The organism is Metabacillus litoralis, from assembly GCF_020524045.1.
Taxonomy (GTDB): domain Bacteria; phylum Bacillota; class Bacilli; order Bacillales; family Bacillaceae; genus Metabacillus; species Metabacillus litoralis_C.
Genome location: NZ_JAIVKL010000009.1, coordinates 115,343 through 173,013 on the forward strand (window position 1 = coordinate 115,343; position 57,671 = coordinate 173,013).

Here is a 57,671-nt window from a genome sequence, read left to right on the forward strand (position 1 = left end):
TAGGGGCCTCTTTTGATTTGTGGTGTCATTGTAACATCTATAAAAAGATGTGAAAAGGGGTGTTTTTTATCGAATTTTCACTGAAAACTGTCATGAAGGGATTTTACAGAAAAAAATTTTTTTATCTGTTCTTTTAGTAAATGAAGCTATGAATCATTAAAAGATTCAGCTATATCAAAATAACTAAAAATTTTTAATTCTATCGACAAAATATGATACGTATCGTCTATTTTCTATGGTATATATGATAATAGTAGGAAGTCTATCTTACGATATAGAGGGGGTACATGTATGAATGTGATGGAGAAAATGATCATTACGGATATAACAAAAAAGAATACATTAATGTTTGTTTCGTTTTCGATATCAGCATTATTAGCTGTTGTAAAAATCTTGGTTGTTCAAGATATCACCAAAGTAATCTATTATGGAACAGAACTGGTCTCGTTTATATTAGTATATTTGATTTTTCAAAAACTATTAAAAAAGCCAATATGGTTTCCATATATAAGTATCATTCTTATTTATGCATTTGTTATTAGTTCTCTATTTGTCTTCGAACCAAATTCAGAGATTATTATGATCACAATATTTCTAACATTGATTTCTTCTATTCATATGAAAAGAGACATATTTGCGTTAGGATATTGCTTAGGATTAGTGACGATGATTTTATCGTTTATTTTGAAGCAACCGAATAATTTAGCGTTAGAAACGATTTATCCAGCATCATGCATTATATATGGACTGATGGGTGTAGTTCTTGGTGTTGTTATCTATTTGAATGCTCAACAATTTAAACAACTGCAAAACTTTATTGCTGTTGCAGAAAAAGAGACAAAAGAGAAAGAAGAACAAAAACATCATTTAGAAGAAAATGTATCAGGAATTGTAGAAGCGATTGCACAAGCGAATAAGCAAATTCAAGGGAGTATGGAAGCTCAAAAAGAAATGCAGTTAGCGATTCAAGAAGTAGCGGCAGGAAGTCAGAATCAATCGCAGCAGATTAATGATATTTCACAGAATGCACAAGAAACAATGGGCTCTATGCAACAATTGCATTCTGTGTCTAATGAACTTAGAGTGGAGTCCAGTCGTGCAAGTGACACAATTGGTGAAAGTCAGCAGTATGCATCAGAATTAACTACGGATATGAGTGAATTGAAAACAATGATATCTCAATTAGATCAAACATTTTTATTGCTTTCAAACACAATTACTGAAATGAATACTTTAACAAATTCGATTAAAGATATTACAGATCAAACAGGATTATTAGCTTTAAATGCATCGATTGAGGCTGCAAGAGCAGGTGAATCTGGTAAAGGCTTTTCAGTTGTTGCTACTGAAATAAGAAAGTTAGCTGATGTGACGAGAGCAACAACTGAAAAGATCAATGGAAACCTACAAACCCTTAATGATAGCAATGCAGCAGCGGTTACAAAGCTTGAAGAAAGTCATTTCGTTATAAATAAAGGAGTTATTTCAACAGAAAAAGTAACAAATTCTATTACTGGGGTAAAAGCAACATTGGATCATTTATCAGATGAGCTTGAGCAGTTTACTATATTTGCAGAAAGTGTTAAAGGGCAATCTGCAAATGTTGAATTTTTAACAAATGATTTAGCTGCAATAATTGAACAATCTTCAGCTAGCATGCAGGAAATGAGTGCGACGATTGACAATTTAACTCATGATAACTTAGCAATAGAAGATTTGATGGAGCGCACATCATGTAGTGCGGAAAATATTAGGAAAGCAAGTTTATCTGGTGCTTCTTAAAAATTGAAACTAAATTACATGTATATTTACTACATATAAAAAGAGCAGGAACAAAGATTAATTTCACATCTTTGTTTCTGCTCTTTTTTTGTACTTAACTTGCTTCCACATTCTGAAGCGCATTTTTCTCAGCTTTTTGGAACATCAAGTAATATAAAAATGAACTAAAGATCGCTAAACCACCAAGAATGGCAAATGTAATTGGATATCCAAACCAAAGTGACATAGGTATAGCAATTGGTGCGATTGTTCTGCCTACAGTAAATTTTAGACTTGATGCAGCAAAGTATTGTCCACGCATATTTTCAGGTGCTAATTTTGAAACAAATGTTTGTTGAATACCTGCTGTCATAAGCTCTGCTAAAGTGAAAAGAGCCATTGCAAAAATAAAGATCCATATAGAACCCGTTTGACCAAATATGAAAATAGCCATTCCGTAGATGATAGAGGAAATCATAAAGACATTTCGTTCCTTGAATTTAGTCATCCATTTTGTAATCACTATTGTAAATAAAGCAACAAGCAGACCGTTTTCGGATAAGATAACACCAAATGCTTGTTCTCCATTAAGTGTGAGTGACCAGTCACCAATTCTAAGCATTTCTTGTTGTTGTTGGATCATATCTGTAATATAAACAGGTATGATCAAATCTAGCTGCATAAATGTCATGGCAACAAGAGTTCCTGCAACAATATATAACAAAAATGTTTGATCTTTAAAAATGATATGATAATCTTTCACTTGTTTTATTATTGGATGATACCATTTTTGCTTATTCATATCAGTTTCACCCTGAAACACTGGAGCAGTTTCTCGGGTTTGTTTTGCTAGTAAGAGTGAGAGGAACATACACATGATTCCAGCACCTAGTAAAACCTCAAAAGGATATCGAACATAGAAAATGGCACCCAAAATAGGCCCAATAACAACAGCAATATTAATCGAAGTATAAAAAACAGCAAATACACTGCTTCGGTCTTTCTCAGCTACTACATCTGCGACCATTGCCTGTGATGCAGGCCAGTAAAACGAGCCGAAAACCCCAGCAAAAGCAAAACAGATAAATCCTAAAATAGGTAGTTGCAGCCAAGGGGAATTTGAAAGAGCAAATATCATAAAGGATAAGCCTTGACCGAAGGCACCAACAACCATCATTGTTTTCCTTCCGAATCGATCTGCGAAATATCCACCCATTAAATTAGCTAAAACAGAAAAAACCTGTGAAATGATTAGAAGAAATCCTGCTTTGCCTTTTCCAAATGCATCAGCAAAGAAGATTGTTAAAAACGGAAAAAACATCCAAAATGTAATATTCATTAAACCTTCGCCAATTAGACGTATTTTAAGGTTATAATCCCAATCTTTTATTCTCATAGAAGTGTCCCCAATTCATGTAATCTACCGTACTCATCATACTCTTTCGGGTCTCGAAATACAATAGTCGAATTTCAATTTTTACCATAAATTAATATTGTAATAGAATGATGAAGCTGGAAAATATACATAGGGTATTTCTAATTATATTTATGAAAAATGCTCTACTAAGAAAAAATTAGATGATCGAAGTTAGGTGACAAAACCAATAAGATTGTTCATATCTTTCTTTCTAATTGGGTGTTTAAAGGATTTATTGCCAACACAATTAACCTTTTTACTCAAATTTATAAGGTAAGAAATATTATTTAAAAAAACACTATAATACCTGATTTTGGATATAGAAAATAATAAGATTGAACTAGAGATTTTCCAGTATATACTAGTTTGTAGAGAGTCTAAAAAGAAATGAGGAAATTAAGTGGAAGTAAAAGAACCTTTAAAGTTTATAAGAGAACTACGAACAGGATCTTCTTTACCAATTGTTATACAAGACGGGCATAATAAGGAATTTTTTGTGAAGCTATCTGGCTCAGGTGAAGGTACAGATTCTCTTGTGATGGAATGGGTCGCAAACAAACTTGCTCTTAAAATGAGTCTTCCTGTATTGGAACCATTTTTGTTGAATATTCGAAATCTGTGGGAATATGAAATTGCTGATATAGAAACAAGAGAACTCATAGAAAAAAGCTCAGGATTTAATCTTGCGTTTCCATATATAAAGAGTGAGAAACTAGTTGATTCAGATTTTATCGATAAAGACAATCAGCTTTTGTTTCTCTTTTTTTGGGATTGCTTTTTAATCAATATCGATCGTACTCCACATAATTTGAATTTATTGAAAGGTGGAAATAAAATGATCGCAATAGATTATGGCTTTTCTTTTTTGTTGAAGAAAATACTATCACATTCAACAGTGAACATTAGTGAGCAATTTTTACAGCAATTAAAACAACATCCATTTATTCCTCAAGAAACGTATGATTTGAAATTGAAGGAGTTTGTTTTACATCTTCAAAGTATATCTTTAGAAGATATCTCTCACATCATTCAAGAGTTACCAGAGAAATGGTTAAATATCGATGAAAAACTCTACGTAGCAAAACAACTATGGGAGAAAATTCAGCATCCTGCACACATGTATGACATTTTGAGACAGCTACCTAACGTGAAAGTTGTAACAAATCAAGAGGCAAAATTACAACGATTAGTAAACCGAGATCAGTTTGTGGAAAAAATTAAAAATAAATATACAAAGTAATAAGGAAGAACAATTTTTTACAATGTTCTTCCATTTTTTGTTTCGACAACATCTAAATAGGGAAATCGCTAAACAACAAACTTAAAAGGAGAAAAGCGATGAACCAAATTTTAGATGTAGTAAATAGTGTATCAAGTTGGTTATGGGGATTACCACTAATCACTTTACTAGCAGTTACAGGTGTATATTTAACGGTAAGATTAGGATTTTTCCAATTTCGTTATCCAATTTATATGTTTAAACAAACGTTTGGAAGTGTGTTTAAGAAACCAAAAGGTGAAGGAACAGTTACACCTCTTCAAGCATTAACCTCCGCATTATCTGCAACAGTAGGGGCTGCAAACATTGTTGGTGTACCTGCAGCAATTATGTTCGGTGGACCTGGAGCGATTTTTTGGATGTGGGTAATCGCAATTATAGGGATGTCGATTAAATTTTCTGAAAGTGTACTTGCTGTAAGATTTCGTGAAAAGAAGGAAAATGGCGAATATGTTGGTGGGCCTATGTATTACATGACAAAAGGCTTAAAAATGAAATGGCTTGGAATTTGGTTTGCATTTGCCCTGATGATTGAGCTAATTCCTAGTATTATGGTTCAAGGAAATGCTGTTTCAGCAGCTGTAAATGAAACATTTCAACTATCCCCATTAGTTACAGGAATTATTATCGCCTTAATTGTTTCTCTGATCGTATTTGGTGGGATTAAAAGAATCGGTAAAGTAACAGAGGTAATTGTGCCAATCATGGCCTTCTTTTATGTTGGAGCAGCCGTCCTTATTCTACTAATGAACCTTGATCAAGTTCCATATGTTCTTAATCTAATATTTTCAAATGCGTTCTCATCGATGGCTCCTTTAGGTGGTTTTGCAGGAGCAGCAATTGGAGAAATTATTCGTTGGGGATTTGCACGTGGCCTTTATTCTAATGAAGCAGGTTTAGGTACCGCACCAATCGCACATGCGGCAGCACAAACAGATCACCCTATTAGACAAGGGTTTTGGGCAGTTATGGGTATTGTGATAGATACGTTAATTATCTGTACGGCAACTGCATTTGTTGTGCTTTCTTCTGATGTTTGGACAAGAGAGGGAGCTATCGATAACTCCGCTTCACTAACAACTGAAGCATTCAGTTATTATTTCGGAACGATTGGCAGCTATCTTGTAAGTATCTCACTTATATTCTTTGTGATCTCAACAGTTGTAGTGATTATATTTTATGGTGTGAAACAGGCTGAATTTTTATTTGGCCATAAAACAGGTGAAATGATGAAGTTTGTTTATTTAGGTTCAATCATTATCGGAAGTATAGGTGGCGCCAAGGTGATTTGGCAATTCCTTGATTTAGCTTTAGCTGCTATTTTGATACCAAATATTATCGCAGTATTACTGTTAAGTAATGAAGTGAAGCGTCTGAAGGATGAGTTTTTCACCTCAGATCAATATTATTTAAAGGACATTAGAAAATCAGGATCTGAATAAGATTTCCTGACTAACTAACACAAATGAGCATATTTCTTTAAAATGTAACAAATAGTAAAAGAAATAGGTGGATAGTAAATAATGGACTAAATCTATTTAGTTTAAAAGGAGGAGCATTTAATGAAAATGAATGGATGTTTATCTCTATTATTAGCTGCTTTTCTAGTTACGGGATGTCAAAGTGGTGCTGAAGATCAGGAGATGACGACTGAAAATAATTCAGAACAAGAAAACACAACGGAAAATGAGAATACTAAAGAAAAAAATAATGAAGATGTAGAAGATACTGCTGAATCGGTTGAAAATAATGAGGAAACTCAAAAAACAGATGAAGAAATGATTAAAGAAAAAGCTGATGAAATTCTAACTTTGTTAAAAAATAAAGACATTGAAAAGCTTACGGAATATGTTCACCCAGAAAAAGGTTTGTTATTTTCGCCGTATGTATATGTTGAAGAAAATGCAGTTACCTTTAAGAAAGATCAAGTTGAGAATTTCATGAATGATGAAGAAGAATATATGTGGGGTAATGAAGATGGAAGTGGACACCCGATTGAATTAACACCAGCTGCTTATTATGATAAATATATTTATGATGCTTCTTTTGATGAAGAAGATGAAATAGTGTTTAATCCAAAAAAAGCACGAGGCAATATGATACGTAATGTTAAAGAGATTTTTCCTGGTGCACATGTTGTTGAGTATTATGTAAAAGGAACGGAAGAATACGACAATATGGACTGGAAGGCATTAAATTTAGCTTTTGAGCAGGATGAAAGCGGAGAGTGGAAGTTAGTTGCGATTGTGCATGATCAGTGGACTATTTAAAAGGCTGATTTTGTAGTAATGGTTTCTTGTATACAATCTAAAATTATCTTTATGAAAATACAAAAAATTAGTATGGTAATCAAATATGAAAAAGCAGTTGATTTTGAGGTTAAGTAGTTCAGGTTTCATGGAAAAACATTCAAAACAGCAAACTAAGTAACAGACCAAATCGCATATGATTTGGTCTGTTGCTTTTTCCTTAATATATATATTTTATTGGAAATTAACAATTGAATGATCATACGAAATGGTACCTTAAATAACAAGTAGTAACAATAGCTGTTGTCAAGGTGCTAAATACTATGTTATTAGGTATGCAGATTGCTATGTTGATTACTTAGTAACTAAGTAGAGAATTGTAATTTTATGTTAAAATAATTGTAAGGTTTGTGAAGGAAAGTTCTTAAACTACGGAGCAGTATAATTAAATATTAGGTTATATTCTTTAATGTGAAGAGAGGGTTATTTTATGAAAGATGTTCCTGGAATTCAAATATATTTAGTTTTCTTTTTTGTTATCATTGCTTTCCTTCAAGCTTTTTCGGGATTAAGGGCGATTATTATTTAAAAATGAAGAATGGACTCTAACATCTTTCATGACATTAATAAAATAGAATTTGTAGGAGGTATAATGAAATAGTTAACACTGTGAAGGCTTTATTTAAAATAATAATTTCAATTTTTTTACCTGGATTATTTCAACTTTACCGAGGAGAGCATTTAAAAGGGTTTATACTTATAACTCTATATGTTTTTATATTTACAATACCATTGATATTAATATTGGGATTATTACCCTTCGCTCTTTGGATATACTCAATAGTTGATAGTTTAAAAAGAGGAGATTATGTTTATTCGAACAGAAATTTATTGATAGGTGTATTTTTTTATATTATTGTCTATATCTACATATTAAATAATTGGGGAACAAATTATAATATCATTCATAGTTAGATCAGATCTAAGTTTAATATTTTACATAGGTTATTAGTCAGACTTAATTGAACTCTTTAGCAATCAAATGGTGAATATGGAAAAAGAACAGCTACTAATCTAAGCAGATTAGTAGCTGTTCTGGTTGAGTAAAGGTGCAGTTTAAATGAACAAGGGTTCTGATAATCAGAGTTACATCAGGTAACCATATTAAAGGGGCTTATTGTGAAAAAAATTATATAATTTACCATAATGGTATCAGTCATGTTAAATATTTCACCAATTTTAATTTACGCTAATTCTTTACGTTCTCCTTACCTTTTCACACCCTGAATTGGGGTCGTTACACTCATGTAATACCTATTTTCAAGACCTTTTATCTTGTGCTTTAATCGAACGATAAACATGATATCCACTGATCGAAACACTAATTGTTCCCGCACCTGGGAATACACTGTCACCACAGGTCCAAAGGTTTTTAATGCCAGTTCTATGAGATAAACTGTTGAATAGGGCATTTTCTTTTGTTTGAGCAAAGCCACCGACCATTCCTAGTTGTCGACCTGTAAATCGTTCCCAGGCACGTGGGGCTCCTTCTATAAAGTGAATCATTCCTTCTTCAATAGTAGGAAAAGCCTTTTTTACACCTTCCATCATTTTTCTGCTTAATGTATTTTTGTATTGATCATAATTTTCTTTTGTACGCCATAATTCAAGATTTGTATGTGTGCTAACGGTTAGTGTTCTTGTTCCAGCAGGTGCGCGCTTTGTGTCACCATATTTTGAAAGAGAAAGAAACAGATGATTTCCCTCTGACATTTCATGATGTTCTCCTTGAAGAATTTGCTGAAATAATGGTGTATTAGGAGGGATCACTTCTTCTTTCATAGCTAGGTAAAGAGTCATTGTTCCCCAATGAGAAGCATCCGTTTTTCTTTGATAACTGTTAGAAAGATTTTTTATAAAACTCGGCTCAAGTAATTGAACTAAATTAGGAATCGGCAGGTTGCAAACAACATGATCTGCAGACCAAGATCTGTTCCGTTGATCAACAACTTCATATATCTCATTTCGCTTAGTGATGTTTGTTATTTTGGCTCGTTTAATAAGAGTCCCACCATGATCTTCAATTACCTTTGTTAAAGAGTGAGCAATTTCAAATAATCCACCTTCAAGATAAAATGCTCCTTCATGGTAAATAGTAAGAGCAAAAGCACCAATAATAGCTGAGCAATCGTAGGATGTTGTTTGCATAGAATCAATCAACTGAGAATCAAGTAGGGCAACAAATTCCTTTTCCTCTGTAAGTTTGTGCTTTTTTAGCAGTGAAGAAAACGTTGAATGAAGATAAGGAAGCAGTTGAACAGATTGTAGTCGGATAGATTTCATTAGTAGCAGCCATTCTGCTGTTGTTTTTGCAGGAAGAACAGGTAGCTTAACCATTAAATTTTTTACTTCTGCTCCTATTTTCCATATTTCTTCATAAAAAGGTTGTAGCTTTTCATCTAAATGTGGAAAATGCTTCTTTAATTCTTCTAAAAATAATAAACGGTCTTTATAATAGTGAACTGTTTTAGATGGAAAATGAATATCCATAACAGTAGGAAGTATTTCGTGAGAAGGAGCTTCTATTCCTAATTTCTTAAATAATATGGAATGAACACCATCTTCTTCAAAACCCATTCCTAATGTAGCTCCAACAGGAAACAAATAGTGTCCACGAGCAAATTTACCAGCACAGCCTCCCCATTCATTTGATGCTTCTAACACTTTCACGTTAAACCCATCTTTAGCTAAAAAGGCAGCGGCTGTTAATCCACCGATTCCTCCTCCAACGACAATAATATCGTTTGGCATATCATGCACCACCGATCATAAAGAACTTTTATAGTTATTTTATCCATTTTAAACACGATTTACGATGATGAATGTGTTTTGCTTTCACATCTTTTCTCACTTCTTAATAGTATATAAAAAAGCCTAGAAGGGATGAGATGCTGTATGTGGCAGTGGTTTATGATGTCTTTAGCTACCGTTGTGTTAGTTAGCTCATTGTTTTTATATGTTGTTAGTCGTCTCCTTCTATCTCCGAGAAAAGTTGCTTATGATAAAACTTATAAGCTTGGGATACAAAAAGGTGAAATAGATGATCAAGTTTTTCAAACGATAAATAAGGAAGAAGTATATATTCGTTCTTATCATGGATACAAGCTACATGGCATGCTTTTTCCTGTAGAGAATAGTAAAAAAGTGATTATTATTGCACACGGGATAAAATGGTCGTTGTTTGGCAGCTTTAAGTATGTAGAAATGTTTCAAAAAAGAGGATTTCATGTTCTTTTATGTGACCATCGTTTTCATGGTTTGAGTGGAGGGTCATACACATCATTTGGGTATTATGAAAAAGATGACTTAAAGGCATGGATTGATTATGCAACAACGAGGTTTGGGAAGAAAGCGTATATAGGTCTTTTAGGAGAATCACTTGGTGCTGCTTCAGCACTTGAAGTAAGTAAGCGAGATCACAGAGTGCGATTTTGTATAGCCGATTGTGCATTTAGTGATTTTAGATCATTATTGAAATTAAGATTAAAATTGGACTTGAAAATACGATTTTATCCTTTAATAGATGCTATTAGTTATTTGGTCAAGCTTCGTCATGGGTGGAGCTTTCCAGAAATTTCGCCAATAAAAGGTCTAGAAAAGATAAAAACCCCCATACTCTTTATTCATGGAAAAAGAGATTCATTTATACCGTTACAAATGACAATCGAAATGTTTAAGCGAAAAAAAGGGAAGAAAACACTCTATATTGTACCTGAAGCAGGACATGCAGAAGCTTATAATACGGATCCGAAAGGCTATGAAAGAAAGGTTATTGAGTTCATTAAAGAAATTGAACAAGCTTGTCCAGGAAGCTTGCTCAAAGAAAAACAGCGTGTTTAGTAAGTGTGCTCTGTTCAGAAGGCTCTTTTCTGAACGATTATTGCTAATTGATTTAAGTATAAGGATGCCATTAGACTCTATACAGTGAGTTTTCCAATAAATTACTAAAAGCAACAAACGAAAAACATCAATAATAAATTAAAAACTCAATTTCATATCCCAAGAAGTTCCATTAATACCTACCTTTTTAAATCCAATTCTCTCATATAATGTTAAAGCTTTGTTAGCAGGATCTACGCTAAGTGAAATAGCTTTATATCCATTAGTAGAAGCAAGGAAACAGATCTCTTTTAATAGCTTTGATCCGATGCCTTTTCCGCGGAATTCGGGTAATATTGCCATACTCAAAATAGGTGTTGTATGATCAACATAACCATAGGTTTTATTTGTATCATCAAATAAACGTATCCATACAGCTCCTAAGTTTTGATTATTTTCATCCTTAGCAATTATTGCAAGATCTCCACCTCTGCCCCAATTTTCAACGTATTTTGCTAATTCAGGATTGTTAAGGATGCTTCTTGGTGGCTTTTCTTCATTTTCATTTACGTATATAGCTTCGTAAAGCATATCCCAAAGAAAAGGGATATCCTCCGTGTTGGCCTGTTTAAACGTTATATTCAAAACAAATTCCCCCTAATTCATCTTGTCTATTTTAATTCTTTATTTAGTAGACAAACTCCTTTTTTTAAAAAAAATGTCGAAAAAGGGAGTATTTTGAATAAGAATGTTATATAATTTCCTTCAATAGGCGAATAGCGTAGGTAATTAGTACTTTTTCGTATCATTATTAGTTGATGTTAATGGATGAGTTAATAAATTTAACTATAAAACTAACGTCCACTTTATTTTATATAAAAAAGGCTCAGTTAATTACTAAATTGTTAGCTTAATCATTTGAGATGTATGTCTCAACACACATATACCTGTAATAAAATAAGTGATTTTTCCAACAGGGGTAAAAAAATAGGGGATTAAGGGGTAAGGACAATGAAAAAGAAGAAAGTATTGCAATTGAAAAGCCTAAAATTAAAACTACTGCTAGGTTTTCTTGTTGTGATTTTATTAACTGTTTTTATGTCATTATTTAATAACAGTGCAATCTCTTTGATTAATAAAAACACTCAATCAATGGTAGATAAGGAATTACCATTATTAATAGCTGATGAAAAGTTGGCGTTTAATATTTCTCAAAGAATTGCGTTGGTTAGAGGATATGTTCTATATGGTGATGTGAGCTACAAAGAAAGCTTTGAGCAGTATACGGAAGATAGTAAAACTATTCAAGAAACAGCACTAAGTCTTAGCGATTCGGAAGAGCTAAAGAAGCTTGTTGATCAAAGTGTACAGTGGCGAAAACTAGTTCAGAATAGAGTTTTTTCTGCTTATGACAGTGGAAATGAAGAAGAAGCAAAACGAATTCTTGTGGATGAGGTTCAACCTTTAGCACGCGAGATTATGGCTGGCTTTGAAGAGCTTGCTACAAATAGAGAAAGCGGCATTATGACAACCGGTGAATCAATTTTAAGTCAAGGTGAATGGATAAAGAGTGCAGGTGTATTTTTGTCAGCATTGGTTATTGTCATAGGAATCATAGTTGCTTTATTAATTGCCAATGCAATTGTAAAACCTATTAAAAAAGTAGTAGTAAGTATGAATGAGATTGCTTCAGGAGATCTGAGCGGTGATGCTGTTGTAACAAAATCACAAGATGAAATTGGACAGTTAGTAGATGCATTAAATGTTATGAAAAAAGATCTTAAAGAGTTAATTAAAGAGGTGGCAACTTCATCTGAGACAGTAAGTAGTCAGAGTGAAGAACTTACACAATCGTCTAATGAGGTAAGAGAGGGAACGGAACAAGTAGCTGCAACAATGCAACAATTATCTGCAGGGGCGGAATCTCAAGCAAATCACACACAGGAAATGTCACATGCGATGGTGAGTTTTATCGAGCAAATTGTTGATGCTGATAACAGTGCTATTAGTGCCTCAGAGTCTTCAAAGGATGTCTTGGCAGCAACAAAGCAAGGAAATGAATTAATGAATAAATCTGTTACACAGATGAATGAGATCAATAAAATCGTCAAAGAATCTGTTGAAAAAGTCAAAGGCCTGGACAATCAGACAAAAGAGATATCGAAGTTGGTTTCTGTTATAGAAGGGATTGCAAATCAAACAAACCTTTTAGCCTTAAATGCGGCAATTGAAGCAGCAAGAGCAGGTGAAAATGGTAAAGGCTTTGCAGTTGTTGCAGATGAAGTTAGAAAATTAGCTGAGCAGGTAACAAATTCAATTAGTGATATAACAACCATTGTTCAAAATGTTCAAACAGAATCGAACAGTGTTGCTACTTCTTTGCAAAATGGATATGTACAAGTAGAAGAAGGTACAAATCAAATAAAGATAACTGGAGATACTTTTATTTCAATTGATCAATTAGTAACGAATATGGCAACAAAAATTGAAGTGATTTCAGATAATCTATCAAGTATATCTGAGAAAGCACAAGATATGAATGTGAATATTGCAAGTGTTGTGTCGGTAACAGAAGAATCAGCAGCAGGTATTGAACAAACGACTGCTTCGGTTCAACAAACCAATAGTTCTATGACTGAGATTTCACATAATGCTAATTCATTATCAGAAATTGCAGAGAGCTTAAATACTTTAATAAACCGTTTTAAATTATCAAAATAACAATGGTAAAGCTTGGGTTTCGTATGATGCTCAAGCTTTTTTTGTAAGGTTAGAAAGTATTGGGAAATTGTTGGTTTTTAGGTGCTACCTCCAGTTGCCAACAGCTCTCAGGTCAATGACATGTTTAACATAAACAAGCCCGGGTATTTAAATAATGTAATAAAAAATGGGAGGTTATGAACAGCATGTCTAAGAAAATTGCGGTTTTGTTAACAGATTCATTTGAAGATGTAGAATATACAGCACCAGCTAAAGAGTTTAAAGAAGCTGGCCATAGCTTAACAGTTATTGAAGAAGTTAAATGTAAAACAGTTTCAGGTAAGCAAGGAGAAGCAAGAGTAGAAATTGATGCAGGTATTGATGATGTGAAACCTGAGGAATTTGATGCATTATTTATTCCGGGTGGATTTTCTCCAGATATTTTAAGAGCGGATCAAAGGTATGTTGAGTTTGCGAACTCGTTTATGGATGACAAGAAACCTGTATTTGCGATTTGCCATGGTCCACAGCTTTTGATCACAGCAGAAGCATTACAGGGACGTGATGCAACAGGGTTTAAGTCGATACATGTTGACTTGAAGAATGCAGGTGCAAATTTGCAGGATAAAGAAGTTGTTGTTTGTGGTAATCAACTCGTAACTAGTAGAAATCCAGATGATATTCCCGTCTTTACTAGAGAAGCTTTAAAGCTTATAAGTTAATTTAAACATGGATGAAGGTAAAAGAGAAAAGGCCCCTCTAACAAACATGAAATCGTATGTTTATTTAGAGGGGCCTTTTCTATAGGAAGAAAATGATAAAACCAAAATTCATTTCTGTAATATAAGAAACTTTGGACTGAATATTAAGAACAATCCCTAAGTGCCTTATATATTTTGCAGAATGTTAAATAATATGCGCAATTTTATCACTTTTTAATTTCCTGGTCATTATCAGTTGGGATTGGATCTACACGGTATGAATCTTCAGAGTTTACCGCCCCTTTTAGTGCAAATAGGACAAGCCCAATCGAAACGACGAGGAATCCGCCTAATGAGATTGTGACCAACCATAAATTCAACATAAAAAAATCTCCCCCTTAGTTCATCATATGATGACGTGGGGAAGGTAAGAATGTTTTATTGACCTTTACGAAGATTTCCTAACTCTTCAGCGATCGCTTGCATTTCATTTGGACTGAATGAATTTTTTTTCATCACAAGCTCATAAATATCTTTTAGCTCTTCGTACATGTTTTCATCAAAGTGTGAAGGTTTTATTGCTCCGAAATTAAGTACTCTTAACTTTTCTTTTATTTGCTCAATCATGTATTCAACGTTTTCAGCAGATTTTTCTGTAAGGTTCATATCTTTCATTCCTTTCATCATAACGACTAGATTTAATGTTATTGTATCATGAAAACGTGACAAGCATTCAAAAACTTCCCACTTCATCTAGTTCTTTCCTTGATGTTTTTTCATGGAGAAAGATAGTATCATTATTATGTAGTGAGTGTTTGTTTTTATAAGTAAGAATATGGGTAAAAAAGAATAGGAGGAAAACATGGTTAACATATTATTTGTGTGTTTAGGAAATATATGTCGTTCACCTATGGCAGAGGCCATTATGAGACAATTAATTAATAAAGAAGGTCTAGAAAAAGACATAAATGTAGACTCTGCAGGAACAGGTGACTGGCATGTTGGTAAACAACCACATGAAGGAACAAGGAATATTTTAGATCTGCATAACATATCGTACAAAGGTCAGAGAGCACGACAATTAGCAAAAGCGGATCTGACTTCTTATGATTATATCATTGGGATGGATACTGAAAATGTAGGGAATATTAGACGATTAGCAGGTTTTCAGCCGTCAGGAAGAATCCAACGCATATTAGACTACATAGAAGATTATCCTATTGCAGATGTCCCAGATCCATATTATACAGGAAACTTTGAAGAAGTTTATGAGATGGTTTACAAAAGTTGTCAAAGTTTATTAAAGGAAATAAAAGAAGAACATAAGTTATAGGCCTTGTTTAAGCTCTAGGTGCAAACTTGGCGACTTAGAAGAACATTTTTTTCAAAAAACAGGCAGTTATAAAGAGCAAAATAACAAGAAGAAAGGGTGAATCAATTTATGGGGAAAGAAAATAAATTATTAACAGGAATGTTAATTGGAGCACTAGTCGGGGCAGCTGTATCGTTAATGGACAAACATACACGAGAAGAAGTGATTAATTCTGGAAAGAATGTCACGGAAAGGCTTAATAAATATGTAAAGGATCCAACGTCTTTTACAAACGATGTGAAGCTAAAGATTGATGATATGAAGGACGCAGTTCAAGAAGTATCAGAAGATGTATCCTTTCTTAATGAAAAAGTAAAAGAATTGAAAGAAACGACGCCACAGGTGTTAAATATGCTTCAAGAAACAAAGGACAGATTTCTTCCAAAACGACAATAATCGTGAGGTGAATATATGTTAAAGGAAGGCTCATTTTTAAAGGAATTATTTGATCGATTTACAAATGATGAAGTACCAGGGTTGTCTGCGCAGCTATCTTACTTTTTCCTTTTATCATTGTTTCCGTTTTTAATTTTCCTAATAACGTTATTAGGATACTTACCAATATCACAAGAAGATGTACTAAATACCATACAGGAGTTTGCTCCAGGTGAATCTATGCAGCTTATCAACGAGACACTGGATCAAATTTTAAATAACAAAAATGGTGGACTTTTATCTTTTGGTATTATCGCAACACTTTGGTCTGCATCAAATGGAATTAACGCGATTGTAAGAGCATTTAATCGTGCATATGATGTGAAGGAAAGTAGATCATTTATCGTTGCTAGAGGAATGGCGATTGTATTAACAATAGGAATGGTGTTTGTTATCGTTGTTGCCTTACTGTTACCTGTATTTGGAAAGGAAATTGGGTTATTTATTGCCTCAAATTTCGGATTTTCAGACTTATTTCTAACCATTTGGAATACATTACGTTGGCTTGTTAGTGGGATCATTCTCTTTATTGTTTTCTCTGCTCTGTACTTTATCGCACCAAACAAGAAATTGCATATTAAGGATGGATTGCCAGGAGCAATCGCTGCTACCATTGGCTGGATTGTCGCCTCATTGGCATTTTCTTATTATGTAGGGAATTTCGCCAACTATAGTGCAACATATGGAAGCATCGGAGGGATCATTGTATTAATGATTTGGCTTTATCTGTCTGGGATGATCATTATCTTAGGCGGTGAACTAAATGCTATTCTTTATAAAAGAAAACGTGCTGTTTAAAGTAATTTCCAATTATTTTAGCTAATAGCATTAATCAGCCTGTGGAATAGTATTGATGAAGACAGTTAGTCTTTATTTTATAGAATAGCGGGGGATTAATGATGGCAAAGCAAAAAAAAGATGGTCACCATACGAAGCAAAATTCTAATCAAAAACCAAAGCATAAAACAAGTGGAAGTGCAAACGGCCAAAACGGCTATCATTAATGTAAAAAGGCTAACGGGATAAATCATCCTAGTTAGCCTTTTTTAATTAATAATTTGAACTTAGTTTTGGTCTGTAGCTTCTGCCGTTTTCCTAGTAAAAATGAAAACAGCTCTTTATTCAGCTAATTCAATATAGCTGTTATACACTGTACTATAAATATGCTCAATGTCAGCATCTGTCATGTATAACATGGAATCTTTATCAATTTTTCTCATTCTTTCAATAAATTCAATCATATTTCTTCGCTCTTGTCTGCTCATCATTTCAACATCTCCCTTTATTGTTATGATACAGTTTATATTTGTTAATACTATTATATAACAGAAGAAGCGAAATGTTCAAACATTTTTTTGATTTTTTTAAGACTCTTTTCTGAACGATTGTTGCTACGTAACCAAAATTCGGAGTGAAAACAATGTTTTTTCACTATAAGGGCACTAATTTATGAGTAAAAGATGCCACTAGACTTAAGACAGTGCTGATTGCTTTGGGTATTTAAAAGAAACAACGTTTGCGAAAACAGCCTTTATAAAAAAGTACTATCTTCCATACCTTGAACATTCAATGTAAAATAACAATGCCTAATAAACATTGCTTCGATCAACTGAACGGGGGAAAGATTTTGAAGATAAATAGCAATAGATATACGATTAATGATTTAAGCTATATGATACGATCAGCAAAGGAAATGGACGCGAAGAAACTATCACAATTAAGATTGCAAATAGATGGAGAAACAGAATATTTAGATCGAGAAAGAGGAGAACATTACATCGATGAATCAGGCTTTAAAATGATCATAAAAGATGATACGGATAGTGAAAATAACTTATTTTTAGTTTCCGAAGTGGATGGAGCTATTGTCGGTTTTTCTAGATGTGTGGGAAATACACTAAAAAGAACGTCTCATAAAGTAGAATTCGGAGTTTGTGTGTTAAAAGAATATTGGGGTTATGCAATAGGGAAAAACTTACTAAAAGAATCTCTGAATTGGGCTGATCAAAACGGTATAGAAAAAGTTAACTTAAGTGTACTTGAAACGAATGATAAAGCGATTAAGCTTTATAAAAAACATGGTTTTGAAGTTGAAGGGATCCTAAAAAAAGACAAGCTTTTATCTGACGGCAATTATTATCATACGATTATTATGGGGAGATTTAATGTGCAAAGGGATCGTGTGAAGTTGACTTAATTATTCATAAGATTTTTAAGCGAAGAGAAAAAGGCTGGTACATAAGTATTTTCACAAAATAGAAACCGAACAAAGGATGTAGGTGTAGTTACGTCGCTCCTGAAATATACTCCGCTTTCCGCGGGAAGCTGGCAAGCCTCCTCGTGCTAAGCACTGTGGGGTCTAGCCGCCTGTTTGCATCCCGCAGGAGTCTACGTATATTTCATCCGCTAAAACATTACTTTGTTCGAAATTTTTGTTAATTACTACGTTATGACCCAGCCTCTATAAATTAATGAAATGATGCATCATTATTTATGCTATTTGTTGAAATAGCTCGTGGCTTAGAAACAGCAATTGATATAAAAATGATCAGCAACATAGAGCTAATGATGAGAAAATAACTAATATTGTTTGCGTATTTTATAAACATACCACCTAGGTAGGGACCAGTTAAGCTTCCAATACTAAATGCTACTCCGCATAATAAATTGCCTGTTGGTAACAAATTTTGAGGCATAAGATCTGTCATGTAACTAATTCCAAGAGAGAAGGTTGACCCAACGACCATCCCCGCAATAAATAGACAAACAATCAATCCCGTAACAGAGCTTTCTAAAAAGCTTGCTGAAGTAAAACTGATAAATCCTAGTAATAGAATCGAGAGCAAAATTGTTCTACGACCGTATTTATCACTAAGTATTCCTAATGGAAGTTGGAAGGTTATTGCTCCAATTGCAAAAGAAAAAAGCAAGATAGATATGTTTGTGACATCCAAGCCAATTCGTAGGCCATAGACAGGAAAACTACCATTTAATGAGGCTTCTAAAAATCCATAACCAAATGGAGGTAGAAATGCGACCCACCCATAGTTCCATGCGTTTCTAAAACGTTTCATTGTTTCTTTGAATGAATTAACTCCTAATGTTTGCTCCGGAAAATCATTTTTTAAAATAAACAATAAAAACCAGCCAATAAAACAAAGTGCAGAAGAGATAATGAAGGGCAATGCTTCATTTATTTTCACTAATGGTGTTAATAATGGACCAACTGCGAAGCCAACACCAAAAAACAACCCATATAAAGATATGTTTCTTCCTCGATTTTTTTCAGAAGAAAATGTTGTAATCCAAGTTTGTGTTCCAAAATGCAAGGCGTGATCACCAATGCCAATGACAAGCCGCAGTGCAAACCAAAACCAAAATGATTTCCAAAGAGGAAATAAACCTAATGCAAGTGCCACTAGGAAGCCGCCCAAAATGATAATGGGTTTATAACCATATTTTCTTAATGGTGCTTCCATAAAAGGTGAAACAAGTAGTATACCAATATACATAGCGGTTGCGTTCAAGCCATTTAAATCTGATGAAAGCCCACTGTTCTCAAAGATGACTGCAATAAGGGGGAGAAGCATGCCTTGGCTAAAACCAGAAATGCCGACGATTGATACTAAAATCCAAAAACGCAATTGTTGCTTTTTCATAGTATTACCTCTATTTTTTATATTTTCTTGATCTACGTATAGAGATTCATTTTCCCTATGATAATTCCGGGGAATTCTTCGTCGGTTTGGTCTGTGGAGTGAATTCTCTATGGATTAGTTTCTATACTTTTAAAGTCAATTAACCTAGTATTATATCAACATAGAAAGAACGTCAAAGTAATTCTCTAATAGTTATGCTTGATCGACAATCTGAATGCCTAAAACCATTTTGCCCATATAATACTTTATAATGAATTATCCAAATAAACAAGGTGTATGGAAAGTGTTCGCTTTCTTAAAGTTGAATTTTCATATACAATATCGATAAAAAACATGAGGTGTTAGAAATGCAATTTAATATGAAAAAAGATGTAGGATTTACAACAACGACAGATTATGGTGAATTGCATGTTGCAGGTGATGAAGCATATGGTTATAGACCGTTTCAATTAATGGTAGCTTCAATTGCTGTTTGTAGTGGTGGAGTTTTACGAAAAATTTTAACGAAGAAAAGAATTGAAATAGAAGATATGACGATTGATACTAAGGTTAAAAGAAATGAAGCAGAAGCAAATAAGATTGAAATAATACATATTCACTACATAATAAAGGGAGAAAATCTTAACGAAAAGAAAATCCAACAGTCGATTGAATTAGCAAGTAAAAACTGCCCAATGGCACAATCCGTTAAAGGTAGTATTGAAATAGAGGAAACATTTGAACTAATATAAAGGCTCTTTTCTGAAATATTGTTGCCAATAGACGTCATTATTTGTTGTAATCAGTGTGTTATCGTATAAAAGGTGCGATTTTCAGAAGAAAAGAAGCCACTAGACTTGATACAGAGTTGTTTACATCTTAATTCCAAAAACAACAAAGTTTACGAAAACAGCCAATATAAAAGAGTCAGTCCCTCATCATGTTAATGTGTTGAGGGACTGACTCTTAATTTTATACTGTATACACTTCTGCTTTGCTTGATGATTGATCGAAATAGCGGTATGAACTTGGTGTGATTTTTAATAAAAGATAGTTTGGGTCGTCTGCAGTAGGAATCCAGCTTTTAAGATGATCATTCCAGAATTTTTCCTTCAGTTCTTTGGATTCCTCTACAGATACTGTACCTTCTACTTCAACATAGGGGTCGTCCCACCCTTTGCAGTCATTGCCTAACAATGCATGAACATTGGGATTTGCTTTAATATCCTCTACTTTATGAGTTTCTTTATTAGTAGCTGTGTATAACACTAACTCTCCATCTTCATGAAAAAACATCATAAAACGAGAAAAAGGTTTATTTTGTCGAATCGTTGATAATGTACCAACCTTGTGATTTTTGATAACTTCAAGTAATTTTTCTTTTAATTGATCGCTCATAATCTAAAAAACCCCTTTCATATAAATTGTACGCCTAAGCGTATGTATATAAATTACGTACCCTTATTAATGTGCAATAAAAACCTAAATTCATTCATTTATTTACTATTTGTTTTCTTGGAAAGCAAATGTTTGTAACGGAAAATAACAATAAATTTATCAGAGCCACTAAATAAAAAAGGATATTATTTCCTATTATCCTTAAAAGGATTATAATACAAAATAGAGTCATACTATCATTTTTAGGGTATTAACATCATTGTGATTCGATACAGTCATAATAAAATGAATAGGGTTAGGTGATGGTTGTTGGTTAATCGAATTTTTGCCATTTTGGTTTTTATTGGAGTTCCTTTATCTGTTATTGGGAGTATTCTTCACTGGTCATCAATTTTGATGTTCGTGATCTATTGTTTAACAATTATTGCATTGGCAGGATTTATGGGAAGAGCGACTGAAAGTTTAGCAATTGTAGCAGGTCCTAGAATAGGTGGATTATTAAATGCAACCTTTGGGAATGCCGTTGAACTGATTATTTCAATATTTGCATTAAAAGCAGGTTTAGTTGGTGTTGTTTTAGCATCACTTACTGGTTCAGTTATTGGGAATTTATTACTTGTAGCAGGTTTAAGCTTTTTTATTGGAGGATTGAAATATAAGCGACAGGAATTTAATATTTACGATGCACGTCACAATTCAGGATTGTTAATGTTTTCGGTGATTGTTGCTTTCGTGATTCCTGAAGTATTTTCCATGGATATGAATGAACCAAAAACACTTTCTTTAAGTGTTGGAATATCTGTGATTTTAATCATTTTATATTTGGCTGCATTATTCTTTAAGCTGGTCACTCATAGAGGTGTATATCAACAAAAAACAGATGTTGTAGAAATACATGAGGAACCAGAGTGGTCAAAGAGAAAAGCATTACTCATTTTACTTCTGTCAACGGTAGCGGTAGCATATGTATCAGAGAAGTTAGTACATACTTTTGAAACTGTTGGTGAACAATTTGGCTGGTCTGAGTTATTTATTGGTGTTATTATTGTTGCAATTGTAGGTAATGCTGCTGAACACGCTTCAGCAATTATTATGGCTTATAAAAACAAAATGAATATTGCAGTAGAAATTGCGGTTGGCTCTACATTACAAGTGGCGATGTTTGTAGCACCACTATTAGTACTTATTTCTCTCTTTTTCACCGAGAAAATGCCACTTGTATTTACATTACCTGAATTAATTTCAATGGCAACAGCCGTATTGTTAACAATATCTATTACAAATGATGGAGATACGAACTGGTTTGAAGGAGCAACTTTATTAGCCGCATATATAATTATGGGAATTGGGTTTTATTTATTGTAAAATAAGAAGCAGAAACATTAAGTATAATTTTGTTTATGAAGTGTTGTTCTCGTAAATTTGTTGCTAACAACAAATTAGGTTAATTATCAACAAATACTTCAGAAAAAAACCTTATAAAAAGAGACTCTGTGCGACAAGGCACAGAGTCTTACGTTTGTGTAGGACGAAACAGTAAACTAGAGATATTGGTAACGCTTGCAAAAGAGTTAAACCAAAATCCAGAAATACTCTTTTGTATGAGTTTATTATACGCTATTATCAGTTAACTGTAAATATTCAAAATTGAATTTAACTAGTGAAAGGGATAAATTTATGAAAATTAGAATTGCTTTTTATTTAATCGGGTTATTTTTAATGGGATTTGGAGTTTCTTTAACCATTAAAGCAGATCTTGGCGCAGGTGCTTGGGATGCATTAAATGTTGGACTTTCTAATGCAATGGGCTTAACAGTAGGTAGCTGGGTAATTATTATTGGAATATTACTAATTTTTGTTAACGCAGTAATAGTAAAGGGAAAGCCAAAACTTTTTGCATTAATAACAATTCTGTTAATAGGATTTAGTGTAGATTTTTGGTTAATGTTTGTCATGAATAGTGTTGAAATAGGGTCATTGGTTTCGCGAATTCTTGCACTTATTAGTGGAATCATTTTCATTGCAGTTGGGGTAGCTATGTACTTACAAACAAAATTTGCAGCAAATCCTATCGATCAATTGATGCTTTCTCTTCATGAGAGATTCAAAATGAACTTTATGGTTGCCAAAACATTAGGAGAAGTTAGTGCGTTAGTTTTAGCATTTATGTTACAAGGGCCAATTGGTGTTGGTACAATTATTATTACATTTTTAATTGGGCCTTTTATTCAGTATTTAAATGGACCAGTATCAAGAAGATATGAAATCTTAAGTAAACGATAAAAAATTGGATAATCCATTACACACTTGAAAACACTATGAATAAGCATTATGAAAGGAGTTGTCACGATGAAGAAAACTTTTCTCGCTTCACTAGTTTTGCTTTTATCTCTTAGTTTTTCAAGTGCTGTTTTAGCAGAGGGTAAAACAGAAAAGCCGAAAATACCTAGCTCTGTAATGGATATCTCGAAAGAAAACACATATCCAAATCCAACTCAGGATTTGCCGTTTTTACAGCCAAGTGAACTTACTCAACAATTGATTGACACATCAGATGTTGCCATTGAAAATCCTGACTTGATTCGTATCTTAAATGAATCAACAATTTCTGATGCACCTTTGGCATTCGGCTATAGAGCAACAATTTATTTAGGACAATGGGCTTTAAATTACGAATCAACAGAAACAGCAACAAACTGGGAGTATCAAAAAATCAATACAAACTACCAAGATAATCGTGGTGGAAAATCTCCAATTCAAATCCATTATAAGCAAGAAGCCCAAAAGACAATTAAGGGTGGATTAACTGCGAAGGTGCCGGAAGCAGATGATGTAAAGAAGCTAATGTTATTGAAGGCCATGCAAAAAACAAAATTGCCACTTTCATTTGAAACAATAGTCGGTGCTGGCACGAAGAAAGATCAAGTATATAATATACCATCGAAAAAGCTCGGGTATTTATACGCATATGCACCTGCAGTAAATGAAAAAGGAAAAGTCACATATGGTGAAGTATATTTAGTATTAAAAGGGAACAAAAAAAGTATTGTTGTGAAAAACATAACATCCCAAGGAATCGGAGCTTGGATTCCATTACAAGACCATACATCATTTGGCTTTGTCACATCAGATCAGCCGAGATAATTGTTGGTGCCTGTCACTTCCCGGTTTTTGTCGAATTGGATGGAGAAGGGATAGAAACATTTTTCTTGAATAATCCCAATAAAAGCTCATTTGAGTCTAATCTCAGATGAGCTTTTTTGGTGCCTGTCACTTCCCAGGTTTTGTCGAATGTGAACTCAAAATTTATTAAGAAAAAAACTTAAACTGCTTTCAAAATAAACCGATAATAAAAAGAAAAAACTTTTTTGGGGGCACTTAGGATGTTATTGAAACGCTTTAAAGATCTTAAACTCGGTGTGAAATATAATCTGGCACTGAGCATATCGATTATTCTTTTTATTATTTCAGGATTTTTTATATACCATGAAATGCAAGAAATTCAAGAACAATTATCTGCACTTGAAAGAAGAGCAGACAGAGCTGTGAAAACCGCTGATATGGCGGGTATTTTTAGAGATAAAGATGCTCGAATTGCAGACTATATAAATTCACCAGAAGATAAATATTTCACTAATTTCGAGGAAAAAAGAACGCTATTCAATAAACTTCAAGAAGAACTTAAGAAGTCAATTAATACAAAAGAAGAAGAAGAACTTTTTACTTATATTCAAAATAGTGATAACGAGATGAATAGAGTATTTTTAGAAGAAATTGCTCCTGAAGTAAATAACGGGAATTCAGATAATCTTGATGCTAAAAGAAGATTAACACAAGCATTAAGCAACGAGGTAGTCGGTCATTTAGAAAAGTTAAAGGAAATAATCAACGAAGACCGCGATAAAGCAATAGTAGCTACAGAGGACAGTATTAAAGAGACAAACTTAGTGATCATTTTTTCTATAGTAACCAACATCATACTCGGTGTGATCATTGCGTTTTTCGTCAACCGAATGATAAAAAAAGCTCTTAATAATGTGATTCACATGGCAACAGAGATCTCAAATGGTAATCTTTTAGTTGAAGAAAGTGAGTATGTTAGTAAAGATGAAATTGGTCAACTTAGTGTGGCGATCAATTCCATGTTATATAACTTAAGAGACATGATTAAATCGATTACCCATGTTTCTGGTACTGTATCTGGACAAAGTGGAGAGCTTACTCAATCTTCTAACGAAGTAAAAGAAGGAAGTAATCAAGTGGCTGTCACCATGCAGGAATTATCGGCTGGTGCAGAGTCACAAGCTCATGAAGCAGCAGAGTTAGCAGATACGATGAGTGGATTTGTTGATAAAATTAAAGAATCTAACTCATTTGGAGAAACCATTGTGTTTTCTGCGGTTTCAGCCCAAGGACTTACAGAAGAAGGTCGCCGACTTATGGAATCATCGATTAGTCAAATGGATAAAATCAATTCGATTGTTAAAGTATCTGTTGATAAAGTAAAACATCTTGATACACAATCAAAGGAGATTTCAAACTTAGTCGGTGTTATCCAATCAATCGCGGAACAAACAAACCTGCTTGCATTAAATGCAGCGATAGAGGCAGCAAGGGCAGGAGAGCATGGTAAGGGATTCGCTGTTGTAGCTAGTGAAGTTCGTAAGCTTGCTGAGCAAGTTACTTTATCTGTGTCTGATATAACTGGCATTGTAGCTAATATTCAAACAGAATCTAATAATGTTGTGTTGTCTCTAGAAGAAGGCTACAGTGAAGTGGAAAAAGGAACTAGTGATATCCAAACAACCGGTAAAACATTTGATGAAATTCACCAGGCTATTACTGAAGTCGTGGATAAAATTCAAGGTGTAGCAATGAGATTGAGTGACATCGATAATGAATGTGGAAGAATGAACAACTCCATTTCAAACATAGCTTCCATTTCAGAGGAATCAGCAGCTGGGATTGAACAAACTTCTGCTTCGATTCAGCAAACAAGTACATCTATGGAAGAAATTGCTGTAAGTGCAGAGAGACTTGCTAAATTGTCGGAAAATCTTAATGGATTGGTTAAGAAGTTTGAGGCTTAATTGACGGAATGAGGGCATCAAAAAGTGCCCATGTTCTATACTATATATTAGTAGGCTTTCTTAAACTTTGTTGTTGATTTCCGTTATATTACAAGAAAGGGGTGTCCAATTATTGGACACCCCTTTCGACAAATTCCGGGAAGTGACAGGCACCTTATTCTGCGGCACCTTATTCTGATTCAACCAATAATCTTTCTTCGGCTAGTGTTATCTTTTCTGCAAAAAGTGTTTTAGCTAAAATTCGTCTGGTTTCTTTTGAGGCGGTCCAATAGTACTGATCGTCTACAAGGCCAATAATTGTGTATTCATATCCACGGAAGTTTGCGTTAAGTGATGTTAAGCCAAAGAGTTGGAAAGGCTCAACAATAGAATGTGTATGATCTTTTTTTAGGAAGTCATTAAATTCTTCATTAATGTTTTCGCAGGCTTTTTCTAGCACTGACCACACATGGTCTGGGTCTTCTCTGTAGCTCACAACTACCCGTTCAATCACTCTCATACGATCAATATTATAATTCTGGATTTGTTTAATTTCACCATTGCTTATCGTCAGGAGCTTACCACTCCACTCACGGATCTTTAACGAGCGAAGCCCGATTTCTTCAACTGTACCGTTGAATGTATTATTAATGGTGATAAAATCTCCTTGATGTAGCTGTTTTTCATAAATTAAAAACATCCCCGCTAAAATATCTCTTATTAGGCTTTGAGCACCAAAGCCAATAATAATACCTGCCACCCCAGCACCAGCTAAGACAGAACCGAAATTCTCTACAAACTGAGAGACGATATATAAAATAAATCCAATTGTAGCTGTATATTTTGTTAACGATCGGATCATACTCTCAATTGTCTTTTCCTTGCGCTCTTCAATAAAACTCGAATGCAGGAAGAATTTTTTTACAAGTTTATTAATGACCAATACGCTAATGGTTAAAATAACAGCAACAAGAATAATACGAGCAACTCTAGACTCTTCCAAAAATTGAGTGATATATTCCATATTCATATTCTCACCTTATATATTTGATTTTCTTTTTGTGAAATCTACGTCTTTATAATAGCCATTCTTTACTAGAATGTTTGGTCCTAGACATTTTACTGCAGGGCAATGACAGCTAAGCGTTTTTGCTAGAGAGGAATTTGTCCATTTATCATAAGCGGACTGCAATGTGTTGTGTTGAATATTACCTAATCCAGGAGCATCACCAAAGTCTGTTACGATAATATCACCATTAAAAATATTCACATTCAATCGAGAGCGTCCATCAGGATCATTTCTCACTGTCACATTTTTAGCATCTTGTAGACGCTTAATGAGAGCTAAATCTTCAGAATCAGAACTGCATGCAAAAAAAGGTAAAGTACCAAATAACATCCATACATTTTCATCTCGAACATCTAATAAATGAGTAATCGCTTTACGCATATCTGTTAGTGATAACGTTTCTAGAGCACTTGCAAAATCACTATTATACATTGGGTGAATTTCATGGCGCTGACAATGCATTTCCTCAACAATTTGTTTGTGAATTTTCTCAATATAAGGAAGTGTTCGCTTATTTAGCATTGTTTCCGCTGATACAATTACTCCAGCTTTCACAAGAGCTTTGCTGTTTTCAATCATTCTTTCAAATAATGCTGCTCTCTGCTGATAAGTTGGTTTTCGATCCATAACGGCAAATCCTACTTCCACGAACTCATCTATTGTTCCCCAGTTATGAGAAATATGTAAAACATCTAAGTAAGGTATAATTTTTTCATAACGCTTTAAATCAAGAGTTAAATTTGAATTTATTTGTGTACGCACACCACGTTCATGGGCATACTTTAATAAAGGCACAACATATTGATCAACTGATTTCAGTGATAACATAGGCTCTCCACCGGTAATACTTAAAGAACGGAGAGTAGGGACTTCATCAAGTCTTTTCAAAAGTAAATCTATTGGTAGTGCATGTGGATCTTTTGGCTGGAGCGTGTAACCAACAGCACAGTGCTCACAACGCATATTGCAAAGGGTAGTTGTTGTAAATTCTATATTTGTTAACATCATTTTTCCATATTGCTCAACATCTAAATAAGCTTCCCATGGATCATATGAAGTTGTAATAGGGAGGAAAGGTTTTGTTGCATTCATAGTAGTACTCGTACTCCTTTAAATGTAAAAGTATGATCATTGTATTTGTTAAAGGTATAACACCTTTCTTCTAACATTGCTTATTTTAACATGAACCTTTGTTTATTAAGGCTTTTTTCTAAAAGAATATTGTTTACTTTGATACTATAAGTGGGAATCTGATTGTAATATCAGTTAAAAATAATGAAAAAGATCAATTATAAGACAAAAAGGAATAAGGATTAAACAGGTTGTCAAAATGATATCTTTCGTCTACGATTAATTTATCTGAAGGGAGAGTAATATATGGGTAATGCAGTACATGATAAAGATTCACAATTATCTTATTTGAAAAATCGATTAAATATGTTCTTAGAAGTACTTGATTCAATGGATCCAGAATCTACAGATGTAGATGATATAGATCGCTTAATTCAAATGTTAGATGATTTAGAAGTGAAACAAAATCAATTTAAAAAAGATTGGAAAGAAGAAGAACAGGCCTGACATTTGTTGTTGGGCTTTTTTTGTTGCTTAAAAACACCCACATGCTAAAGGCACTGTTCAATTTCTGACTGAAAGCACTTCCAATATTACTTTTCAATGACCCTCTTCAAGGAGTATAATAAAAATTGAGAGAATTGACTGTATTTTTTATGTAATAGACCAATAGAAGCTAGTAATAGGGAGTAAAAGGGGGAGATTTTGAGATGAAAAATTTTTATGAAAGTATGTATCAATTAATTGTAGAAACATCGACCAATTTACCAAAAGATGTAAGAAGGGCTATTGCTGCTGCAAAGCTTAAAGAAAGTGCTGGAACACGTTCAGCGATGTCGCTTTCAACAATTGCGAATAATATTAAAATGGCTGATGATAACGTATCACCAATATGTCAGGATACTGGCTTACCAACATTTAAACTAAAGGTACCAGTCGGTGCAAACCAGATAGAAATGAAAAAAGAAATTAAAAGAGCGATTGAGCAAGCGACAAAGGATGGCAAGCTGCGACCAAATTCAGTTGACTCTATATCTGGAGATAATAGCGGGGATAATCTAGGTGAAGGCACTCCAGTTATTAAATTTGAGCAATGGGAAAAGGATTATATTGATGCTCGTCTAATTTTAAAAGGCGGCGGTTGTGAAAATAAAAATATCCAATATAGTTTGCCATGTGAGCTTGAAGGATTAGGTAAAGCTGGGCGTGATCTTGATGGTATTCGCAAGTGTATTATGCATTCAGTGTACCAAGCTCAAGGACAAGGCTGTAGTGCTGGTTTTATCGGAGTGGGAATTGGTGGAGACCGTACAAGTGGCTATGAGTTAGCGAAAGAACAGCTATTTAGACGAGTAGATGATGTGAATCAACGTGAAGACTTACAGAAGCTTGAAGATTATGTAGTAAAGCATGCAAATGAATTAGGAATTGGTACAATGGGCTTTGGCGGAGAAACGACTTTACTTGGTTGTAAAATTGGCGTAATTAACCGTATACCTGCTAGTTTCTTTGTATCAGTTGCTTATAATTGCTGGGCTTATCGTCGTTTGGGAGTTATTGTTAATCCGGAAAATGGATCAATCAATGAGTGGATGTACCAGGATGGAGAAAGTGTGGAATTTTCTCAGGATGAAGTTGCTGCTTCAAATGAAGAAATCCAACAATCAAAAGAGGTTGTTCTAGAAGCTCCAATTACAGAGGAGAAAATTAGAGAGTTAAAGGTTGGAGATGTTGTTCGTATTAATGGAATGATGTATACCGGACGTGATGCCATCCATAAATATCTTTCTGAAAATGATTCACCTGTTGATTTGAATGGTCAAGTTATTTATCATTGTGGACCTGTCATGATGAAGGATGAAGATGGCAACTATCATGTTAAAGCTGCTGGCCCAACAACAAGTATTCGTGAAGAGCCGTATCAAGGTGATATTATGAAACGATTTGGAATACGTGCTGTTATTGGTAAAGGTGGAATGGGACCAAAAACACTTAAAGCACTTGGTGAGCATGGTGGAGTTTACTTAAATGCAATTGGTGGAGCTGCTCAATATTATGCAGATTGTATTAAATCTGTTGAGGGTGTCGATCTTATGCAATTTGGTATTCCAGAAGCGATGTGGCACTTGAAAGTGGAAGGATTTACAGCCGTTGTTACAATGGATTCACACGGAAATAGCTTACATGCAGATGTTGATAAAAGCTCATTAGAAAAGCTTGCACAATTTAAAGAACCAGTTTTTAAATAAGAACTTTATAACTAAAACTGGAAGATATATAGATTAGTTGCGGTAATTTGAATGTACTAGAATAATCCACGGATTAAGCGACTGAAATCCTAAATAAACGTTTGTTTGAATAAAACCCAGGGGAATCCCTGGGTTTTTTATTGTTATGTTATAGGAATTTATTAAAATTATAACAACCAATAGTAGACAGAAAATTAAAATTAATTACCTTTTAAAATAAATTGTTAAAAATATGTAAAATAGGGAGATTTTCCTCCTCTACTAAGCTATAATCATATCTTGGGTGTCAAAAGACATACTTTTGACCAAAAATCAAAGATTTTGCTTAAAAGCGTCTGGGGGGATAGCTTTGTTACATTTTATTGTGAAACGAAAGATTTTAGTTAGTTTAGTGACAGTTTTAGTTCTAATTGTTGGTGGTTACTCTTTATTGAAGCTAGATAAGGAGCTTATGCCAGCAATAGAATTTGATGGTGCTTATGTTGATGTTAGCGCTGGAGAATTGTCTGCTATTGAGGTGGAACGAACAATTACAAATCCACTCGAGCAAAGAATTCAGGGAATTGATGGTGTAGAGGATACAAGTTCTACAACGTCTGTTGGCAGAAGTAGTATAAATATTACGATTGAAACAGGCAGAGGAGACGAAGTTGCAAAAGAAATTGAAACTGTCGCCCAATCAACAACAGCGGATGTTTCGGCTGTAACAGATGTTGTAACAGATCAATACGGAACAAGCCAAGCATATGAATTTTACATGGATGTTTCTAATGGTGATATGGACGAGATTACAGCATTTGCTGAGGATGTTTTAGAGCCAAGATTAGAAGAACTTCCAGAAGTTAGTGATGTATCATTATCAGGTATTCAAGAATATGAAATGGTTATCGAGTTTGATCGAGATAAGGTATTAGAAAAGGGAATTGATGTTTCACAAGTAAGTGGTGTGATTCAACAAGGGAACAGTGAAGCAACTCTTGGAGAATTTAGTGAAGACAAAGATGCTCCTACTTTGCGATGGAATACAAAATTAGAATCAGTAGAAGATATTGAAAATGTACAAATTGCCACAACTACTGGCTTTATTAAGTTGAAAGAAATTGCATCTGTTTCAATGGAACCTTTAGAAAGCTCTTCATTTGTTTGGAAAAATGGAACAAAGGATTTTATCTTTGTCCGAATAGGTCGAGTAGCTGATGTGACCCAAATTGATATGGCAGCAGCTGTTCGTGAGGAAATAAAAAACATTGAAGATGAAGGTTTAATCAAAGATTTTGAATTAAATGAAATGGTTGCACAAGCAGATTATGTTCAAGAGTCAATAGATGGAGTATCAAGTAATATCTTAATAGGTGGAGTTATTGCTGTTCTGATTTTATTGCTATTTTTACGAAATATACGTGCGACTATTATCGTTGGAATCTCAATACCTACATCAATTCTTCTTACATTTCTATCAATGTGGGTGTTAGATTATAGCTTTAACATGCTAACACTTATTGGGTTAGGGTTAGGAATTGGGATGATGGTTGATTCTTCAATTGTTATTTTAGAATCAATTTATCGAAAAAAAGAGCAGGGTCTTCGTGCATTAGAAGCTGTTGTTGAAGGAACAAAAGAAGTTGCCACAGCCGTTTTTGCTTCCATGCTTACAACAATCGTTGTTTTTTTACCAATAGGATTATTGGGTGGAGAAATGGGTCAGTTTATGATTCTGTTATCTGCTGTTGTGGCAATTACATTAATTAGTTCTGTCGTTGTATCGTTCACATTAATACCAACTTTATCGGAAAAATTCTTAAAGCTTAGCAAAAAGTCTAAAGCTAAAGAAGGTCGATTCATAAAGGGATATGGTGGATTCGTATCATGGGTTATTAAGAAGAAACGCAACAGTTTTATTATGGTTTTCATTTTCTTCTTAATGTTTGCAGGCTCACTTCTTTTGGTGCCAAAAATTCCTATGACAATCATGCCTGATGTGTTTAATCGTTATTCTGAGTTAATGGTAGATCTCGAAACAGGCTTATCAGTTCAAGACAAGGAAGCAATTGTAGAAAAAATAAATGAAAAGCTTTCTGCTATCGAGGATGTAGAACAAAACTATGTTATGGATGAAGGAACAATGTTCTACACGATCATTAACATGACAAAAGGTGACGATATCGTTAAGGAGCAAAAGGAAGTTAATGAAGAAATCATGAGTGCTTTACGTGATCTTGAAGAAAGCACACCAATTGATAGTATTCAAAGTGCAACTTCTGCTGGTGGTGGATTTCCAGTTCAGCTAGAAATTAAAGGTGAGGATTTTAATGAGCTTCAAAATATTTCTAGTGATTTTGTTAAAGAGTTAGAAAAGATCGATGGAATTGTTGCTGTAAACAATTCAATAGAACGGACATCAATCGAGCAGGTTGTTGAGCTTAAGGAAAGTGCGATAGAAGACGCTGGTCTTACACCTTTACAGGTAAGACAGTTTATTGAGCAAGCATTTCTTAACATGCCAATTGGAGAAATGACAGTTGATGAAGTAAATGTTCCACTTATTATGAAGTGGGATATTAGTACAGATAATCAAGCTGATTTACTAAAGTTAAAAATTTCAACAATTGACGGTGAGAAAGAATTATCAAGTTTTGTTGAGTTAAAAAGTATGAATACTCCAAATGAAATTTCTCATAGTGATGGAGAACGCTTTGTCACTATTTCAGCAGATATTAAAGATAAAGATTTAGGTGCGATTAACCGTGATGTTCAATCATTAATTGATGATTTTGACACACCTACTGGTTATACTGTATCTGTTGCAGGGGACTTAGAAGCACAGCAAGAGCTAATGCAAGATATGCTGCTCATATTAGGGATTGCAATTTTCTTAGTTTACCTAGTGATGGCCGTACAATTTAATAACTTGGCACATCCTATCGTTGTTATGTCAATTATTCCAATGACAGTTGTTGGTGTTATTGGAGGATTATTTATCACTCAACGAGAATTAAGTGTAATGTCTGGGATGGGAATCGTCATGTTAATTGGTATCGTCCTAAACAATGCGATCTTGCTCATCGATCGTACAAATCAATTACGTAGAGAAGGACATGGAGTTAATGAGTCACTAGTTGAGGCAGGGAAAAATCGTATTCGCCCTATCTTTATGACAACATTAACTACTGTAGGAGGTATGTTACCACTTGCCTTAGCATCTGGAACATCAGGTAATTATCAAGCACCAATGGCCACAGCAATCATTTCTGGCTTACTTTTTGCAACCATTATTACACTCGTTTTAATTCCAGCTGTGTATCGAATCTTTAATAGCATTGCTAATGGATTTAACCGAATGTTTAAGAAAAAGGAAAAAGAAGTAGAGATTAAAGAAATAGCTAGTTAAATAACATGGCAAAAAAGGATTGAAATCATTATGATTTCAATCCTTTTGTTGTATTTAGAAACAAATGAACTTATTATATCTAGACAGTATTTGATGAGGAATTCCACAACAAGTTTTTATAAGATCAGGTTCTGTTTTTACAGGTAATTAATATAATTTCCTGTTAGTAACAAGGTTTTTTATTATATAAGTACTATTCTAAGAAGAGAAGATGCCACTAGACTTTATACATTTTTCATATGACTAACCGCAATAAGTTTACGAAAAAACTTATTCTAAATTCGATACTGTGTTAGTTTCTAAATTAACATCGTGATCATCTTCTGCTTCATTATCATTGGCAACCATTCCAAAAAGTCTGCAATTACCACAAGTATGACATTCAAACATATATCTTACCTGTTCCTCGTATTGCCCAACAATATCCTTTGTTTCAATCTCAGTTTTTACCGTGTTTTTGTACCATTTGTCACCAGAACATATATCACAAATAAGGTCTTTACCCCATACTTTTACAGTAAATAACTCAAACATTACTCTCGCTCCTTATTTAACATTCCTGCTACGTACGTTTAAGCGTATTTATTAAAATTTACATTTATTTTAACATACAATAACAAAATCCTGATTAAGGAAAAAGGGAGCGGACCAAATCTTATGGTATTGGGTTTGCTTTTCGTGTTTTTTACTCAAGAATCCGTTACAAAAAGGTTAGAAGCTCATATGAAATAACGCAAAATGAAGAGAAGAAGCAAAATGAGGTTAATGAAAACGTTAACACTTTAGTGCTGAATCCTATTTTAAAGATTTATCAGCGATTTTTGGAAAATATCAGCGATTTTCTGGATTTATCGGCGATTCTGCGGATTTATCAGCGATTTTTCAATTTTATCAGCGATTAGACAATTTTCGACAAATCCCCCCTCCATTCTATATATTAAAAAAACAAGTAAACGAAACCCAAACCCACACCATTTAATCCAAATTTCTGAGTTTTATTTGAGTGCATAAGGGTAATTTTTAAAGAGATAGTATGTAATAGGAAAGTTCTGTCATCAATTTGAATAATTTTGCAAGAAAGGAGCTTTATATGGATAAATTTTATAGTATTTCTTCAGAAGACGTGTTGAAAAAGCTTGATGTTACACAAGATGGCTTAACAGATACTGAAGTGGAAAAAAGACGGGAACAGTATGGTTTTAATGAATTGGGAGAAGAACAACGAAAAAGTACGTTTAAAGTGTTCGTGGAACAATTTAGAGATTTTCTTGTTATCATTCTAATAGTCGCAGCGTTATTATCTGCATTTTTAGGAAAGTTCGAAAGTACAATTGTTATTCTTGTTGTTGTCATGATTAATGCCATACTTGGGACAGTTCAGCATATAAAAGCGGAAAAATCTTTAAATAGCTTGAAAAATCTATCATCACCTACGGCAAAAGTTTTGAGAAATGGAAATAGGGTTGAAATTCCCTCAAAGGAGATTGTTGTTGGGGATATTCTCTATTTAGATGCTGGTGATTACATAAGTGCTGATGGAAGAATTATCGAAAGTCATAGCCTACAGGTTAATGAAAGCTCTTTAACTGGTGAATCCATAAGTGTACAAAAAACAATAGAGCCAATTAAGGAAGAAGACGTATCCATCGGTGACAAGAAGAATATGGCGTTTTCCGGAAGTTTTGTTACATACGGAAGAGGCGTTCTTGTTGTAACAGAAATTGGCCAAAAAACGGAAATTGGTAAAATTGCAAACTTGATGGAAAGTGCCAAAGAAAAGAAAACACCACTTCAAACAAATCTCGATAACTTTGGTAAAAAACTAGCGATTGCAATTATCATCATTGCATTGATTATTTTTGTTATCGATATCATTAGAGGTCGCACACTCATTGACTCATTTATGTTTGCGGTTGCTTTAGCCGTCGCAGCGATTCCTGAAGCATTAAGCTCGATTGTAACGATTGTATTAGCTTTTGGTACACAAAAGATGGCCAAGGAAAATGCCATCATTCGAAAACTACATGCTGTTGAAAGTCTTGGAAGTATATCTGTTATTTGTTCTGATAAAACAGGAACACTTACACAAAATAAGATGACTGTACAGCAAGTTTTTTTAGACAATAAGATTACAGAACAAGATCAATTAAAACTAGACAATTCCTTTCATAAATATTTTATTGAGCTCCAGCTACTTTGTAATGATGCAGAAACAACGAAAGAGAAGGAAATTGGAGATCCTACAGAAATTGCCTTGGTCCATTATGCAGAAGATAGCTATCAGATAGATGAAGCAGAGATAAGAAAAAAATATCCACGATTAAAAGAAGTACCGTTTGATTCAGATCGAAAATTGATGAGTACTGTTCATAAGATGGACAACAAAACACGGCTTCTTACTAAAGGTGCATTAGATGTTTTATTAGATCGAGTTGTTAAAATTGAGACCTCAGAAGGTATTTCAGATTTCTCTAAAGAACATCGAAAACAAATTGAAGAAGTTAATCACTCATTTTCAGAAAATGGATTACGTGTGCTTGCTTTTGCTTATAAAGAAGTAGATGAAAATGCTGAAATCACGACAAAAGATGAGCATGATTTAATTTTTGTTGGATTAACAGCCATGATGGATCCGCCACGTGATGAATCTAAAGATGCTGTAGAACGTTGTATTGCAGCAGGTATTAAACCAGTAATGATTACGGGTGATCATAAGATAACTGCTTCTGCAATTGCCAAACAAATAGGGATTTTTCAAGAAGGAGACAGAGCTGTAGAAGGACATGAACTAGAAAAGATTAGTGATGAAAAGCTTAAGGATATGGTTGAGGATATTTCTGTTTATGCCAGAGTGTCTCCAGAGCATAAAATTCGAATTGTTCGTGCATGGCAGGAAAAGGGAAATATAGTTGCCATGACGGGAGATGGTGTGAATGATGGTCCAGCGTTAAAACAAGCTGATATTGGTATTGCAATGGGGATAACAGGAACAGAGGTGGCTAAAGACGCATCTTCAATGGTTTTAACAGATGATAACTTTTCAACAATTGTTAAATCTGTTGCAAATGGCCGAAGTATTTATGCAAACATAAAAAATGCGATTCGGTTCTTATTAGCAGGAAATACTGCGGGAATTCTTTCGGTCCTTTACGCAACCATTGGTGCATTGCCTGTCCCATTTGCTCCTGTTCATTTGTTATTTATCAATTTATTAACTGATAGCTTGCCTGCAATTGCGATTGGTTTAGAGCCACATAATAAACAAGTGATGAAAGAAAAGCCACGTGATGTAAATACACCACTTTTAAATAAAGTATTTGCCACACGATTAGTAACAGAGGGTACACTAATAGCCATTGCCACAATGATCGCATTTCATATAGGCTTAACAGATGGTGCATTAACTGCTAGTACAATGGCCTTCGCTACTTTATGTCTAGCACGGCTATTTCATGGGTTTAATGCAAGATCAAGGCAGTCTATTTTTAAGGTAGGTTTGTTTTCTAATCTCTATTTAATAGCTGCTGTCATGATCGGTGTTGCTTTATTACAGATCGTATTATTAGTGGATCCATTAAAAGCAGTTTTTGAAGTAGCCACACTTACATCCACACAGTTTGCTTATATATATGGATTAGCTTTAATGCCACTAGTTATTATTCAACTTTATAAGTTGATTTTTGTGAAAAGTAAATAAAAAACTTACCCTGTTTTCTAGATTAAAGGAGAAAACAGGGTTTTAAGATTGATGGAAGTTTTTTTCAGTATGGAATATCTCTCTTAAACAACAATATAAACAATACTGAAAAATAGGGAGAGAATGAAAATGAGAAAAGTGTCCATTATTGTAGTAAGCATATTTTGCCTATTTTTTCTTTCAATGAATACTGCACACGCTGAGTCAAATAAACCGATTCATTGGGGTTTTAAGAAAAGCCAAAATCATCAGCCTGCATCGGCTGGTAAGGAGTTAGATGAACTGCTAGGAAAATATGGTTCATTCTACTTGGGAGATCCTACTAAGAAGGATATTTACTTGACCTTTGATAATGGATATGAAAATGGCTACACAAGCAAAGTGTTAGATGTATTGAAGAAACGAAATGTTCCAGCTACATTTTTCATCACAGGTCACTACTTAGATACAGAAGCTGATTTGGTCAAACGTATGGTAGATGAAGGACATATTGTAGGAAATCATTCATGGTACCATCCTGATTTAACGAAACAGAATGATGAAGAGTTAAAGAAAGAACTTGAATCTGTTAGGTTAAAGGTTGAAGAAATAACAAATCAAAAAGGAATGAGTTATCTACGCCCACCAAGAGGTATTTTTAGTGAAAGAGTTTTAGCTCAAGCAAAAGATCTTGGTTATACTTCTGTATTTTGGTCGTTAGCTTTTGTTGATTGGAAAATAGATGCACAAAAGGGTTGGAAATATTCGTATGATAATATTATGAAACAAATTCATCCTGGTTCCATCCTATTGCTTCACACAGTTTCTAAGGACAATGCTGAAGCGCTTGATCATGCAATTATCGAATTAGAAAAACAAGGCTATCGTTTTAAAAGCTTAGATGATTTGATGATGAATAAGATGCTTGATCATCCATACTTATTAACCCTTTGATATGTTCAAAGGGTTTTTCCTGATCGTGCTTGCGGTATTTTTTAGATAAGGTTTCCGCTTCAAGTTAAGTTGCTATCATATCCAATTGAGCGTTCAGGGTCCTGAGTGTTCATTTTAAGAAACATAAAATGTATTTCTCTAGAAGAAGCCCCTTATGGCTGTAACTTAGAGGGAGGAGATCACCTTACCGCCTAAGCTTTTGATCTTGGGAAATGCTATAATAGTTTTAAAAGCGCCAAAGGAAGATTACTTATGTGGCTTGAAAACGTATCAATTGACGGACCTTATCATTTTGAACAGGTTATTGATCGATTATCGATGGATCCAGTTATTTCAATAGATAAATTAGAGAGATCTGTAAAAGTGCCTTTGGTCATCAATAACCATCACTATGTGATTAAAATAAAAGCAACAGGGACTATAGAAAAGCCATTGTTTGAAATTAGTGGACAAGATGAAAAAATGAAGACCAGTGTTTTACAGAAATTAAGAAGAATATTTCAGTGGGATTTTTCATTAAAAGAAATAGGATTGCATTTTCAAGATACAAATCTTTCTCAAATATTTACTGAGCATGCTGGAACACCACTTGTGTTAGAATTTGATCTTTATTCTTGCTTAATGAAAAGTATCATACATCAGCAGTTGAATTTGGCTTTTGCACATACATTAACGAAGCGATTTGTGACCAACTTCGGTTATCAAGTTGATGATGTTTGGTTTTATCCTTTACCTGAAGAAATTGCAGAACTAGATTATAAAGAATTAACAAATCTGCAATTTAGTCAAAGAAAGGCAGAGTATGTTATTGATACATCGCGATTAATTGCGAACGGGACGTTGAATCTAGCAACAATGGACATGCTTTCTGATGAAGATGTGATAAAAAAATTAACAACGGTGCGTGGCATCGGTCCTTGGACAGCACAAAGTTTATTACTTGCTGGTCTTGGTCGACCTAACCTTTTTCCAAAAGCAGATATAGGTATTCAAAAAGCTATACAAAAGCATTTCAAGCTTGATAAAAAACCAACGAGTGAGGAAATGGACATATACAGTGAACAGTGGACTCCTTATTTGAGTTATGCCACTTTGTATTTATGGAGAAGCATTGAGTAGAAACGGAGCGGTAGTAGATGAAAGAAAAAAAGCAAGAAACGGGAATTAAGTTATCACCAGGTCAAACCTTTCCCCTGACAATTAAACGCTTAGGTATTAACGGGGAAGGTGTAGGTTATTTCAAAAGACAGGTTGTATTCGTTCCTGGAGCTTTACCAGGAGAAGAGGTATTAGTAGAGGCTACAAAAATCCAAACGAAATTTGCTGAAGGTAAAGTGAAGAAAATCCGTAAATCTTCTCCATTTCGAGTAAAACCACCTTGTCCCATTTATGAAGAATGTGGAGGCTGTCAATTACAGCATCTATCGTATGATCAGCAGTTAAAAGAAAAGCGTGACATTGTTGTTCAAAGCTTGGAGAGACACACAAAACTGAAGCTAAGCTCACTGGATATTCGTCAAACAATCGGAATGGAAGATCCATGGAATTATCGAAACAAAAGTCAATTTCAGGTTGGTCAGCAAAAAGGAAAGGTGATTGCTGGTTTATATGGCTTGGATTCACACCGACTTGTACCCATCCAAAATTGTATGGTGCAGCATCCACTAACAAATAAAGTATCAGACGGAATTAAGCAAATTCTTGAGGATTTTCAAGTGCCTATTTATGATGAACGTAAACGAAAAGGAATTGTTCGAACGATTGTCACTCGTGCAGGTTTTACAACAGGTGAAGTTCAAGTTGTGTTAATTACAACGCAAAAAGAAGTTCCTAGGAAGAAGCTGATCATGGCTGAAATCCAAAAAAGATTTCCTGAAGTAAAGTCACTTGTTCAAAACATAAATGGAAACAAAACATCATTAATATTTGGAGAGAAAACGATTCATCTTAGTGGGGAAGAAGTGATTCAAGAAACACTAGGTGACTTAAGCTTTGAATTATCTGCTCGAGCCTTTTTTCAACTAAATCCTGTACAAACTGTCCAGCTTTATGATGAAGTGAAAAAGGCAGCAAATTTGTCTGGAGAAGAAAAAATCGCTGATGCTTATTGTGGTGTTGGAACGATCGGAATGTGGCTTGCGAAGGATGCTAGCGAAGTGCGTGGCATGGATACCATTGAAGAGGCAATCATCGATGCTCAGGAAAACGCTGCACGACATGGTATTGAGAATGCTACGTATGTAACAGGAACGGCCGAGCACTGGTTACCAAAATGGGTAAACGAAGGCTGGCGCCCTGATGTTGTTGTCGTCGATCCACCGCGTACAGGCTGTGATCGAAAATTACTTGATGCGATTAAACAAGTAAAGCCTAAGAAGTTTGTCTACGTCTCATGTAATCCATCAACACTTGCAAAGGATATTGATTATTTAAGTAATGATTATAAAGTTGAATATATTCAGCCTGTTGACATGTTTCCACATACTGCACATGTTGAAAATGTTGCATTGCTTGTGAAAAAATAAAGAAATAATTTCAGTTCGAGAGGTAGTGAAAGCTTCTCGAACTTTAGGTTGCTCTGTTTTAAGTAGGCTCTTTTCTTAAACTTTGTTGTTTTGACATTCTTGAAGGAAATAGCATTGAATAAAGTCTAGTGGCATTTTTTCTGCTAGAATAGTACCTTTTCTGCGATAAAAAGAAGTCCTTCAGAAAAGAGCCTGTAAGTAAAAGTGAAATAGCATAAATAATGGAGGTTTCTTGTGGATAATAACGATATATTAATTAGATTAAGATATGCATTAGATATTAAAAATAATGATATGGTAGAGATGTTTAAACTTGGCGGTGTGGATGTAACGAAAGAAGAGGTTCTAAAGATCCTAACAAAGTCAAAGGAAAATGATAATGATGATGAATATGATGAAGAAGATCTAGCTGAAAATGAGGACCATATTCGATGTGATAACGTGATGCTAGAGTCATTTTTAAACGGATTTATTACTTTTAATAGAGGACAACAAGATCCAAAGCCAGGACAACCACAAAGACCTGAAATGTCTATTAAAAGTCACGGAAGCGTGAATAATGTTGTTTTGAAAAAGTTAAAAATAGCATTAGCATTAACAAGTGAGGAAATCCAAGATATTCTAGAAGAAGCGGGAGTGACTATCACAAAAAGTGAACTAGGTGCTTTACTTCGAAAAGAGGGACATAAGAATTATAAAGAATGTGGAGATAAATACGCGAGAAATTTCTTGAAAGGCTTAGCAATTAGATATAGAAGCTGAACGATGTCTGTCCCTCAATCCCTTAACGTGTTAACGGATTGAGGGACTTTTTTTAATGGAGGCTTACAGAAGAGATAAGTCTTTGTTTCGACAAAAACCGGGGCGTGACAGGCACCAATTACATTTCTTCCCTGTATCGACCAGGTGTTAGACCCGTCCATTTTTTAAATGCGTGATGGAAGACGCTTGGTTCTGAGTAATGGAGCAAATAAGCAATTTCTGCTACTGAGTATTCTTTTTTTCTTAGTAGGTTGATTGCTAATTCTTTGCGAACCTTTGTCGAAAGATCGTTAAAGGATGTTTCCTCTGCCTTTAATTTATTTTGTAGAGTTCGGATGCTAACTCCGAAGGCTTTAGCTGTTTCTTCTAAGTTTGGAAAATATGACGGGATGCAATTTTTCATCCATTGGGTAACTTCATTAGTAAACAAATGGGAATTTGTTAATTCATCTTTATTCTCCTGAGCAATTGTCTCAAATGTTAATAGTAGTTTTGGATCTGAATATAATACATCAAAAGTAAGAACATCACTACTCATACACAAACTATTTTCTTTACAATTAAACATAGGAGTAATTCCGAAAAATGATAAATAGGGATCTGTACTGCCAGGGGATGAGTGAGTAAATTGCACTTCATGTAATGGTATATGTTGGTTGCTTAGTGTACTCAATAATCGATACAACGAACTAGCCATATCCTCTACACAGTGACGAGACATTTTTCTAGAATGCTGTGTAAATAATCGAATAAAGACTTTGTCATCTTGTTCCACCCATTCGAGGTTAAACCCGCTACATAAAATAACATTATATCTTTGATAAGCAAGTAGTGCATCTCCTATTGTTTTCGAGTGTAACATTACATATCCAAGAATCCCCATGTCTGCAAAATCCATGATTTGTCCTTGATGTAAACCAAAATACTCATCTTTCGTGAAAGCTGCAGCGCTGATCATTAATTGTTCAAATTCTTCACCTGGAATTCGGGTTTCAATATCTTGTAGCAATGCTTTATTAAACATAACATGCCTGAAAAATTCATCAGAATCATAGCCTTTGTGAACTAGTGTTTTCATAATTGGGTAAACCATAGAAATGGCAATTCCTAGGTTTTGCAAAACCTTATTCCTCCTTTACGTGATTCATCAAGATAAATGCGTTAATGATCATTTTTAATAAATTAGAAAGAGTTTATGTTTATTATAGATTATTGTTTTAAGGAGGAGTACACAGTGAGTAAAAATATTCTGATTATAATGGGTCATCCATATGATAAGAGCTTTTGTTCAGCTTTATCTGATGCTTATATGGAGGGAGCTTTAGGTATTCAAAACGTAAATGTTGAGAGAATTGAAGTGGGGAAACTTACTTTTGATCCTAACTTAAAGTTTGGTTATCAAAAGAGAGTTGAACTTGAGGAAGATTTGAGAAATGCGCAGAAGTTAATCAATTGGGCTCATCATCTTGTTTTTATATATCCTACATGGTGGGGAACGATGCCTGCTATTTTGAAGGGGTTTATTGATCGCATATTTTTACCAGGATTCGCATTTAAATATCGGGAGAATTCTATCCAATGGGATAAACTATTAAAAGGAAAATCTGCTCATCTCATCGTTACCATGGATACGCCTGCTTGGTACAATAAATGGATTTACAAGCATTCTGGGCATAATGTAATGAAGAAAAATATTCTACAATTCTGTGGTATTAGCCCAATACGCGTAACCGAGATAGGACCTGTCAAAGATTCCTCAGATAACCAACGCACAAAATGGCTTGATAAAATAAAACAATTAGGAGCTTTCACTAAATAAATCAAATTGCCCTTATCTTATTAATCTATTATTGAGTTAAAGGTCACCTGATTGATAAAGTGCATTTTGACGGTCGACAAAAACCGGGGCGTGACAGGCACCTATTCGTGTTTCATCTCACGCCCAACGGTATAAAATGTTCCTTTTGTCATTGATTTTAGTTTCTTTTTTCTGTTTTTTATTTCAATTGTTGTTTCTGGATAGGCTCCTTGGAGGACGGAGATTTCTCCTTCTCCTTTAATGGAGAGCATTTTTTCAAGTGTTTTCTTTTTGTCGTTGAGAATATTGACTTCTTTTAATTTTAAATCATGTGCTAATAGTAGCTTGGTATATTGTTCTTGTTGAGCATCGTTTAAATTCTTAGATAAGTTTTCAAAAACCTCGAGATGATGTTGGATTTCTTTATAACATAAAACAGCTTCTTTATAATTTTCGAATAACTCTTCTAACTCTTCTTTAATTTTCGAACGCTCAAATCCTTCCACTTGAATAATGGTCTTTCGCTCAGCTTTATTACCTATTTCAGTTGCGAAAACCCTTCCTTTAGCGACAATATGACCTCCAATGATTTTGCCTTTGTTTTCCTCAGTAATGACATTCTTTGCTGAAAGATTACTTCCTGTTGAGTAGAATCCTATATGAATGTCCTCTCCTGCTTCAAGACAACATTCATTTGCATGTTTAACATAAATGTTTTTCTGTGCTTTAATGACTCCGTCACCAAACACACCACCTTTTATATACACATCACCATGTAAGGATTCTATTCGGCTAACTTTTCGAACACCTAATTCTGATAAAATAGCGATATCCATCATTGCAACAGCAGAAAAACCTTCATGAACGGTTCCTTTAATTGTAATGGATCCATCAAATTCAATGTTTCCAGTTCTTATCCCCACATCACCTTCAATAAGTAGATGATTAGCAATAGAAATTTTCCCAGAAGATTTTGAGACTACGCCTTTTATTTTTGCTCGTAATACCTGCTTTTCATTTTCATCTATTAATTCGATTGAGGAAGCATCATATATCACTCGCTTATCTTTTCCTTTCTTTGCCTTTAAATCTTCACCTAAAATATTCTTACCGTTTGTGCCATCTGTAGGGGGGATTTTCTCACCTAGCCAAGCACCTATGTCTACTTCATCGATAAAATTCATATTATAAAAATCTGCTTTGCCAGATTCCTCGATCACAGGTTTTCTTTCAGATAGCTGAAAATAGTGTACAATTGCATCATTACCATGAATGGGCTCAATGCCTACGGCTACAATGATTTCCTTTCTAGGGAGAAGTTCACCTTCAATCACATCCATAAGAAATCCATTAGATACTTCATTTTTTTCAAGAATGTGTAATATCGCTTCTGATAAACTTGGCTTGAGTTCCTCAAATTCTTGATTCGTCGCAAGAATCTTTATGCTAGCTTTCATTTTGTCTTTAGAAATAGAGCAAGTGATAAGTGGTAAATAGTCTCCGATGTTACAACTTTCATTTGTAGCTTCATCCATTGCTTTTTTTAGGTTTGCAAAAGAGGTAAGTGACACTCTTGGGAATCCTTCTAGAACTTTATTGAAATTTAAAAGCGTGTATCCTTTTTTGAAAACTGTAATATGAATTGAAGTAGAATTTATTATATCTAATTGAAAGAAATCATTTTTCAATAAGTTCATTAAGGTTCACCTTCCGGGTTGTATGTGGGTAGGAAATTATCACTAATAAAAAATGGAGATTTTGGTACTTTATGTAACCGTTTTCTTTTAATATACCATAATTTATCGGGTGATTTAGTGAAAATTTAGAATTGTATTATAATAGGATGTGTATCCTTCATTTTATTGTTGTAAAGACAGATTAAAAGAGTAAATGCACTTGAATATTTTTACATTATTTACATCTCTTATAAGGTATAATGATGTAGGTTAAATATATATAAAGGGAGAGAGAAAGATGGATTCTTCTTTGCCAGTGTTGGGGAAAGATCGTATTATAACAATTGATATTATTCGGGGGTTTGCGTTATTTGGTATTTTCCTTGTCAATATGCCAGCTTTTCATTCGTCTGAATTTTTAGGAATGATATACAGTGTTGAGCATGCACATACCGAAGCAGATTATTGGATGGATTTCTTTTTTTCATTATTTATTGATATGAAATTCTTTACGATCTTTTCTTTTTTATTTGGTCTTGGTTTTTATATTTTTATGAGTCGAGCGGAAGAAAAGGGCTTGAAAATGAAGAGGCTTTTTGCAAGAAGAATGGTTGCTTTACTTGTTATAGGTTTATTGCACTTGGTTTTATTATGGTTTGGTGATATTTTACATACTTACGCAATAACAGGCTTTTTACTGTTGTTATTCTATAAGCGTAAAATAAAAACCATGATTATTTGGGCAATTAGTTTACTTGTTGTCTACAATTTGATGATGAGTATTTCCCTAATAGTTCCTGACTCTATACTTGATGAAATAAACAAAGAATCAATGTTGGTTTATGAAGAAAAGATAGATGAATATGTAGAAGCTTATGAATCAGCAGGTTATGTTGAGTGGGTGTCTTATCGAATTCAAACAGAAGTAATTCCAGTACTATCTAATTTAATCGTAAATATGATACCTATTTTGGCGATGTTTCTGTTTGGTTTGGCAGCTGGAAAAGCAGGTGTTTTTAAACCAAATACAAGTTATCAAAGCCTTATCCGCAAAGTGTCGCTAATCATGGCATTTGTTAGTATTCCCTTACTGGTATTATTAGCTTTAGCTAAATTAGAAATCCTAGGAAAAGGGTTTAAAAACGTTATTTATGTGGAGTTATTTACTAGTTTAAGTGGAGTAACTTTATGTTTCTTTTACATTTCAACTTTAACTCTATTATTAAGAAAACAACAATGGCAGAAGAGACTTCGTCCATTAGGTTATGCGGGACAGATGGCTCTTACAAACTATTTATCACAGTCTATCATTTGTATGGGCATTTTTGTTTTGGGTGGCTTGTATAATCAGATTAGCTTATTAACAGGAACAGTCATTTGTGTTACGATCTTTGCTCTTCAGATGTTAGTTAGCTACTACTGGCTAAAAACATATCAATTTGGACCAATTGAATGGTTATGGAGATCTTTTACTTATGGAAAGTTGCAGCGTATTAAAAAGAAAAAATTACGTATTGATAATGTCTCGTAAACATGTTGATAACTTCCGATACAGGCAGTTGCTTTCCACAGGGGAGAAATAAGATTTTTCTAACTATGAGGTTCTAAAGTCTCCTAGTTATTGGTCAATAAAGTTCAAAAGTATGATTAAGCTTTTAACAAAGCTATAAATAATTGAATATAGCAAGATATATTATCTGGCTGTTGTTCATATGTTAACAGGGAGTATTTTTCAATTGCTTTACGAAAAGGCATGAGATCATACTCCCTATATTTGTTTGAAGATGAAAAAAGAAGTGATTTACTAGAATCAGGTTGATCGATCTCTTTAGCAGACAATAATCCTCCCACTAATAGTCCGTGAATTGGACTTTTTTTAGTATAAAGGAACCTTTTCCAATGATCATTAGTAAACCGAATACAACACACATATAGTTGATTTTATTTTAGAATGTGTTGATGATAGAAAAAAGGGGAAATAATGGATACATAAACTATTCTTTATTAGGAGGAAATAATTTGAGAAAAAAAGTGACTGTCATTGGTGGGGGATTAGCTGGTATGTCTGTGGCAATCCGTTTAGCTGCAAAGAAATATGATGTAACAATTTTAGAAAAAGGGGAAAGACTTGGGGGGAAACTCAATATTCGTAAAGGAAAAGGATTTACTTTTGATACAGGTCCTTCGATTTTAACGATGCCATGGGTGCTTGAAAAACTCTTTTCTGATGTGGGGAAAAATGTTCATGATTATCTTGATATTGTTCGAGTGGAACCAGGTTGGAGAACGTTTTTTGAAGATGGAACAAAAATTGATTTAACAAGTGATCTGCCAACAATGCTTCAAGAATTAAAAAAGGTATCTGTTGAAGATTCACAATCCTTTCTTTCATATCTTCAATATTGTGAAAAGCAATATGACCTCATGATGAAAAGCTTCTATAAAGAGAATATAAATGGATTGCAGGATTTGCGTAAAAAACATCCTCTTAAGGAATTGTTAATGATGGATCCGATGAAATCTCTTGACCAAGCAACAAGTAAATTCTTCAAAGATAAACATATTCAACAATTGATGAACTTTTTAATTATGTATATAGGATCTTCGCCATATCAAGCACCAGCAATTCTTAGTCAACTCGCACATGTTCAGCTTGGAATTGGTGTTTATTATGTGAAAGGTGGAATGTATAAGATAGCCGAGGCAATGGAACAGCTTTTACAAGAGTTAGGTGTAACTGTACATGTAAATAGTAAGGTAACAGAAATAGAAAAGTCAGGAAATCAGGTTAATAAGGTTATCACTGAAAATGGTGAACAATATTCTTCTGATCTAGTCATTTCAAATTTAGAGGTTATCCCGTTTTATGATTCTATGCTAGAAGATGAAGCTGAAAAAAATCGTGCCAAAATGGACTTGAAAAAATTTGAGCCAACTGTTTCAGGATTAGTGCTGTTATTAGGTGTAAATAAAAAATATGAGCATTTAGCACATCATAATTTCTTCTTTTCAGAAGATCGGAAAAAAGAGTTTGAACAAATATTTAATAAAAAAGAATTAGCTGATGATCCAACTGTATATATTGGAATTTCATCAAAGTCTGATTCATCTCAAGCGCCTGAAAATATGGAGAATTTATTTGTCCTCACCCATGTTCCACCTCTTCAGGAAGGAGAAACATGGGAGCAGCATAAGGAAACGTATCGAGAACTTGTGCTTTCAAAGCTAGAACGCATGGGGATGACGGGTTTGCGTGAATCAATTGAGTTTGAATATAGTTTTACTCCTGATGATATTAAGCAATTGTACGGATCTAATGGCGGATCAATTTATGGAGTTGTGACAGATAAGAAAATGAATGGTGGCTTTAAAATTCCGAGTAGAAGTAAACTTTTTGAAAACGTCTATTTTGTTGGAGGATCAACACATCCGGGCGGAGGCGTACCGATGGTAACATTGTCAGGTCAATTAACAGCAGATCTTATTTTAGAGGATGAAGGTAAGGAAGGGAAGAAGATCGGCTAGAACGTAAATGTGTGGATGAATTAGGACATGTGAATGATGATGATAGTCGTTGTTTAGACGTGTTCTTTCCTTTTGCTTACTAACATAAACTGTAGTTCTACTTGTTTGTTAATTTCTGTTTTAGACGTTTCATGTGTCTGCCAACAGTGTAGGAGCACCTCGGCAATTGCTTAGTACGAGGTGCTTTCTATTACATTGCTTGGTTTTATACTGAGGGAAATGTGATCATTTTCAGCTGTTGAGATTGAGAACGCTGCATATGAAAAAGGTAAGAATTTATCAAGTCATCTCAAAGGAGATAAAAGATGGTCGCTGGGATAATAGCTATTATTTTCTTTCTATTTTTGTGTTATCGTATACCAAAAATTAATTCTAAGTATCTACAACCGGCAGAAGTTCATTTAGCATCTCTATCAATTATTATTCCTGCAAGAAACGAAGAAGCTACACTTGGTACACTTCTGCACTCTATAAAATCTCAAGCTGAACAACCGCTTGAGATTATTGTTGTTGATGATCATTCAACAGATAAAACAAGAGAGATTGCTTTAGATTTTGGTGTGAAAGTTGTAGACAATCCTCCATTACCTCAAGGGTGGCTTGGAAAATCATGGGGATGCTGGAATGGAGCGAAACATGCTAAAGGTAATTATTTAATGTTTGTTGATGCTGATACGTGGTTTGTTTCAAAAGGTATAAAAAGAGCGATCACATTTTTTGTGAATCATCCTTACCAGTTGTTAACCATTCACCCTTATCATAAGATGGAAAGAGCGTATGAGAAATTATCTGGTATTTTTCATAGTATTGTTTTTATTTCAAGTGGTGTAACGACATTATTTAGTAACAAAGCTACCATTAGGGGTGGGTTTGGTCAGTGCTTAATGAGTGAGCGAGATACTTACTTTGAATTAGGTGGACACGAGTCGATCAAAGGAGAAGTAGTGGAAAACCTTGCTTTTATACAACGTGCTGCCTCCTATAATTATAAAGTTCATGCAATTGGTGGAAATGACGTAATCAATATGAGGATGTATCAGGATGGAGTTATTAGTGTATTTAAAGGCTGGAGTAAAAGCTTTGCATCAGGTTCAAAAATGACTCATCCGATTTTAATGGTTTTTATTGTTTTATGGATCTCAGCTTTGTTCTCTTTTATGGCAAACAGTGTTTCTCTGATAACTGAAGCTCCTTACATATTTATTCTATTATATAGTTGTATTGCCTATTTATTTTATAGAATGCTAAAAGACATAGGAAATTTTACATTCTTCGATGCTTTTCTTTTTCCAGTGCACATTCTCTTTTTTATCGTTGTGTTTTGCTTTTCTTTTTTTAGTACGTTTATTTTGAAGAATTCTTCCTGGAAAGGGCGTAGCATTCATATGACAAAGCATAGAGATGATCAAGAGCTATGATCTTTCTGCTAAATGTGACGGCATGGCTATTTATTCATTTTTTAGGGGCATATATTCCTTCTAAGTTTAATTCAGCCTTCATTCAGCGATTTTCTTGGCTGTATCCAGTGCATCAGTGGGAAATCAGCGTTTATGAGACACTCAAAATAAAAAAATGGAAAGAAAAACTACCAGATGGAGGAGACTGGACGAAAGGCGGAATAAAAAAGAAAGATATTAATATTAGAAATAAGGAAGGAATAGAACGCTTTTTACTCGAAACCAAAAGAGCAGAGCTATCACACTTGTTGCAAATCCTACCTGCTCCACTATTCTTCACATTTAATGACCCCATATCTGGAGTCATTATGATCATCTACGCATGTTGCTTTAATACCCCGTTTATTATGATACAGCGGTATAATCGATTTCGACTGATTCGGTGCCTGTCACGCCCCGGATATTGTCGAAATCCTTTCGACAAATCACGGGGCGTGACAGGCACCCAAGCGTATAATAAAGGTAACGAAGAAAAGACTAGGATGTAAAGAATATACTATTTTACAGTTTAAAGGAGATACCATGACTAAGAGTAATGAAAGAAACGAAATAGGTTGGAATATAGATACTAGTTATGCTCGTTTGTCACATTCATTTTTTACAGAGCAAGAGCCAAATCCTGTGGAGTCTCCAAAGATGATTATTCTTAATTCTTCACTTGCGCAATCACTAGGATTAAACATAGGAAGTTTGCATAGTGAAGGTGCTGTTTCAGTGTTTGCAGGTAACGCAAAAATAGAAGAAACTATGCCTCTTGCACAGGCTTATGCGGGTCATCAATTTGGTCATTTTAATATGTTAGGAGACGGACGTGCATTGTTGCTTGGTGAGCAAATTACACCAAAGGGTGAGCGTGTGGATCTACAGCTTAAAGGTTCTGGTAGAACAAAGTATTCCCGTGGTGGTGATGGTCGGGCAGCACTAGGGCCGATGCTTCGTGAATATATTATGAGTGAAGCCATGCATGCTCTTGGTATTCCGACTACGAGGAGCTTAGCGGTAGTGGCAACTGGAGAACATATTATCCGTGAAACTGAGCTTCCAGGTGCAATATTAACTCGTGTTGCTTCTAGTCATTTGCGTGTTGGTACATTTGAATACGCTGCAAATTTCACAACGATAGAGCAATTAAAAGAGTTGGCTGACTATGCGATCAATCGTCATTATCCTGAGATTGAAGCAGATGAAAACAAATATCTGTCTTTACTTAATAAAGTGATATCGCGTCAAGCTGAATTAATCACAAGATGGCAGTTAGTTGGATTTATTCACGGTGTGATGAATACTGATAACGTCACGATCAGTGGTGAAACGATTGATTATGGTCCTTGTGCGTTTATGAATGAATATGATCCTGCTACAGTGTTTAGCTCTATTGATGTTCAAGGTCGCTATGCTTATGGTAACCAGCCGAAAATCGGAGGCTGGAATCTCGCACGCTTTGCTGAAGCTTTAATTCCTCTATTAAATGAGAATGAAGAAAAAGCACTCGAACTAGCTCAGGAAGCTGTGCTTGAATATCCTAAAATGTATCATGCTAACTGGCTTACAGGAATGCGTGCTAAATTAGGACTATTCACTGAAGAAGAACAGGATGAGGTATTAATTAATAACCTGCTAGAAATGATGAAAAATCACCATGCAGATTATACAAATACATTTAGAGCTTTAGCTAACGAAAAACTTGAAGATACTAATATTCATTTATTTAGAACATCTGAATTTACTACTTGGCATAATAAATGGCAAGAGAGGTTAAGCAAGCAAGAGGAATCATTAACATCATCTTATGAATGGATGAAAAAAAGTAATCCTGCAGTCATCCCGAGAAATCACTTAGTAGAAGAAGCTTTAGAAGCAGCAGTAGAAAATGATAATTATCGTGTAATGGAGAATTTACTTGAAGTTCTTTCAAATCCTTACAAAGACTCTGCTGAATCCATTTACTGTTCATTACCACCAGAATCTTTCGGTCCTTATCGTACCTACTGTGGTACCTGATCAAATGAAATAGTCATTTGGAGGGTCTGACTCCATATAACAATAGAGAATCACTTCTTTATAGGAAGGTTTTATCTATTGTTTATATGGGATCAGACCCTTTTTGCATGAGTTTAAGAGGAGGCTTTCCGATCTAATTCTAGAAAAGCGAATGCGCCCAGCAGACATCGATAAACATGGTGATTTAAGCTAATAGATAAAATAAATACGGGAAATAATAACAATCGGAAAGAAAAAAACGCCGAGGAGACAGGCTTTATTCTCCCAATATGACATATGTCATACCCTACATATGACACCTACTACTTACAATGATATTTTATGATCTCTATAATAAGACTTAACATCACATACGAAGGGAATTAACTAAATGTCAAATCTAAAAACTTTGAAAAAAGAAATTGCTCCCTATGAAAAATCAACAACAAAGGAAAGTATATGGCAGATTATTAATACAGTTGGCCCGTTTCTAATTTTGTGGATTCTTGCTTATCAAAGCTTGGCTATATCTTATTGGTTAGCTTTAGTACCAATCATAATTGCAGCAGGATTTTTAACAAGAATATTTATTATATTCCATGATTGCACACACTTCTCTTTCTTTAAAAGTCGCCGTGCCAACCGTATTCTTGGAACAATGATGGGTGTATTAACGTTATTCCCGTTTGATCAATGGGGCCATGACCATGCTGTTCATCATGCGACAAGTGGTAACTTAGATAAGCGTGGTACAGGAGATATTTGGACACTTACTGTTAAAGAATATAAAGAAGCACCACTAAAACTTCGTTTAGCATATCGTTTCTATCGTAATCCTTTTGTTATGTTCGGTCTTGGTCCGATCTATGTTTTCCTTTTGAAAAATAGATTTAACCGTAAAAATGCTAGGAAGAAAGAACGTAACAACACATATTTAACAAACCTAATTATTGCAGCTTTAGTAGCAATCTTATGTGTAACACTAGGATGGCAATCTTTCCTACTTGTGCAAGGATCGATTTTCATGATTTCTGGATCTATCGGTATTTGGTTATTTTATGTACAACACACATTTGAAGATTCTTATTTTGAAGTGAATAGTGAGTGGGAATATGTTTTAGCAGCTGTTGAAGGAAGTTCTTTCTATAAACTGCCTAAATTTATGCAATTCCTAACTGGAAACATTGGTTATCACCATGTTCATCACTTAAGCCCAAGAGTTCCTAACTATAAACTTGAAAAAGCACATAATAATACAGAGCCATTACAAAATGTACCAACAATTTCTCTTGCAACAAGCTTGAAGTCACTTCGCTTCCGTTTGTGGGATGAAGATGCTAAGAATTTTGTAAGCTTTAGAGAAGTGAAGTCATTAGCCCGAAAAGCTATAACTACACGTTCAACTCAACCAAAGCCTGAGCTTTAATTTTAGAAGACCTGACCGATTCTCCTTTCACTAGTAAAGGAGAATCTTTACTTAGTAACACCCATAAGGAGAGAACATAAATGATTACAGTTGTAATAGCAGAGGATCATGAGTTAGTGTTAGGGACCATAGGATCCCTGCTCGATTTAGAGGATGATATGAAAGTGGTTGGGCAAGAAAACAGTGTGGATGGAGTTCTTACACTTGTTAACGAACTTCGACCAGATATTTGTTTGATGGATATTGACATGCTTGAAACTGGGATTGCCGAAAAGCTAAACAAAATGGGTTGTAAAGTATTGGCTTTAACAACATTTGCTAAATCAGGTAGTTTTCAACGAGTGATTTCCGAAGATGTAAGAGGCTATCTATTGAAGGATACTCCTAGTGATGAGCTAACTGCATCCATCCGTTATATTATGAGAGAAATGCGAATATATTCCCCAACCCTAACTGAGGAACATCATAATGAAGCCAACAATAGTGTTGAACCTTTGATAAGTAATCAAGTTAAGACTAACACTTCAAAGCACTATGATAAAACTCTAGGAACTGTTAGAAGCTACTTGACAACTATCAAGGATAAAATAAAGTTACCAACAGGGTAAATAAAATATATAATTCATAGAAGGAGGATGGATGAATGAATCTATTCTCCTTTTTCATGTTTTGGTTATGTTAAAGTTTGATGTTTATTTTGAGTACTTTGTTGAATGGAGTTGAATATGGATCTCCTGTTTAGAGAAGCGAGTCAAAGGGAGACTCCACAGGCGGGTAGCTTATGAGAACTGAGTAGTACAACTAATAATAAGAAAACAGGATGAAAATCGAAAGAAAACCATTACATCAATTTTCATCTATATGAAAAAATAATATTAGGAAACTGACACATTCTACAATTGATTTTGAATAAGGCTGTTTTCGTAAACTTTGTTGCTTTAACAACTCCTAGTAAACAGCACTATTTAAAGCGTAGTGGCATCTTTTCTTCATAAGATAGTACCTATTTTGCTATAACAACAATGTCTCCACTGTATAATTAGGTCAATTAGCAACAATCATTCAAAAAAGAGTCTTAAATAAAGTATTCAACAATAAACGTAGATGAATTATAGTTAAAGGTAAAATGCTAGATAAAGAACAACAAAGGGAGTGCCAAAATTTGAGTAACCAGAAGGAAGTCACACTTTATTTTATTCGGCACGGAGAAACTCAATATAATGTGGAAAAAAGAATGCAGGGATTTTGTGATTCACCACTAACCGAAAAAGGAATTTTACAAGCAAAATCTGTTGGTAAAGGATTATCTTCTATCGAGTTCGAAGCTGCTTATTCTAGTGACAGTCAGAGAGTTCTTGATACAGCGAAATTCGCAATCGGTGATCGCAATATTCCAATATCTGTTGATAAACGTCTAAAGGAAATGAACTTTGGTGTTTTTGAATCTTTGTTACAAGAAGAAATCTCAAGTTTATATGGAGATGCACTAAAAACATTGTTCAGCCTTGATTTACATGCATCTGCTCCAGAAGGTGAGTCTTATTCACAGTTATATGAAAGAACAGAAAATGCTATTGCAGATATTGTGAAAAAGCATTCAGCAAACGGAGGAAACATTCTCATTTTTTCACATGGAGTGACAATCGGGAATTATATTATTCAGCTAACCAATAGTAAAAAATTCACTTTACATGAAAATTGTAGTGTAACGGTAGTTAGTTACAAGAATGGTCAGCCGAAAATCGAGAAAATAGCTGACACATCATTTAGAGAAAATGGTCGGAAGAGTATTTAGTTTAGCTTTAAAGCTTGTAAGAGAAGAATTTTCATGAAGTTTGTTGAGGACATATATATCTTCTTCTTTAGGCATGAAGTCTATATCAATCTTAGAATCTAGAACTTGGTATCTTTCAAGAAAAGTATGTGTGATCAAAAGTCAAAAATGTCTAAATTTCCACACTGCAAAATAAAGTGATTCCTCTAATATTGTGGTAATATTGTCAAAATTACTTCAATATGAATGAGATGTATGCTGTAACCCACAAATATATATGATTTTTAGTTTGTATTACTTTAAAACATGTGGAACAATTGTGAAACAAGAAAAAACGGGGAGTGACAGGCACCCAATAAGTAGAGGTAATGTGTGTATGAATGAGGAGTTAATACAAAATGCTGATGGTTGTTATCAGTTGGCTGAGCAGAGGGCCGCTGATTATTTTCATTTGCTTTATAACCAAGTGATGGAAAAAGCCTATGTTCCTAGCTTATCAGTAGAGTTTCAATTATGGAAAAAGAATCATGTTCGTCATTCATTTTTTTCCTTATTTACACGTAGAAAGAAAAAAGTGGATTCTAACGATTATCACACCTATATACAGTGGTTGAAATATACAGGAAGGCTAGATCATTATCTTGATCGAAGCATTTCATATATTTATATGCGTGATCTCGGAAAGAAACTTGATACTCCTGAGACACAAGCTAGAATTACAAGTGTTGTTCGCGATTTAAAAGAAAAACTAACTGATAAACAAAAGGAAACTGATACCTTTAGTATGAGCCTGTTATACAGAATGGCGGAAAAGAATGGTGTGGAAGAAACATTTATTTGGTTAGTAAATAAATTGAAAATAGTAGCTTCCAATATTCCACAAGGAATGGATGCAGCAAACGCTCAGCGAAAGTTAATTAAAATTATAGCTGGCGTGATTATGCATGTGATTGAAGAAATGGATGAAAACGTAACCCCTGATGAACGTACTAAAAAGCTTGATGTAGCCATAAGGCTTGGCTATTGCTATGGACTAACATATCCTTTTATTGATGATCTTCTTGATGCCAACATTTTATCTGATCATGAAGAAAGACAATATTCTCAGCTCATTCGTACATCACTTTTGACAGGATCTGTTCCAGAAATCGGTGAGTGGCGAGGGAAAAATAAGGAGTTAATTACCTATATTCATAAAGAACTCAAAAGTGCTTTTGAATACATTAAACACAATCAACGAAAAGAGACAATATCCTCTTTTTTTGAGCAATCATTTGTATTTTTTCAATCTCAGGAAATTGATCGTGTGAAAACCTTAAGCAATCCAAGCTATACGAATGAAGAGCTGTATATCCCGATCATATTAAAATCCTCTTCGTCACGTTTAATTATCCGATCTGTTATCAGTGCCCAAGAAGACAAGGGATTTGATGAACGAACCTTCTATTATGGTATATACAATCAGCTTGCAGATGATTTTGCTGATATGTTCAATGATTTGGAGGATGGGGCTGTCACACCATACACATATTATTTAACATATCATAATAAACGATCTGATCTTATCAATCCTTTTGAATTATATTGGACGGTTATTTCCAACCTAATACTTAATGTTTATCAATCAGATACGAAGGCCAGTGAAGTTATTTTAGATCGAGCAATCAATGGATTGAAACGATACAAAGAAAAAATGGGAACAACAAAATACAATGAGGTAATGAACGTTTTTGCATCAGGAAGCACTGAATTTAATAACCTCATTCAAAAGCTTGTAAACAAAGCAGATGATGTAGATTTCTTAGACAAATTGCTTCGTGATCATATGATAACAAATTTGAAAATTGAACAACAAGAACAAGATGATTTTTTAGAAACAATCGAGACAGTACGTAATCAAATTAACACGATCTTACCTATTGAAAAAAACAGTGATCGTACTTTGATGAAAGAACCAATCATTGATGCTGCTAACTATAGTTTAAATGGTGATGGAAAACGACTGAGACCAATCATGACATGGATGATGGGGATTAATGAATATAACCTAGATCAGTCTGCCATTGTTCCCCTTTTGAGATCGCTTGAATATATGCATACGGCTTCTCTCATTTTTGATGATTTACCATCACAAGATAATGCATCGATTCGTAGAGGAAATCGAACTTTACATGAGGTATATAATATTGCGACAGCAGAGTTAACAGGTCTCTTTTTAACACAAAGAGCCATTTGGGAACAAGCATCTCTAGAAAAATTTGATACAGTATCTGTTCTTCGTTTGATTCAATATTCAGCTAAAACAACCGAGGATATGTGTAAAGGCCAGACGATGGATCTTGATTCAAAAGGAAAGCTATTAACAGAGGAACAACTGAATATGATGAGTTATTATAAAACAGGTCTAGCATTTGAAGCTTCTCTTATTATGCCAGCTATCCTT

Annotated in this window: 48 protein-coding genes (1 of these 48 cut by a window edge); 34 read left to right on the top strand and 14 right to left on the bottom strand. The window is 34.3% G+C overall.

Translation table 11 applies throughout. The features are described 5' to 3' along the window. Positions 1-291: 291 nt before the first annotated feature. Positions 292-1,782: a methyl-accepting chemotaxis protein gene (locus tag LC076_RS15200; protein WP_226669955.1), complete on the top strand. Its 1,491-nt coding sequence runs from the start codon at positions 292-294 to the stop codon at positions 1,780-1,782. 94 nt (positions 1,783-1,876) lie between these two features. Here LC076_RS15200 and LC076_RS15205 read toward each other — a convergent pair whose 3' ends face one another. Next, positions 1,877-3,157 (bottom strand): MDR family MFS transporter, encoded by a 1,281-nt coding sequence (locus LC076_RS15205; protein WP_226669956.1) that lies wholly within the window; start codon positions 3,155-3,157, stop codon positions 1,877-1,879. 421 nt (positions 3,158-3,578) lie between these two features. On the opposite strand from LC076_RS15205, the gene LC076_RS15210 reads away from it, so the two are divergent. The 3 genes from LC076_RS15210 to LC076_RS15220 all read left to right on the top strand — a co-directional run bounded on the left by LC076_RS15210 (position 3,579) and on the right by LC076_RS15220 (position 6,727). Then, positions 3,579-4,418, top strand: coding sequence for a HipA family kinase (locus tag LC076_RS15210; RefSeq protein ID WP_226669957.1), 840 nt, complete (start codon positions 3,579-3,581; stop codon positions 4,416-4,418). Positions 4,419-4,516: 98 nt separating this feature from the next. After that, positions 4,517-5,899: an alanine/glycine:cation symporter family protein gene (locus tag LC076_RS15215; protein ID WP_226669958.1), complete on the top strand. Its 1,383-nt coding sequence runs from the start codon at positions 4,517-4,519 to the stop codon at positions 5,897-5,899. A 120-nt stretch (positions 5,900-6,019) separates the two neighbouring features. Then, the gene (locus LC076_RS15220; RefSeq protein WP_226669959.1) at positions 6,020-6,727 is read left to right on the top strand and encodes a hypothetical protein; all 708 of its coding nucleotides are present in this window, start codon (positions 6,020-6,022) and stop codon (positions 6,725-6,727) included. A 1,299-nt stretch (positions 6,728-8,026) separates the two neighbouring features. Here the strand turns inward: LC076_RS15220 and LC076_RS15225 are convergent. Next, positions 8,027-9,517, bottom strand: coding sequence for an FAD-dependent oxidoreductase (locus tag LC076_RS15225; RefSeq protein ID WP_226669960.1), 1,491 nt, complete (start codon positions 9,515-9,517; stop codon positions 8,027-8,029). A 144-nt stretch (positions 9,518-9,661) separates the two neighbouring features. Between LC076_RS15225 and LC076_RS15230 the strand changes: the two genes are divergently transcribed. Continuing rightward, on the top strand, positions 9,662-10,606 hold the full coding sequence (locus tag LC076_RS15230; RefSeq protein WP_226669961.1) for an alpha/beta hydrolase: 945 nt from the start codon (positions 9,662-9,664) through the stop codon (positions 10,604-10,606). A 138-nt stretch (positions 10,607-10,744) separates the two neighbouring features. Here LC076_RS15230 and LC076_RS15235 read toward each other — a convergent pair whose 3' ends face one another. Then, positions 10,745-11,230 (bottom strand): GNAT family N-acetyltransferase, encoded by a 486-nt coding sequence (locus tag LC076_RS15235; RefSeq protein WP_226669962.1) that lies wholly within the window; start codon positions 11,228-11,230, stop codon positions 10,745-10,747. A gap of 366 nt (positions 11,231-11,596) precedes the next feature. Here LC076_RS15235 and LC076_RS15240 point away from each other — a divergent pair, with 366 nt between their 5' ends. Next, positions 11,597-13,306, top strand: coding sequence for a methyl-accepting chemotaxis protein (locus LC076_RS15240; protein WP_226669963.1), 1,710 nt, complete (start codon positions 11,597-11,599; stop codon positions 13,304-13,306). Positions 13,307-13,491: 185 nt separating this feature from the next. After that, positions 13,492-14,007 (top strand): type 1 glutamine amidotransferase domain-containing protein, encoded by a 516-nt coding sequence (locus LC076_RS15245; RefSeq protein ID WP_226669964.1) that lies wholly within the window; start codon positions 13,492-13,494, stop codon positions 14,005-14,007. Between the two features lie 206 nt (positions 14,008-14,213). On the opposite strand, the gene LC076_RS15250 is transcribed toward LC076_RS15245, so the two are convergent. Next, on the bottom strand, positions 14,214-14,369 hold the full coding sequence (locus tag LC076_RS15250) for a hypothetical protein (protein ID WP_226669965.1): 156 nt from the start codon (positions 14,367-14,369) through the stop codon (positions 14,214-14,216). A 55-nt stretch (positions 14,370-14,424) separates the two neighbouring features. Further along, on the bottom strand, positions 14,425-14,652 hold the full coding sequence (locus LC076_RS15255; RefSeq protein ID WP_204954777.1) for a DUF1128 domain-containing protein: 228 nt from the start codon (positions 14,650-14,652) through the stop codon (positions 14,425-14,427). Positions 14,653-14,848: 196 nt separating this feature from the next. Here LC076_RS15255 and LC076_RS15260 point away from each other — a divergent pair, with 196 nt between their 5' ends. The 3 genes from LC076_RS15260 (at position 14,849) to LC076_RS15270 (ending at position 16,591) form a co-directional block, all read left to right on the top strand. Then, positions 14,849-15,319 (top strand): low molecular weight protein-tyrosine-phosphatase, encoded by a 471-nt coding sequence (locus LC076_RS15260; RefSeq protein ID WP_226669966.1) that lies wholly within the window; start codon positions 14,849-14,851, stop codon positions 15,317-15,319. 108 nt (positions 15,320-15,427) lie between these two features. Further along, complete coding sequence (locus tag LC076_RS15265) at positions 15,428-15,754, top strand: YtxH domain-containing protein (protein WP_226669967.1); 327 nt, start codon at positions 15,428-15,430, stop codon at positions 15,752-15,754. 15 nt (positions 15,755-15,769) lie between these two features. Next, positions 15,770-16,591 carry a YihY/virulence factor BrkB family protein gene (locus LC076_RS15270; protein WP_226669968.1) on the top strand — a complete coding sequence of 274 codons (822 nt, stop codon included), beginning with the start codon at positions 15,770-15,772 and terminating at the stop codon, positions 16,589-16,591. A 320-nt stretch (positions 16,592-16,911) separates the two neighbouring features. Here the strand turns inward: LC076_RS15270 and LC076_RS15275 are convergent, their stop codons facing one another. Then, positions 16,912-17,061, bottom strand: coding sequence for a BH0509 family protein (locus LC076_RS15275; protein WP_226669969.1), 150 nt, complete (start codon positions 17,059-17,061; stop codon positions 16,912-16,914). A 404-nt stretch (positions 17,062-17,465) separates the two neighbouring features. Between LC076_RS15275 and LC076_RS15280 the strand changes: the two genes are divergently transcribed. Beyond that, complete coding sequence (locus tag LC076_RS15280; RefSeq protein ID WP_226670002.1) at positions 17,466-17,990, top strand: GNAT family N-acetyltransferase; 525 nt, start codon at positions 17,466-17,468, stop codon at positions 17,988-17,990. A 271-nt stretch (positions 17,991-18,261) separates the two neighbouring features. Here LC076_RS15280 and LC076_RS15285 read toward each other — a convergent pair whose 3' ends face one another. Further along, the gene (locus LC076_RS15285; protein WP_226669970.1) at positions 18,262-19,452 is read right to left on the bottom strand and encodes an MFS transporter; all 1,191 of its coding nucleotides are present in this window, start codon (positions 19,450-19,452) and stop codon (positions 18,262-18,264) included. Positions 19,453-19,799: 347 nt separating this feature from the next. Here LC076_RS15285 and LC076_RS15290 point away from each other — a divergent pair, with 347 nt between their 5' ends. Further along, positions 19,800-20,183, top strand: a complete 384-nt coding sequence (locus LC076_RS15290; protein WP_226669971.1) for an OsmC family protein — start codon at positions 19,800-19,802, stop codon at positions 20,181-20,183. 220 nt (positions 20,184-20,403) lie between these two features. Here the strand turns inward: LC076_RS15290 and LC076_RS15295 are convergent, their stop codons facing one another. Continuing rightward, positions 20,404-20,829, bottom strand: coding sequence for a pyridoxamine 5'-phosphate oxidase family protein (locus tag LC076_RS15295; RefSeq protein WP_226669972.1), 426 nt, complete (start codon positions 20,827-20,829; stop codon positions 20,404-20,406). Between the two features lie 309 nt (positions 20,830-21,138). On the opposite strand from LC076_RS15295, the gene cax reads away from it, so the two are divergent. The 4 genes from cax (at position 21,139) to LC076_RS15315 (ending at position 25,919) form a co-directional block, all read left to right on the top strand. Continuing rightward, positions 21,139-22,194, top strand: a complete 1,056-nt coding sequence (gene cax, locus LC076_RS15300; protein WP_226669973.1) for a calcium/proton exchanger — start codon at positions 21,139-21,141, stop codon at positions 22,192-22,194. Between the two features lie 312 nt (positions 22,195-22,506). Beyond that, positions 22,507-23,112: a YczE/YyaS/YitT family protein gene (locus tag LC076_RS15305; RefSeq protein WP_226669974.1), complete on the top strand. Its 606-nt coding sequence runs from the start codon at positions 22,507-22,509 to the stop codon at positions 23,110-23,112. Between the two features lie 66 nt (positions 23,113-23,178). Beyond that, a complete protein-coding gene (locus LC076_RS15310) occupies positions 23,179-23,973 on the top strand; it encodes a YfkD famly protein (protein ID WP_226669975.1) in 795 nt (264 codons plus the stop codon). A 239-nt stretch (positions 23,974-24,212) separates the two neighbouring features. Next, positions 24,213-25,919 (top strand): methyl-accepting chemotaxis protein, encoded by a 1,707-nt coding sequence (locus LC076_RS15315; protein ID WP_226669976.1) that lies wholly within the window; start codon positions 24,213-24,215, stop codon positions 25,917-25,919. A gap of 169 nt (positions 25,920-26,088) precedes the next feature. Here LC076_RS15315 and LC076_RS15320 read toward each other — a convergent pair whose 3' ends face one another. After that, positions 26,089-26,922, bottom strand: coding sequence for a mechanosensitive ion channel family protein (locus LC076_RS15320; RefSeq protein ID WP_226669977.1), 834 nt, complete (start codon positions 26,920-26,922; stop codon positions 26,089-26,091). A gap of 15 nt (positions 26,923-26,937) precedes the next feature. Beyond that, complete coding sequence (yfkAB, locus tag LC076_RS15325) at positions 26,938-28,059, bottom strand: radical SAM/CxCxxxxC motif protein YfkAB (protein WP_226669978.1); 1,122 nt, start codon at positions 28,057-28,059, stop codon at positions 26,938-26,940. A gap of 285 nt (positions 28,060-28,344) precedes the next feature. Here yfkAB and LC076_RS15330 point away from each other — a divergent pair, with 285 nt between their 5' ends. From LC076_RS15330 to LC076_RS15340, 3 genes are all read left to right on the top strand, one after another. Beyond that, positions 28,345-28,545: an SE1561 family protein gene (locus LC076_RS15330; RefSeq protein ID WP_226669979.1), complete on the top strand. Its 201-nt coding sequence runs from the start codon at positions 28,345-28,347 to the stop codon at positions 28,543-28,545. A 203-nt stretch (positions 28,546-28,748) separates the two neighbouring features. Next, positions 28,749-30,287 (top strand): fumarate hydratase, encoded by a 1,539-nt coding sequence (locus tag LC076_RS15335; RefSeq protein ID WP_226669980.1) that lies wholly within the window; start codon positions 28,749-28,751, stop codon positions 30,285-30,287. Positions 30,288-30,636: 349 nt separating this feature from the next. Next, positions 30,637-33,675 carry an efflux RND transporter permease subunit gene (locus LC076_RS15340; protein ID WP_264191569.1) on the top strand — a complete coding sequence of 1,013 codons (3,039 nt, stop codon included), beginning with the start codon at positions 30,637-30,639 and terminating at the stop codon, positions 33,673-33,675. 270 nt (positions 33,676-33,945) lie between these two features. On the opposite strand, the gene LC076_RS15345 is transcribed toward LC076_RS15340, so the two are convergent. Beyond that, positions 33,946-34,209: a hypothetical protein gene (locus tag LC076_RS15345; RefSeq protein ID WP_226669981.1), complete on the bottom strand. Its 264-nt coding sequence runs from the start codon at positions 34,207-34,209 to the stop codon at positions 33,946-33,948. A gap of 556 nt (positions 34,210-34,765) precedes the next feature. Between LC076_RS15345 and LC076_RS15350 the strand changes: the two genes are divergently transcribed. From LC076_RS15350 to LC076_RS15370, 5 genes are all read left to right on the top strand, one after another. Further along, positions 34,766-37,372: a calcium-translocating P-type ATPase, PMCA-type gene (locus LC076_RS15350; protein ID WP_226669982.1), complete on the top strand. Its 2,607-nt coding sequence runs from the start codon at positions 34,766-34,768 to the stop codon at positions 37,370-37,372. A gap of 183 nt (positions 37,373-37,555) precedes the next feature. Further along, positions 37,556-38,305, top strand: coding sequence for a delta-lactam-biosynthetic de-N-acetylase (pdaA, locus tag LC076_RS15355; RefSeq protein ID WP_413465997.1), 750 nt, complete (start codon positions 37,556-37,558; stop codon positions 38,303-38,305). A gap of 252 nt (positions 38,306-38,557) precedes the next feature. Further along, positions 38,558-39,424, top strand: coding sequence for a DNA-3-methyladenine glycosylase family protein (locus tag LC076_RS15360; protein ID WP_226669984.1), 867 nt, complete (start codon positions 38,558-38,560; stop codon positions 39,422-39,424). Between the two features lie 17 nt (positions 39,425-39,441). Next, positions 39,442-40,830: a 23S rRNA (uracil(1939)-C(5))-methyltransferase RlmD gene (gene rlmD, locus LC076_RS15365; RefSeq protein WP_226669985.1), complete on the top strand. Its 1,389-nt coding sequence runs from the start codon at positions 39,442-39,444 to the stop codon at positions 40,828-40,830. Positions 40,831-41,124: 294 nt separating this feature from the next. Further along, positions 41,125-41,592: a DUF1456 family protein gene (locus LC076_RS15370; protein WP_413465998.1), complete on the top strand. Its 468-nt coding sequence runs from the start codon at positions 41,125-41,127 to the stop codon at positions 41,590-41,592. Between the two features lie 118 nt (positions 41,593-41,710). On the opposite strand, the gene LC076_RS15375 is transcribed toward LC076_RS15370, so the two are convergent. Further along, positions 41,711-42,712 (bottom strand): AraC family transcriptional regulator, encoded by a 1,002-nt coding sequence (locus LC076_RS15375; RefSeq protein WP_226669987.1) that lies wholly within the window; start codon positions 42,710-42,712, stop codon positions 41,711-41,713. A 114-nt stretch (positions 42,713-42,826) separates the two neighbouring features. Between LC076_RS15375 and LC076_RS15380 the strand changes: the two genes are divergently transcribed. Next, positions 42,827-43,411, top strand: a complete 585-nt coding sequence (locus tag LC076_RS15380; RefSeq protein WP_226669988.1) for an NAD(P)H-dependent oxidoreductase — start codon at positions 42,827-42,829, stop codon at positions 43,409-43,411. Between the two features lie 101 nt (positions 43,412-43,512). Here the strand turns inward: LC076_RS15380 and LC076_RS15385 are convergent, their stop codons facing one another. Next, positions 43,513-45,087 (bottom strand): FapA family protein, encoded by a 1,575-nt coding sequence (locus tag LC076_RS15385; RefSeq protein ID WP_226669989.1) that lies wholly within the window; start codon positions 45,085-45,087, stop codon positions 43,513-43,515. Positions 45,088-45,364: 277 nt separating this feature from the next. Between LC076_RS15385 and LC076_RS15390 the strand changes: the two genes are divergently transcribed. Further along, positions 45,365-46,597, top strand: coding sequence for a DUF418 domain-containing protein (locus tag LC076_RS15390; protein ID WP_226669990.1), 1,233 nt, complete (start codon positions 45,365-45,367; stop codon positions 46,595-46,597). A gap of 116 nt (positions 46,598-46,713) precedes the next feature. Here LC076_RS15390 and LC076_RS15395 read toward each other — a convergent pair whose 3' ends face one another. Further along, on the bottom strand, positions 46,714-46,905 hold the full coding sequence (locus LC076_RS15395; protein ID WP_226669991.1) for a hypothetical protein: 192 nt from the start codon (positions 46,903-46,905) through the stop codon (positions 46,714-46,716). 180 nt (positions 46,906-47,085) lie between these two features. Here LC076_RS15395 and LC076_RS15400 point away from each other — a divergent pair, with 180 nt between their 5' ends. From LC076_RS15400 to LC076_RS15435, 8 genes are all read left to right on the top strand, one after another. Beyond that, the gene (locus LC076_RS15400) at positions 47,086-48,591 is read left to right on the top strand and encodes a phytoene desaturase family protein (protein WP_226669992.1); all 1,506 of its coding nucleotides are present in this window, start codon (positions 47,086-47,088) and stop codon (positions 48,589-48,591) included. 305 nt (positions 48,592-48,896) lie between these two features. Next, complete coding sequence (locus LC076_RS15405; RefSeq protein ID WP_226669993.1) at positions 48,897-50,009, top strand: glycosyltransferase; 1,113 nt, start codon at positions 48,897-48,899, stop codon at positions 50,007-50,009. Beyond that, positions 50,006-50,536: a glycosyl-4,4'-diaponeurosporenoate acyltransferase gene (locus LC076_RS15410; protein WP_226669994.1), complete on the top strand. Its 531-nt coding sequence runs from the start codon at positions 50,006-50,008 to the stop codon at positions 50,534-50,536. Before LC076_RS15405 ends, LC076_RS15410 begins: the two co-directional genes overlap by 4 nt. A 34-nt stretch (positions 50,537-50,570) precedes the next feature. After that, a complete protein-coding gene (locus LC076_RS15415; RefSeq protein ID WP_226669995.1) occupies positions 50,571-52,049 on the top strand; it encodes a protein adenylyltransferase SelO in 1,479 nt (492 codons plus the stop codon). Between the two features lie 370 nt (positions 52,050-52,419). Further along, positions 52,420-53,454 carry a fatty acid desaturase gene (locus LC076_RS15420; RefSeq protein ID WP_226669996.1) on the top strand — a complete coding sequence of 345 codons (1,035 nt, stop codon included), beginning with the start codon at positions 52,420-52,422 and terminating at the stop codon, positions 53,452-53,454. An 80-nt stretch (positions 53,455-53,534) separates the two neighbouring features. Then, a complete protein-coding gene (locus tag LC076_RS15425; RefSeq protein ID WP_226669997.1) occupies positions 53,535-54,062 on the top strand; it encodes a response regulator in 528 nt (175 codons plus the stop codon). 554 nt (positions 54,063-54,616) lie between these two features. Continuing rightward, on the top strand, positions 54,617-55,249 hold the full coding sequence (locus tag LC076_RS15430) for a histidine phosphatase family protein (protein WP_226669998.1): 633 nt from the start codon (positions 54,617-54,619) through the stop codon (positions 55,247-55,249). A 355-nt stretch (positions 55,250-55,604) separates the two neighbouring features. Continuing rightward, on the top strand, positions 55,605-57,671 hold the 5' portion of the coding sequence (locus LC076_RS15435; protein WP_226670004.1) for a polyprenyl synthetase family protein. It continues 300 nt past the right edge of the window; 2,067 of the gene's 2,367 nt are visible here — the first part of the coding sequence; the start codon lies at positions 55,605-55,607; the stop codon falls past the right edge of the window.

What these genes read in the sequence shown, in the direction of transcription:
- LC076_RS15265 (WP_226669967.1), top strand. Translation starts at nt 15,428, where the DNA reads ATGGGGAAAGAAAATAAATTATTAACAGGAATGTTAATTGGAGCACTA.
- LC076_RS15310 (WP_226669975.1), top strand. Translation starts at nt 23,179, where the DNA reads ATGAAGAAAACTTTTCTCGCTTCACTAGTTTTGCTTTTATCTCTTAGT.
- LC076_RS15320 (WP_226669977.1), bottom strand. Translation starts at nt 26,922, where the DNA reads ATGGAATATATCACTCAATTTTTGGAAGAGTCTAGAGTTGCTCGTATT.
- pdaA (WP_413465997.1), top strand. Translation starts at nt 37,556, where the DNA reads ATGAATACTGCACACGCTGAGTCAAATAAACCGATTCATTGGGGTTTT.
- LC076_RS15290 (WP_226669971.1), top strand. Translation starts at nt 19,800, where the DNA reads ATGCAATTTAATATGAAAAAAGATGTAGGATTTACAACAACGACAGAT.
- LC076_RS15415 (WP_226669995.1), top strand. Translation starts at nt 50,571, where the DNA reads ATGACTAAGAGTAATGAAAGAAACGAAATAGGTTGGAATATAGATACT.
- LC076_RS15330 (WP_226669979.1), top strand. Translation starts at nt 28,345, where the DNA reads ATGGGTAATGCAGTACATGATAAAGATTCACAATTATCTTATTTGAAA.
- LC076_RS15345 (WP_226669981.1), bottom strand. Translation starts at nt 34,209, where the DNA reads ATGTTTGAGTTATTTACTGTAAAAGTATGGGGTAAAGACCTTATTTGT.
- LC076_RS15200 (WP_226669955.1), top strand. Translation starts at nt 292, where the DNA reads ATGAATGTGATGGAGAAAATGATCATTACGGATATAACAAAAAAGAAT.
- LC076_RS15205 (WP_226669956.1), bottom strand. Translation starts at nt 3,157, where the DNA reads ATGAGAATAAAAGATTGGGATTATAACCTTAAAATACGTCTAATTGGC.
- LC076_RS15260 (WP_226669966.1), top strand. Translation starts at nt 14,849, where the DNA reads ATGGTTAACATATTATTTGTGTGTTTAGGAAATATATGTCGTTCACCT.
- LC076_RS15390 (WP_226669990.1), top strand. Translation starts at nt 45,365, where the DNA reads ATGGATTCTTCTTTGCCAGTGTTGGGGAAAGATCGTATTATAACAATT.
- LC076_RS15275 (WP_226669969.1), bottom strand. Translation starts at nt 17,061, where the DNA reads ATGATGAGCAGACAAGAGCGAAGAAATATGATTGAATTTATTGAAAGA.
- LC076_RS15360 (WP_226669984.1), top strand. Translation starts at nt 38,558, where the DNA reads ATGTGGCTTGAAAACGTATCAATTGACGGACCTTATCATTTTGAACAG.
- LC076_RS15215 (WP_226669958.1), top strand. Translation starts at nt 4,517, where the DNA reads ATGAACCAAATTTTAGATGTAGTAAATAGTGTATCAAGTTGGTTATGG.
- LC076_RS15350 (WP_226669982.1), top strand. Translation starts at nt 34,766, where the DNA reads ATGGATAAATTTTATAGTATTTCTTCAGAAGACGTGTTGAAAAAGCTT.
- LC076_RS15295 (WP_226669972.1), bottom strand. Translation starts at nt 20,829, where the DNA reads ATGAGCGATCAATTAAAAGAAAAATTACTTGAAGTTATCAAAAATCAC.
- LC076_RS15255 (WP_204954777.1), bottom strand. Translation starts at nt 14,652, where the DNA reads ATGAACCTTACAGAAAAATCTGCTGAAAACGTTGAATACATGATTGAG.
- LC076_RS15410 (WP_226669994.1), top strand. Translation starts at nt 50,006, where the DNA reads ATGATCTTTCTGCTAAATGTGACGGCATGGCTATTTATTCATTTTTTA.
- LC076_RS15270 (WP_226669968.1), top strand. Translation starts at nt 15,770, where the DNA reads ATGTTAAAGGAAGGCTCATTTTTAAAGGAATTATTTGATCGATTTACA.
- LC076_RS15405 (WP_226669993.1), top strand. Translation starts at nt 48,897, where the DNA reads ATGGTCGCTGGGATAATAGCTATTATTTTCTTTCTATTTTTGTGTTAT.
- LC076_RS15425 (WP_226669997.1), top strand. Translation starts at nt 53,535, where the DNA reads ATGATTACAGTTGTAATAGCAGAGGATCATGAGTTAGTGTTAGGGACC.
- LC076_RS15250 (WP_226669965.1), bottom strand. Translation starts at nt 14,369, where the DNA reads ATGTTGAATTTATGGTTGGTCACAATCTCATTAGGCGGATTCCTCGTC.
- LC076_RS15280 (WP_226670002.1), top strand. Translation starts at nt 17,466, where the DNA reads ATGATACGATCAGCAAAGGAAATGGACGCGAAGAAACTATCACAATTA.
- LC076_RS15370 (WP_413465998.1), top strand. Translation starts at nt 41,125, where the DNA reads ATGGTAGAGATGTTTAAACTTGGCGGTGTGGATGTAACGAAAGAAGAG.
- LC076_RS15335 (WP_226669980.1), top strand. Translation starts at nt 28,749, where the DNA reads ATGAAAAATTTTTATGAAAGTATGTATCAATTAATTGTAGAAACATCG.
- yfkAB (WP_226669978.1), bottom strand. Translation starts at nt 28,059, where the DNA reads ATGAATGCAACAAAACCTTTCCTCCCTATTACAACTTCATATGATCCA.
- LC076_RS15245 (WP_226669964.1), top strand. Translation starts at nt 13,492, where the DNA reads ATGTCTAAGAAAATTGCGGTTTTGTTAACAGATTCATTTGAAGATGTA.
- LC076_RS15305 (WP_226669974.1), top strand. Translation starts at nt 22,507, where the DNA reads ATGAAAATTAGAATTGCTTTTTATTTAATCGGGTTATTTTTAATGGGA.
- rlmD (WP_226669985.1), top strand. Translation starts at nt 39,442, where the DNA reads ATGAAAGAAAAAAAGCAAGAAACGGGAATTAAGTTATCACCAGGTCAA.
- LC076_RS15420 (WP_226669996.1), top strand. Translation starts at nt 52,420, where the DNA reads ATGTCAAATCTAAAAACTTTGAAAAAAGAAATTGCTCCCTATGAAAAA.
- LC076_RS15240 (WP_226669963.1), top strand. Translation starts at nt 11,597, where the DNA reads ATGAAAAAGAAGAAAGTATTGCAATTGAAAAGCCTAAAATTAAAACTA.
- LC076_RS15230 (WP_226669961.1), top strand. Translation starts at nt 9,662, where the DNA reads ATGTGGCAGTGGTTTATGATGTCTTTAGCTACCGTTGTGTTAGTTAGC.
- LC076_RS15220 (WP_226669959.1), top strand. Translation starts at nt 6,020, where the DNA reads ATGAAAATGAATGGATGTTTATCTCTATTATTAGCTGCTTTTCTAGTT.
- LC076_RS15315 (WP_226669976.1), top strand. Translation starts at nt 24,213, where the DNA reads ATGTTATTGAAACGCTTTAAAGATCTTAAACTCGGTGTGAAATATAAT.
- LC076_RS15225 (WP_226669960.1), bottom strand. Translation starts at nt 9,517, where the DNA reads ATGCCAAACGATATTATTGTCGTTGGAGGAGGAATCGGTGGATTAACA.
- LC076_RS15285 (WP_226669970.1), bottom strand. Translation starts at nt 19,452, where the DNA reads ATGAAAAAGCAACAATTGCGTTTTTGGATTTTAGTATCAATCGTCGGC.
- LC076_RS15385 (WP_226669989.1), bottom strand. Translation starts at nt 45,087, where the DNA reads ATGAACTTATTGAAAAATGATTTCTTTCAATTAGATATAATAAATTCT.